General features: G+C 47.9%; 46 protein-coding genes, 3 tRNA genes and 1 pseudogene. 13 read left to right on the top strand and 37 right to left on the bottom strand.

Translation table 11 applies throughout. The annotated features are described in order from the left end of the window. Positions 1 to 160 precede the first annotated feature (160 nt). Entirely contained in the window at positions 161 to 1,720 is a 1,560-nt protein-coding gene (locus AAE250_RS12715; protein WP_294600330.1) for an ATP-binding protein, read from the bottom strand. A 411-nt stretch (positions 1,721 to 2,131) separates the two neighbouring features. Beyond that, positions 2,132 to 2,287: a hypothetical protein gene (locus tag AAE250_RS12710; protein ID WP_294600327.1), complete on the bottom strand. Its 156-nt coding sequence runs from the start codon at positions 2,285 to 2,287 to the stop codon at positions 2,132 to 2,134. Positions 2,288 to 2,429: 142 nt separating this feature from the next. Here AAE250_RS12710 and AAE250_RS12705 point away from each other — a divergent pair, with 142 nt between their 5' ends. Next, complete coding sequence (locus AAE250_RS12705; RefSeq protein WP_294600323.1) at positions 2,430 to 4,541, top strand: VapE domain-containing protein; 2,112 nt, start codon at positions 2,430 to 2,432, stop codon at positions 4,539 to 4,541. A gap of 52 nt (positions 4,542 to 4,593) precedes the next feature. Here AAE250_RS12705 and AAE250_RS12700 read toward each other — a convergent pair whose 3' ends face one another. Next, the gene (locus AAE250_RS12700; RefSeq protein ID WP_294600321.1) at positions 4,594 to 4,845 is read right to left on the bottom strand and encodes a DUF4248 domain-containing protein; all 252 of its coding nucleotides are present in this window, start codon (positions 4,843 to 4,845) and stop codon (positions 4,594 to 4,596) included. Between the two features lie 213 nt (positions 4,846 to 5,058). Between AAE250_RS12700 and AAE250_RS12695 the strand changes: the two genes are divergently transcribed. The 3 genes from AAE250_RS12695 (at position 5,059) to AAE250_RS12685 (ending at position 6,261) form a co-directional block, all read left to right on the top strand. After that, entirely contained in the window at positions 5,059 to 5,613 is a 555-nt protein-coding gene (locus tag AAE250_RS12695; protein WP_294600319.1) for an HU family DNA-binding protein, read from the top strand. A 92-nt stretch (positions 5,614 to 5,705) separates the two neighbouring features. Further along, entirely contained in the window at positions 5,706 to 5,813 is a 108-nt protein-coding gene (locus tag AAE250_RS12690) for a smalltalk protein (protein WP_294600316.1), read from the top strand. A gap of 4 nt (positions 5,814 to 5,817) precedes the next feature. Further along, complete coding sequence (locus AAE250_RS12685; protein WP_294600314.1) at positions 5,818 to 6,261, top strand: N-acetylmuramoyl-L-alanine amidase; 444 nt, start codon at positions 5,818 to 5,820, stop codon at positions 6,259 to 6,261. A 22-nt stretch (positions 6,262 to 6,283) separates the two neighbouring features. On the opposite strand, the gene AAE250_RS12680 is transcribed toward AAE250_RS12685, so the two are convergent. The 7 genes from AAE250_RS12680 to AAE250_RS12650 all read right to left on the bottom strand — a co-directional run bounded on the left by AAE250_RS12680 (position 6,284) and on the right by AAE250_RS12650 (position 15,308). After that, entirely contained in the window at positions 6,284 to 6,814 is a 531-nt protein-coding gene (locus tag AAE250_RS12680) for a UpxY family transcription antiterminator (protein ID WP_294600312.1), read from the bottom strand. 297 nt (positions 6,815 to 7,111) lie between these two features. After that, positions 7,112 to 9,520: a GumC family protein gene (locus AAE250_RS12675; protein ID WP_294600310.1), complete on the bottom strand. Its 2,409-nt coding sequence runs from the start codon at positions 9,518 to 9,520 to the stop codon at positions 7,112 to 7,114. Positions 9,521 to 9,579: 59 nt separating this feature from the next. Next, complete coding sequence (locus tag AAE250_RS12670; protein ID WP_294600307.1) at positions 9,580 to 10,401, bottom strand: polysaccharide biosynthesis/export family protein; 822 nt, start codon at positions 10,399 to 10,401, stop codon at positions 9,580 to 9,582. 28 nt (positions 10,402 to 10,429) lie between these two features. After that, complete coding sequence (locus AAE250_RS12665) at positions 10,430 to 11,833, bottom strand: undecaprenyl-phosphate glucose phosphotransferase (RefSeq protein ID WP_294600304.1); 1,404 nt, start codon at positions 11,831 to 11,833, stop codon at positions 10,430 to 10,432. 476 nt (positions 11,834 to 12,309) lie between these two features. Next, positions 12,310 to 13,242 carry a tyrosine-type recombinase/integrase gene (locus AAE250_RS12660; RefSeq protein WP_294600301.1) on the bottom strand — a complete coding sequence of 311 codons (933 nt, stop codon included), beginning with the start codon at positions 13,240 to 13,242 and terminating at the stop codon, positions 12,310 to 12,312. 83 nt (positions 13,243 to 13,325) lie between these two features. Next, a complete protein-coding gene (locus tag AAE250_RS12655) occupies positions 13,326 to 13,910 on the bottom strand; it encodes a Crp/Fnr family transcriptional regulator (protein WP_294600299.1) in 585 nt (194 codons plus the stop codon). A 54-nt stretch (positions 13,911 to 13,964) separates the two neighbouring features. Continuing rightward, entirely contained in the window at positions 13,965 to 15,308 is a 1,344-nt protein-coding gene (locus tag AAE250_RS12650) for an MATE family efflux transporter (protein WP_294600296.1), read from the bottom strand. Between the two features lie 238 nt (positions 15,309 to 15,546). Between AAE250_RS12650 and AAE250_RS12645 the strand changes: the two genes are divergently transcribed. The 3 genes from AAE250_RS12645 to AAE250_RS12635 all read left to right on the top strand — a co-directional run bounded on the left by AAE250_RS12645 (position 15,547) and on the right by AAE250_RS12635 (position 15,804). After that, positions 15,547 to 15,633 (top strand) — tRNA-Ser (locus AAE250_RS12645). A 9-nt stretch (positions 15,634 to 15,642) separates the two neighbouring features. Continuing rightward, positions 15,643 to 15,714 (top strand) — tRNA-Glu (locus AAE250_RS12640). 17 nt (positions 15,715 to 15,731) lie between these two features. Next, positions 15,732 to 15,804, top strand: a tRNA-Lys gene (locus AAE250_RS12635). Positions 15,805 to 15,842: 38 nt separating this feature from the next. On the opposite strand, the gene AAE250_RS12630 is transcribed toward AAE250_RS12635, so the two are convergent. Then, positions 15,843 to 16,997 (bottom strand): acyltransferase family protein, encoded by a 1,155-nt coding sequence (locus AAE250_RS12630; protein ID WP_294600293.1) that lies wholly within the window; start codon positions 16,995 to 16,997, stop codon positions 15,843 to 15,845. 164 nt (positions 16,998 to 17,161) lie between these two features. On the opposite strand from AAE250_RS12630, the gene AAE250_RS12625 reads away from it, so the two are divergent. After that, a complete protein-coding gene (locus AAE250_RS12625; RefSeq protein ID WP_294600291.1) occupies positions 17,162 to 18,826 on the top strand; it encodes a putative transporter in 1,665 nt (554 codons plus the stop codon). Positions 18,827 to 18,875: 49 nt separating this feature from the next. Further along, positions 18,876 to 20,864: a fructose-1,6-bisphosphatase gene (locus AAE250_RS12620; RefSeq protein WP_294600289.1), complete on the top strand. Its 1,989-nt coding sequence runs from the start codon at positions 18,876 to 18,878 to the stop codon at positions 20,862 to 20,864. A gap of 35 nt (positions 20,865 to 20,899) precedes the next feature. Here AAE250_RS12620 and AAE250_RS12615 read toward each other — a convergent pair whose 3' ends face one another. From AAE250_RS12615 to AAE250_RS12565, 11 genes are all read right to left on the bottom strand, one after another. Then, complete coding sequence (locus tag AAE250_RS12615) at positions 20,900 to 22,141, bottom strand: LA_2272 family surface repeat-containing protein (protein WP_294600288.1); 1,242 nt, start codon at positions 22,139 to 22,141, stop codon at positions 20,900 to 20,902. Positions 22,142 to 22,152: 11 nt separating this feature from the next. After that, on the bottom strand, positions 22,153 to 23,703 hold the full coding sequence (locus AAE250_RS12610) for a sulfatase (RefSeq protein ID WP_294600286.1): 1,551 nt from the start codon (positions 23,701 to 23,703) through the stop codon (positions 22,153 to 22,155). 39 nt (positions 23,704 to 23,742) lie between these two features. Then, on the bottom strand, positions 23,743 to 25,401 hold the full coding sequence (locus AAE250_RS12605) for a long-chain fatty acid--CoA ligase (RefSeq protein WP_294600283.1): 1,659 nt from the start codon (positions 25,399 to 25,401) through the stop codon (positions 23,743 to 23,745). A 66-nt stretch (positions 25,402 to 25,467) separates the two neighbouring features. Further along, positions 25,468 to 26,556: a GDP-L-fucose synthase family protein gene (locus AAE250_RS12600; protein ID WP_294600280.1), complete on the bottom strand. Its 1,089-nt coding sequence runs from the start codon at positions 26,554 to 26,556 to the stop codon at positions 25,468 to 25,470. A gap of 25 nt (positions 26,557 to 26,581) precedes the next feature. Then, a complete protein-coding gene (gmd, locus tag AAE250_RS12595) occupies positions 26,582 to 27,661 on the bottom strand; it encodes a GDP-mannose 4,6-dehydratase (RefSeq protein WP_294600277.1) in 1,080 nt (359 codons plus the stop codon). Between the two features lie 21 nt (positions 27,662 to 27,682). Continuing rightward, complete coding sequence (gene fic, locus AAE250_RS12590) at positions 27,683 to 28,258, bottom strand: protein adenylyltransferase Fic (protein ID WP_294600274.1); 576 nt, start codon at positions 28,256 to 28,258, stop codon at positions 27,683 to 27,685. A 346-nt stretch (positions 28,259 to 28,604) separates the two neighbouring features. Then, positions 28,605 to 28,748: a hypothetical protein gene (locus AAE250_RS12585; RefSeq protein WP_294600272.1), complete on the bottom strand. Its 144-nt coding sequence runs from the start codon at positions 28,746 to 28,748 to the stop codon at positions 28,605 to 28,607. Positions 28,749 to 28,793: 45 nt separating this feature from the next. Continuing rightward, a complete protein-coding gene (locus AAE250_RS12580; protein ID WP_294600268.1) occupies positions 28,794 to 30,557 on the bottom strand; it encodes a leucine-rich repeat domain-containing protein in 1,764 nt (587 codons plus the stop codon). A 34-nt stretch (positions 30,558 to 30,591) separates the two neighbouring features. Beyond that, positions 30,592 to 30,804: a hypothetical protein gene (locus tag AAE250_RS12575; protein ID WP_294600265.1), complete on the bottom strand. Its 213-nt coding sequence runs from the start codon at positions 30,802 to 30,804 to the stop codon at positions 30,592 to 30,594. A gap of 340 nt (positions 30,805 to 31,144) precedes the next feature. Beyond that, positions 31,145 to 32,692 (bottom strand): ATP-binding protein, encoded by a 1,548-nt coding sequence (locus AAE250_RS12570; RefSeq protein ID WP_294600262.1) that lies wholly within the window; start codon positions 32,690 to 32,692, stop codon positions 31,145 to 31,147. A gap of 63 nt (positions 32,693 to 32,755) precedes the next feature. Beyond that, entirely contained in the window at positions 32,756 to 33,919 is a 1,164-nt protein-coding gene (locus AAE250_RS12565; RefSeq protein WP_294600259.1) for a dicarboxylate/amino acid:cation symporter, read from the bottom strand. 125 nt (positions 33,920 to 34,044) lie between these two features. Between AAE250_RS12565 and gnd the strand changes: the two genes are divergently transcribed. From gnd to pgl, 3 genes are read left to right on the top strand one after another with little or no spacing between them, the layout of a single operon-like run. Beyond that, positions 34,045 to 35,520 (top strand): decarboxylating NADP(+)-dependent phosphogluconate dehydrogenase, encoded by a 1,476-nt coding sequence (gene gnd, locus AAE250_RS12560; protein ID WP_294600256.1) that lies wholly within the window; start codon positions 34,045 to 34,047, stop codon positions 35,518 to 35,520. 31 nt (positions 35,521 to 35,551) lie between these two features. Beyond that, the gene (zwf, locus tag AAE250_RS12555; protein WP_294600254.1) at positions 35,552 to 37,048 is read left to right on the top strand and encodes a glucose-6-phosphate dehydrogenase; all 1,497 of its coding nucleotides are present in this window, start codon (positions 35,552 to 35,554) and stop codon (positions 37,046 to 37,048) included. Beyond that, the gene (gene pgl / locus AAE250_RS12550) at positions 37,045 to 37,764 is read left to right on the top strand and encodes a 6-phosphogluconolactonase (RefSeq protein ID WP_294600251.1); all 720 of its coding nucleotides are present in this window, start codon (positions 37,045 to 37,047) and stop codon (positions 37,762 to 37,764) included. The genes zwf and pgl overlap by 4 nt, the downstream gene beginning before the upstream one ends. Here the strand turns inward: pgl and AAE250_RS12545 are convergent. The 7 genes from AAE250_RS12545 to AAE250_RS12515 all read right to left on the bottom strand — a co-directional run bounded on the left by AAE250_RS12545 (position 37,757) and on the right by AAE250_RS12515 (position 47,205). After that, entirely contained in the window at positions 37,757 to 38,800 is a 1,044-nt protein-coding gene (locus AAE250_RS12545; RefSeq protein ID WP_294600249.1) for a DUF2776 family protein, read from the bottom strand. The genes pgl and AAE250_RS12545 overlap by 8 nt on opposite strands. 717 nt (positions 38,801 to 39,517) lie before the next feature. Further along, positions 39,518 to 40,906, bottom strand: a complete 1,389-nt coding sequence (locus AAE250_RS12540) for a family 16 glycoside hydrolase (RefSeq protein ID WP_294600246.1) — start codon at positions 40,904 to 40,906, stop codon at positions 39,518 to 39,520. Positions 40,907 to 40,936: 30 nt separating this feature from the next. After that, positions 40,937 to 41,830, bottom strand: a complete 894-nt coding sequence (locus AAE250_RS12535; protein WP_294600245.1) for a sugar phosphate isomerase/epimerase family protein — start codon at positions 41,828 to 41,830, stop codon at positions 40,937 to 40,939. Between the two features lie 27 nt (positions 41,831 to 41,857). Continuing rightward, complete coding sequence (locus tag AAE250_RS12530; RefSeq protein ID WP_294600243.1) at positions 41,858 to 42,724, bottom strand: 3-keto-disaccharide hydrolase; 867 nt, start codon at positions 42,722 to 42,724, stop codon at positions 41,858 to 41,860. Positions 42,725 to 42,764: 40 nt separating this feature from the next. Beyond that, positions 42,765 to 44,231, bottom strand: coding sequence for a Gfo/Idh/MocA family protein (locus AAE250_RS12525; RefSeq protein ID WP_294600242.1), 1,467 nt, complete (start codon positions 44,229 to 44,231; stop codon positions 42,765 to 42,767). A gap of 14 nt (positions 44,232 to 44,245) precedes the next feature. Further along, on the bottom strand, positions 44,246 to 45,331 hold the full coding sequence (locus tag AAE250_RS12520; RefSeq protein ID WP_294600239.1) for a Gfo/Idh/MocA family protein: 1,086 nt from the start codon (positions 45,329 to 45,331) through the stop codon (positions 44,246 to 44,248). Positions 45,332 to 45,501: 170 nt separating this feature from the next. After that, on the bottom strand, positions 45,502 to 47,205 hold the full coding sequence (locus AAE250_RS12515) for a DUF6377 domain-containing protein (protein WP_294600237.1): 1,704 nt from the start codon (positions 47,203 to 47,205) through the stop codon (positions 45,502 to 45,504). A gap of 558 nt (positions 47,206 to 47,763) precedes the next feature. On the opposite strand from AAE250_RS12515, the gene AAE250_RS12510 reads away from it, so the two are divergent. Next, complete coding sequence (locus tag AAE250_RS12510) at positions 47,764 to 49,656, top strand: PAS domain-containing sensor histidine kinase (RefSeq protein ID WP_294600235.1); 1,893 nt, start codon at positions 47,764 to 47,766, stop codon at positions 49,654 to 49,656. Between the two features lie 90 nt (positions 49,657 to 49,746). Here AAE250_RS12510 and AAE250_RS12505 read toward each other — a convergent pair whose 3' ends face one another. The 8 genes and pseudogenes from AAE250_RS12505 to AAE250_RS12475 form a co-directional block, all read right to left on the bottom strand. Then, entirely contained in the window at positions 49,747 to 50,211 is a 465-nt protein-coding gene (locus tag AAE250_RS12505) for a TspO/MBR family protein (protein ID WP_294600233.1), read from the bottom strand. Then, positions 50,208 to 50,273, bottom strand: a pseudogene (locus tag AAE250_RS23635) (DUF4113 domain-containing protein); the annotation flags it as partial. The pseudogene AAE250_RS23635 and the gene AAE250_RS12505, both read right to left, overlap by 4 nt. 379 nt (positions 50,274 to 50,652) lie before the next feature. After that, positions 50,653 to 51,354 (bottom strand): LytR/AlgR family response regulator transcription factor, encoded by a 702-nt coding sequence (locus AAE250_RS12500; RefSeq protein WP_294600231.1) that lies wholly within the window; start codon positions 51,352 to 51,354, stop codon positions 50,653 to 50,655. Positions 51,355 to 51,376: 22 nt separating this feature from the next. After that, positions 51,377 to 52,444 (bottom strand): sensor histidine kinase, encoded by a 1,068-nt coding sequence (locus tag AAE250_RS12495; RefSeq protein ID WP_294600228.1) that lies wholly within the window; start codon positions 52,442 to 52,444, stop codon positions 51,377 to 51,379. 19 nt (positions 52,445 to 52,463) lie between these two features. Next, positions 52,464 to 53,684 (bottom strand): ABC transporter permease, encoded by a 1,221-nt coding sequence (locus AAE250_RS12490; protein WP_294600225.1) that lies wholly within the window; start codon positions 53,682 to 53,684, stop codon positions 52,464 to 52,466. A 24-nt stretch (positions 53,685 to 53,708) separates the two neighbouring features. Next, on the bottom strand, positions 53,709 to 54,455 hold the full coding sequence (locus AAE250_RS12485) for an ABC transporter ATP-binding protein (RefSeq protein ID WP_294600222.1): 747 nt from the start codon (positions 54,453 to 54,455) through the stop codon (positions 53,709 to 53,711). 29 nt (positions 54,456 to 54,484) lie between these two features. Then, the gene (locus AAE250_RS12480) at positions 54,485 to 55,705 is read right to left on the bottom strand and encodes an efflux RND transporter periplasmic adaptor subunit (protein ID WP_294600220.1); all 1,221 of its coding nucleotides are present in this window, start codon (positions 55,703 to 55,705) and stop codon (positions 54,485 to 54,487) included. Between the two features lie 318 nt (positions 55,706 to 56,023). Next, complete coding sequence (locus AAE250_RS12475) at positions 56,024 to 57,424, bottom strand: TolC family protein (RefSeq protein WP_294600218.1); 1,401 nt, start codon at positions 57,422 to 57,424, stop codon at positions 56,024 to 56,026. Positions 57,425 to 57,671 lie beyond the last annotated feature (247 nt).

The raw sequence follows: 57,671 nt of genomic DNA, 5'->3' as shown, positions 1-57,671 counted from the left end.
GGAGTCCTTATTTTGTCATCTCTTTCAGTTCTTTCTCTTTACTTTGATATTGATTTTCTTTCAGATATTTTAGCCAGTTTCTTAGTACAATTATTTTTTGCTGCTCTCTATTTGTATCCTGTTGTATAGTAGTGGTACTCCCCGAGCACATTTCGTTTTTTTACTCTATCTTCCAATCCCCCAGCGTCTTTTTTTCGTTGTCAAAGCAGACTGCCACCTTCACCACCGGCAGTCCGCACAGCGCGAAGCGTTCGGGATAGTTCTTCAGGTCTATCTGCTGCATGGCGTCATCTGCACTTTTGTCCAGTTTCAACTCAATGATGTACAGGGTAGTACGTGTTCGGAGAACAATGTCCACCCGTCCGCGGGGCGTACGCACTTCTACATCCGCATAGTAGCCCAACAGCGAGAAGATGATGTAGAACACTTGTTGGTAGTGCTCTTCAGAATGGGCGTTGTCGCAATAGGGCACGGTGGAAAGAAACTCCTGCAGCAGGCGCAGCATGCCATCCATATCGTCACGGCTCAGGGCGCGGGCCAGGTTTACTACCGTGGTTGTTGTGGTCAGTGTGTCGTTGGTGATATACGATGGTATCAGGTTACGCATCAGTCCTATGCGCACTTCTTTGTTGGGGATATCAAGCGTATAAATACCAAATTCACTGTCGTAATTATTTATTGTGATATAGCCGCTTTGATAAAGCAATGGCGTGATGCTGGTCATGCGTTCTGTGGGTGCGTCGAACTCTGCGGATACAGCTTCTACACCGCCTATCTTAGAGGGAGGGACGCCGAACTTATTCAACATTTCTATCAGGTAGGTGGGCGTGCCGCTGCCGAACCAATAAGAGTCTATTTTGCCTTTAGCCATGGCATTGAGTAGGCTGAAGGGATTGTATATATCGGGAGATGGCCAAGTAAAATGATAGCCGTCATAATTTTCTTTCAGTTCTGTCAAAGCCCGATCGCGGGTTACTTTCATTTTCTTTGCCATCAGGTCTATATCATCACCCATCTGTGTCAGTATTTCTTCTTGGGTGATGCCGCAGATCCCTGCATACGCTTCGTCCATACTGATATTCTCAATATTGTTCAGCTCACTGAAGATGCTGAGTTGCGAGAATTTGGTGATACCCGTCAGGAATACATAGCGCAGGTAGGGGTCGCAGGCTTTCAAGGGGCTGTAAAAGTTACGCATTATGTTGCGTAGCACAGGCAGATTCCTCTCTTCGTGCATCACGTCAAGCAGCGGCGCATCGTATTCGTCAATCAGGACTACCACCCCTTTGCCGGTCTGTTGGCAAGCACACTTTATGAGGGCTGTCAGACGCAGGTTTACATCTACTTGATTATCAGTTATCTCATATTGGTCCTCATAGTCTTTCAATTGGCTGGCAAGGTAACGGTTCAGCTGTTCACCGTTCATATGCTTGCCCAGGCTCATGTCAAAATGCAGTACGGGATATTCGGTCCATTCTTTTTCCAAGCTTTCAATGGCAAGGCCTTCAAACAATTCTTTGCGACCTTTGAAATAAGCGTGCAGCGTAGAAACAAGTAAGGATTTTCCAAAACGGCGGGGACGACTCAAAAACATATATTTGGAGTCGGAGTGTGTCATCCGGTAAACGTATCCCGTCTTGTCGATGTACACGTAATTTTTTTCTCTTATTTCGGAAAAGGTCTGTATCCCTATCGGATAAAGTCGTCGTTGTAATTCCATATTATCTACTTTTTGCACGGTTCGTACAGCTTTCTTTCTACAAAGAAACAAATTCCTTCCCGTTTTTCCTAATCCCTTCTTCCGTTTTTTTTCTTCGAAATGACACTTGTGTCACCCCTAAAACATAAATACATGTTACGCGCGCGAGACAAATTATCAATATACACAAACCTGCATGGCTTGTGGATGATAAATATTGGCCTATATGAAGTATTGAAAAAAGGGTGCCACAAGTGTCACAAGTTTTTGGAGAGGATTATGACTTCAGGACTCCTACGCGGATTCTGTAAGTATCTAAATCACTATCCTGGCAAGCTCTTACCTGTTGCTCGAGCTCCTCTTTTTCCTTGTCCGTCTTCATCAAAGACCGCCAGAAATTCATTACGGCATGCAGCTGGTTGCCGTTGCAACTCAGCCCTTTTTTAAAAGATTGTAGGTCTTGGTACTTATCATCGCTTCTCGGGCGATGGTTTCGTTACTCAGGTGCTTGCCGTTTACAAGCTGTTCCCGTTGGAGTTTCCTCAGAAACGCTCCGAATGCCGGTGCGGCCGGCTCTTTTTTCGTCATTTTACGCTGTATTAATGGTTAAAAATAAATAAAAACAATCGGAATCATTTCCATATAGTGGAAACGATCCGGCTTGTGTATCTTGATGCTTTTATGTTCCTTCGTACCGCAAATTTGAAAAACCAACTAATTTTTAGAAGAAATGGAAAACCGCAGTATCAGCCTTTTTAAGGGCTATTCGGACACAGAACCTATAGAAACTTCTCTCGAAGAAGTCGTCAATATCATCAAGTGCGATGCAGCTTTGCGAGACCGCACCGAAAAGCATCGCTACTACCTGGAGCAAGATCTGAAGCGGGATGCCGAACGCGAGAAGTCCGGTTGTCCCTGCTTCGCAGTGGCCGTGCATTTCGAGGGTGGCAAGACGCGTGAGCATGTCCGTGCCTGGACGGGCTATACGCTGGTGGATCTGGACCATATCCCTCCGGAACGGCTGGTCACCATTTGGACGCTGATCTGTGCTGACGAGCATACGCTCCTGGCATATATCACCATCAGCAGCCACGGCATCCGCGTCATCTGCCGCATTGAGGGCTTGAACGGGCTGGAAGGTGAGAAGGCTTTCCGCCGTTATGCCAAGTGCTTTAATCTGGTCAATGACTATTATTCCCATTTGGTGGACTTCAAGAGCGACGGGCAGTGCAAGAATGCTACCCGTATCAGTGGGATGGCTGCCGATCCTAACGTCTACTACAACCCCGATGCCACGCCCTTTGTGCTGCAAGGAATGAAAAGCGGTTCTCAGCCGCAAGGCACTGATGTCGAAAATACCGTGCCGGCCAAACGCAACAAGCGGCTGGAGAAGGCCGTGAAGGCAGCGGAACGATTCTTGGAGGAGGAGGGAGTAGCTTACTGCGAACATCACCATAACGAGTACGTGATGCGCATGGGCTATCTGCTCAACCAATATGGCGTGGCGCAAAAGACGGCTGCCGGATGGGCGGTGGAACGCTTCACCGACTACGACGGGGATGTGGCGGGCGTCATAGGCTCCTGCTACGAGAATGCCGATGAGCACGGCACCCGTTCTTTCAGCCGCAAGGGTGGGCAAGGAGGTGATGACAAGTTTGCCACCGTGATGGATATTGAGCAGTTCTTCACACAGCAGGCAAAGTTCCGCAAAAATGTGGTGAGTGGCAAGTTCGAAATCCTGATGCCCGAATTCGGGGAGGACTATATGGAACTGACCGACCGTTATATCAATACGCTGTGGGCTCGTATGAGCAAGGCGTTCGGTATGTTGGTCCGTGCTACGGACATGCGTGCTGTGCTCGATTCGGAGTACACTCCGCTCTTCAATCCCTTTGAAGAATACCTGAAGAACCTGCCCGTATGGGATGGAACTACGGACGCTATTGCACAGCTGGCTTCCGGGGTGCACGTGAAGGATGATCAGGATCTCTTCGGGCTTTATTTCAAGAAGTGGCTGGTGGCTGTGATAGCTTCGCTGGTCGACCCTACGGTGGTGAATCATGAGATTCTGGTATTTGTCGGTAAGCAGGGCATCTACAAGACCACCTGGATGCAGCGCTTGTTGCCTCCCGAGCTGCAACGCTATTTCTATGTAAAGAGCAACAGTCAGCACATTAAGAAGGACGATCTCTTTACCCTCACCGAGTTTGCACTGGTGTGTCTCGAAGAGTTGGAGGAAATGACTCCCGCCCAGGTGGGCCAGTTGAAGGCTATCACCAGCATGAATATGGTGAACGAGCGTGCGTTTTACGGGCACTTCAAGGAGAGCCGTCCGCACGTTGCCAGCTTCTGCGGCACGACCAACAATAGCACTTTCCTCAATGACCTCAGTGGCAACCGCCGTTGGCTCCCCTTCGAGGTGGAGGCCATCGACAGTCCTTTCGACTTTCCCATAGACTACACCGGAGTATATGCGCAAGGCTATGCCCTCTGGAAGAGTGGCTTTCATTACTGGTTTGATCCGAAGGAGATTGAGGTTGTGAATCTTCATAATCGTTTCTTTGAAGTGCCGTGCCTGGAGCGCGAACTGGTGCAGGTGTATTATCGCCGTCCCCTGCCGGGCGAGGAATGTATATTCTTGACGAACGCTCAGATCTTGAGTCATATCAATGCAGGTATCCGTCAGACTCTGAGTCCTACGCGCCTCGGCCTGGTGATGAAGCAGGAGGGGTATGAGGCTGTTCGTTCCGGTGGGCACCGCGGCTATAGGGTGATTGAACTGAAAGGAGATGAAATCTACCGTAACCAGTGTGCCATGGCCCGATATACTGCGCAGCCTTAACTGTTGCCTTGCGATCCTATAAGCGTTAGCTTGCGCTTATAGGAGTGTTGCTTCACGGTCTGCCCAGATATCTGAATATCAGTTCTACCTGCATGGATGTGAAGATTTTCTGTGTGCCTCGATATCCGGTCTGCAACAAGGCTTCATTGAGCTGCAGGTTCAGTTTCAGCCATTTGGACAGGCGGTTGAGGGCAGAGGCGGACGAGATGTTCGGTGCGTATGCTTCTGCCAGTTCGCGTTTATAATATGGCCGGACGGGCCACGCTTCAATCTCAGTTTCTCCGTTTTCGCTGATGGCTTTCATAAGTGTCTTTTTAGTTGGTTATTATACTGTAAATGTACGGAATTTTTTCCGCATAACCATCTCCGGAAACGGATATATCTTATCTAATCTCACATAATCTCATACCATTTTATCTCATCCCACCGCATTGCATTTTCCGCTTCTGCCGGCATATTATCTTTGTTTCGTTATTAATAACAGATCACTTAGTATTAATCATTAAACACTATTAAGATGCCATTAAATTACAGCGTTGCAATGATGGGCAATCCCATCAATCAGGATGAACCTAAAAAGGCGTATGCCAAGTCGCAAATCTCCGAGGAATTGACCCTGAAGGAACTTTCGCGCCTGGTAGCCTCGCAGACTACCGTAAGCCGTGCCGATGTGAGCGCGGTACTCATTTCTACTGTAGACAACTTGTTCGACGGCCTGCGTGCCGGGAAGCAGGTGGACTTTGGCGAGCTGGGCAAGTTCCGTCTCCAGATAACCAGCAATGGTGCGGAGTCGGCGGAAAAGTTCACTGCCAATAACATTACGGGAGTAAATATTCAGTTTGTGCCCGGAGAGGACTTGAAGAACCTCTTTGCGGGTATGGAATTTACTCCGGTGCCTACCCGTGCCGCCATGCGTGCTGTGCTCAGGGCGCAGAAGTTGGGGCAGACCACTGTCGATATTTCCAAAGGCTCCACTTCGGGAGGTGGCAACAACCCCGGTGGCAATCCGGACAGCGGCAATCCGGACGGCGGCGGATCGGATGGAGACCAGAGCGAAAATCCACTCGGATGATCAGCTTCCGTGAAATCCGTGTAATCCGTGCCTAAAATTATCCGCAGAATTCCCATTTATAAATCAATTGTCAAATTTTTAATTTCAGAATTATGAAAGAAAAATCGTCTTCCAAGTGGGGAATTATCCTCAAAGTGATTGTTACCGTGGCCACTGCATTGGCCGGAGTGTTCGGCCTGAGTTCCTGCATCAATCGTTAGCCGGATGAAGTCAGGCAGTTTCTATCAGAACTATCGGGAGGTGAACCTCCTGGTAGTTCATTGCAGTGCTACGCGTTGCGACCGTCAATTTTCCGTGGCAGCGCTTCGTCGCAGCCATCTGGCACGGGGCTTTGCCGATATCGGTTATCATTTCTACATCACCCGTGACGGAGAGGTGCACATTTGCCGTCCCGCCCATCAGATTGGTGCCCATGCCACCGGCTGGAATGACAAAAGCCTCGGCATCTGTTATGAAGGCGGACTCGACGAAAAGGGGCGTCCGGCCGATACGCGCACTTATGCGCAGAGGTGCGCCTTGCTCGACTTGCTCCGGCAGTTGAAGAAGGATTATCCCGATGCCCGTATCCTGGGGCATTGCCAGCTCAGTGCGTCCGTTCATAAGGCTTGTCCTTGCTTTGATGCAAAGGGGGAGTATGGGGAGTTATGAGTTATAAGTTATGAGTTATTGGTTATAACTTTTCTACGAAGCCTACGGGCATATCTACATGTGCGCAGCCCAGCATATCCAGCCGGACTGCCACTTTACTTTTCCCGCCTATTGTCACCAGCTCACCTTCCAGGCCTGCGAGCGGCCCTTTTATTACTTTCACCGCATCGCCCGGCGCCAAGGGGGTGCTGCATATCTCCACTGCTTCGGGGCTGTAGTCCAGCATGAACCGGAAGCGATTCATTTGCTCCTCCGGGATGATGGCGGGATGACTTTCGCCACGTAGTACCATGTAGCGGCTTACGGCTTGCAGTGTCAGTGGCAATGAGCGTTCTCCCGGAGCGACATGTACGAATATCATCATTGGAATCACCAGCCGGTCTATCTTTTTGCGCCGGTCGCTCCATTGTCGGATTTCGGTTTGCACGGGCAAGTAACATTCCACGCCCATAGCAGTCAGCCGTTCGGCCGTCTTCTTTTCGAGGCAGGATTGCACATAGGCCACCAGCCATTGGCGGTGGGAAATGGCAGGGGTTGTATCAGTATGGTTCATTCTAATCTTTTCAGGTTAAAAAAAGTGTGTCCCGGCCACAGCGCTCTGCACGCCGGAACACACAGCAAACAAACGATATAAGCCCGGGGTACAAAGCATAGCAATGTACTTAAGGGGGAACCCGAACTTATGGGGAACTATTAAACGAAGTAATTTTTGTATCATGGATAGCTGAGGTCCGGGCGCGCTACGCGGTCGCCTGTCACATTTTGTGAGGACGAAAGAAACGAATTTAAAATTAAAAGTTAAAATTTAAAAATTTAAAGTTATGACTCGGCAACTATCAACTATCAATTGTCAATTGTCAATTACCCCGTAACCGTATTTCTTGCCATAGCCATAGTACTTCCCATAAGTACCATAACCATAGTAATAGCCGTATTTCTTTTTCTTCATATCGAGGCCGTTGATGGCTGTACATAAGCCGGGCAGGCGATGGTGCTCTTGCAGCTCATTGATGAGCTTGTAATCGGTCTTATGCGTATAGTCGGCGCGGCAGACGTAGATGCTGACATCGGCTGTGCGGGCGATGATCTGCGTGTCGGTCACCATGCCGATGGGGGCCGTATCCATGATGATATAGTCGTATTCCCGGCGCAGAATGCCGATGGCATCATCCAATGCCTGGCGGGCCAGCAACTCTGTGGGGTTGGGCGGAATGGCGCCTCCCGGCAGCAGACTAAGGTTGGGCATGGTGCCGGACGGCTGTATCAGCGCATGCAAATCGGTGCTTTGAGGGGCAGAAAGGAATTGGGTGATTCCTTTTTGTTTTTGAGGAATGCTGAATGTCTTGTTCAATCCCGGTTTGCGGATGTCCAGTCCGATGAGGAGTACTTTCTTGCCCAGTAATGCAAGGCTTACGGCCAGGTTGGAGGCAAGGAACGTTTTTCCTTCACCGCTTATGGTGGAAGTGACAAGAATCACTTTCTTATCCGGATCGCCCATGATAAAGAGCAGATTGGTGCGAAGATTGCGGAAGGTTTCCGCCATGATGTCGTTATCGTTTTCGCGGACTACGATGCTGGAGAAAGACTCGTTGGGCGACTCTGCAAGAGGTATATCGCCGATGATGGGCACGGTGGTGAGTTTCTCCACATCGAGGTGCCCTTCAATCCGGAAACGGAGGAAGTTGCGTACGTAGATGATGGCAACGGGGATGCCGATTCCGAAGGCAAAGGCTATCATATAAATCATCCGGGTATCGGGGGAGATGGGAGCGCCGCTACCCATCGGCTCTTCAATGATCCGGCCATTGTTGGCGGTGGCTGCCAGGGTGATGGCGTTCTCTTCGCGTTTCTGCAGCAACATGATGTAGAGGGTGGCCTTGATTTCCTGTTGGCGCGAGATGGTCATGAACTCTTTCTCTTGCTTGGGGGCGTTGCTGATGCGGCTTTCGTACTTCCGCGCCTGCCGGCTGATGTCGTTACGGGTTATTTGCAATCCTTTCAGTACGCTGTTTACGGTGGTTTTTACGTTGTGGCGCATGGCTTCGATGCCCGTGTTCAGATTGATGACGGCGGGGTTGCTTTCCGAGGAAGTGCGCAGCAGCCGTTTGCGCTCCATGATGAGATTGTTGTATTGCTCGATGACGGACGTCAGGTTTACATCGCTCAGGCCTACGTTGGCGGGAATTACCTCGTTGTTGTTTGCAGGGTTGTTGATGTAATCGCGCAGGTAGTTTACCAGGCTGATTTGAGTGGCATTCTCGGTGTATTGCTGCTCATATTTGGAACTTTCCTGCAGGGCAAGTTGTGCGTCACTGCTCAGGTCGGTCAGTCCGGAACGCTGTTTGAAGTCTGCCAGTTCGCTTTCTGTAGTGCCCAGCTCGTTGTTGATGATGCCGATACGCTCTTCGATGAAGTCGGCGCTCTTCTGTGCCACTTCGTTCTTTTCGGTATTGGTATCTTGGTTGTAGAGTGCTATCAATGTATTGGTGAAGTCGATAGCGCGTTGTCTGTGCGTGTTCTTCAGGCTGATGGTGGCAATGGTGCTGGTTTTTGAAATGGGTTCTATGCTCAGTGCGGCTCTATACCCCCCGGCGGTGGCAGTGGGGGTGCTGATGCTGGCTTCCAAAGTGAAAGTATTTGGAGGGATGGGCACCGATTCGTTGCGGGAAATGGTGATGACGCCTGCAGGGGTGGGCAGGACGGCAGGTAGTTTCCCGAAACTTTGGACGACTTCCTGTTCTTTACCGTTCTCCAGGTAGGTGGCTTGTACCAACAATAGTCCGCCGGGCTGGTATGTCAGTTCAAGACGAACGTTACCGGTGAGCTTGTCGGCTTCTTCGGCGGTCATGAATACATCGAGCGGTGCATTTTTGTAAAGTGGCAGGGCGTAGCCGAAAGCTCGTTTCTCGGCAATGTTGATGAAGAGATTCAGGCGGGACACCACTTTTTTGATCAATGTGCGCGATTGCATGATCTGTATTTCGTTGTCGAAGTTGCTCGTCATGGAGAGCATGCCGAAGTCTTGCATAGTGGCCAGCGCATTGTTGGAGTTCTTCTTGTCGTCTTCTTTGATGAGGACGGAAGAGGATACTACGTAGACGGGCACTTGGTAGCGCAGATAAATAAAAGCCAGGGCCAGAGATAGCAGGACGCATGCTACAATGTAGGGCCAATGAATGATGTATTTGAAAAAGAAAGCTTGAAAATCAAATTTCTCGTCTTTTTCTTCGAACTGGTCGTCGTAGAGGTCTTCTTTCATTCTTTTTTGATGCTTCGTTTTAATTCTTAATTTTCATTCTGTTATTTCCCGATTCTCTTCTATTTTGCAATGGTGATGAGGAGACTGGCCAATGAAACGAGTGTGCCTATCACAGAAAACCAGATGGTGGTACTGTTACTGATACTTGCATTCTTGGCTTTGGTCTTGTTGGGCGTGATGTAGAGAATATCGTTTTGCTGCAGATGATAATAGGGTGAATGAAGGATGTTGGCTTCGTTCAGGTTCAGTGTTACGATATGGCGTTGGCCGTTGTTGTCTTCGCGGATCAGTTTGACATTGCTGCGTATGCCGTAGACGGTCATGTCGCCTGCCATGGCCAGCGCTTCGAAAATATTCACTTTTTCGTTGTTGATGGTGAAGGTGCCGGGGCTGTTTACTTCGCCGATGACCGAGATTTTGTAGTTGGACATGCGTACCGTTACGATAGGAGTCTCTTTGAGGTAGGGCTTCAGTTTCTCGCGGATGAGGTTTTCGGCTTCGCTTTTGGTCAGTCCGCCAATCTTCAGTTTACCTATTACGGGGAAATCTATTTCACCGGTATTGCTCACCAGGTATTGCTGCAGGGCGGGTTGCGAACTGATGCTATTGCCTTGCGTCACATTGATGGGGGTCTGCACAGTCAGGTTGAACGGTGCAGCCGCCATGGGGTCGGTGGTGTTTATGGTGATGCTCAGCAGGTCTTTAGGCTGGATATGTGCGTCGTAGAGTGTATCTTGCTGGTTCACTTCATTGATGACTATCTCCTGATAGCTCTTATCGGTGAGCGATTGGTAGCTTTGCAGATAAGGTACCCGCTTATAGGATTGGCAACCGGTTAGCGTCAATGCTGCCATGAGGATGATAATGCTTCTCTTTTTCATGAATCGTTGATTTTTTCTTTTGTTATTTTCAGTATGCTTCTTCTTCGCCTTGGATGGCATTCTTGATGGTTTTGTATATAATGTATATATCCAGCAGGAAAGTCCAGTGTTCCAAGTACCACACGTCCCGCAGTACACGTCCCTCCATCTGCCAGAGTTCTTTGGTTTCACCCCGGTAGCCGGTGACTTGTGCCCAGCCGGTGATGCCGGGCTTCACAAGGTGTCTGACCATGTACTGGTTGATGAGGTGGGAGTATTCTTCGGTATGTTTCAACATGTGTGGGCGTGGACCTACTACGGACATTTGCCCCAGGAATACGTTGATGAATTGGGGCAGTTCGTCGATGCTGGTCCGGCGGATAAATTCTCCGATACGGGTTTTGCGTGGGTCGTTGGCGGTGGCTTGCAGTTTGTCGCACTCGCTGTTGACACACATCGAACGAAATTTATAGCACCAGAATTCTTTCCCGTTCTCTCCGCTTCGTTTCTGCTTGAAGAGGATGGGACCGGGGGACGATGCTTTGATGGCTATGCCTATTATGACGTATACCAAAGGAAATAGGCTACAGAGGAAGAGGCTGGAGAAAAGAAGGTCGAACGTTCTTTTCAGCAGGCGGTTCTCTATTTGCGACAAGGGCTCTTCGCGGATGGTAAGCACGGGAACGTTGCCGAACATCTCGAAGTGCATGCGGCGTTGCAGATAGTTGCGGACGTTGGGTACGCTGAAGAAGCGTATCAGATGGTTTTCGCAATAATTGATGATAGGGATTATTTCGTTGCTGCGCGTGGAGGAAAGACAACAGTAGACTTGCTCCACAGAGTGATTCTGCAGAAAGGTGATGACTTCCCGGGGTTGTCCGAGGTAGGGGGCAGAGGCGGGGCACTCTTCGGAAGGAGCGTCATCGAAATAGCCCATAATGCGGAAGCCGTTGGCAGGATCTCCTATCATCTCCTGATGCAGTTCCCTCATATTCTTGTTGCTGCCTACAAAAACGGCCGAACGGGAGTTACCTCCACGTTTACGGTATTTCTTGAGGATGTATCTGAAGGTCAGCCGGTAGATCGTGAGGCAGACGAGGAATATACCGTAGAAGTAGATGAAGAAGCGGGTAGACGATAGCTTGATATTGAGAAGGCCGATCAGGCTGATGAACAGTACTGCATGGCAGATAGTGCTGCGCAGGGCATGGGCTACGATGTATTCAGGACGAACAAAGCGTTTGTGGAGGATGATGCCGTCGGAATAATTGCATAGTAGATAAACAAGGTTTAGCAAGACCAATAGCTGGGGCAATGAATGTACGAATTCACTGCCCAGCATTGGGTAGTCAAAAGCATGATATAGTGAGATGAAAGTGAGATTCAATAAACACAGGTCACCGGAGATGATGACTGATTTAATAATTTTATTGAAGCGCAATATTTGTTTCATGATCTGCACTAGTTTCAATAGGCTTCTCCCTTTATATACCTTATTATAAGGCAAGAAAAGAGAAAGGCGTGTTCCCTTTGTTTTGTTTTGCTATTCTCTTACTTACTAGGTAAGAGTAATTAGATATTGTATAAAGTATATTCTTTAAAAGCCTATAAAAGAAATCCTTACACATGCATGAATGGGTATGCGATAAAAAATACAAAGAGATATTACCCCCTGTAATAAAAACTATATTTATAGCTTCTTTTTCTGTTTACATTGTAAATAATTGAAAATACAAAATAGCAACTCTGTATGCGTTTAATATACATGTGGAGGGGATTGTTGATTGAAATAATAATCTTTTTTTTATGGTTATTATAATCTTTTTTATACCTTTGCAGGCGTGAAAAAGATTTCTCTTACCTAGTAAGTAAGAGAATAAAAAAGAAAAAATGTTTTCTGTGTGTATGTTATAAAAGTTTTACAATTGCTTATCTTTTATTTCCTTTCTTTTTATTGGGGTGAATAGTTGCAATTACTTTTCGATTTGCTTTACTCATTGCATTATTATCAAAAGAAGCTAGGTAAACATGAGTTACTTTCTCCGAAGTGTGTCCCAAACTCTCGCTGATGACCGAAATAGCTACTCCTTCATCTTTGGCTGTAGTGGCCCAGCTATGGCGCGCAACGTAGGATGTCAGTGGGGTACTTAACCGCATCATCTTCGAGAGGCGATGCAAGTGCTGGTTGTAAAGTCGCAGGGCACTTCTGTACTGTTTATATCCATCTTCTCCGGTCAACGACAGTATAGGTAGTAGATAAGGTGAAGAGGCATCCTTGTTTTTATATTTCTGTAGGATTTGTGCAGCATACGACTCAATATGTACAGACAATTGCTGGTGAGTCTTATGGCGATAATAATAAATAGTGTTGTGTCTTACGTCTGTTTTGCGGAGATAAGCAAGATCCACAAAAGGAATGCCGCGCAAATAGAAACTTAACAGAAATATATCGCGGCTAAAACTTAACGTTGGTTTCTTGTCCAGGTTAAGGTTCAGCAACCGACGAAATAGTGCGGGAGCTATGGCGCGCTTAGTGGTCGGTTCGTAACCAGTGAATACGAAATTGAACAGTTCGTCTACGTTGCTTGTGAAAGGAATACCTTCGTTCTCGGCCTGGTGGCAGATGGAACGCAACATACGCATATAGGTTGATAGGGTATTGTGAGATCTGCCTTCGCTTAATAACTGATCCTCGTATTGCTTGATGAGGCCGGGGGTGAGGGAACTGAAGGTGATGGAAGAATCACCTGCAAAACGGAGAAAGCTATTTATTGTACTAGTATATATGCCGGCTGTACTGTAACGCCCAGCTTGTTTTGTCTCTTCTATTAAAGAGCGAGAGTATGTATCTATTGTATGCATAGTTTGATTCTTTTGTATTTGGGATGAAATAATAATATCTCTATGCAAATTCAGTTGTGTATTCTCTATGTAAACGAGGAGGGTTACAGTATGCCCGAACGTACTCTGCTCAATGTTTCGGGGGTCATCAGCAGATAGGAAGCGATGTGCGACAACGGAGCTCGTTTGATGACCTCCGGCTGATTTTCCATGAGCTGGTTGTAACGTTCGCGCGCCGTTTCAAACCGCCAGGAATCAGCCTTTACTTGTGAAACAATCAGAGAATATTCGAGTATTTTGCGATAGAACATGTTAATTTCCCATGAAATTTCTGTAAGCGTCATCAGTTTGTTATAGGGTAACAGGTATACGATGCTTGGCTCCAGTGCTTCGATCATGAGATGGGTAGGTTCTTGTTTCAGGGTGCTTTCGATACAGATGACAATACATCCTTCGTAAGAGAAATGTTCGGTGACATCTTTCCCGTTCTTATAGTAGAACTGGCGCAGCATGCCCTTGCCTACAAATACGATATTATGGCTGATTTGCCCTTCATTGAGAAGTAACTCGCCTTTTTCTACTTCTTTACGAATAAGAATTCCCTCTATCAATTTCCTGCCTTCAGGTGCCATGCCTGGATAGCGGGAATTAACAGCGGCATTTACGGTCTCTTTCAGTAGTGCATCCATAAAGTCTAATTTGTTTGTTATGGCGGCAAAGATAAGTAATAAAACTGATTTATATCAATTTTTTATGAAGCTTTTATTTACCCACTTCATGCCGTACCAGCGGCGGACAAAGATGATGCCGCGGATATTCTCGTCCAGCAGAAAGGCTACCCACATGCCACAGATGCCCCAGCCGAGGGGAATGCCGAAAAGATAACCCAAGCCGACGGCAACACTCCACATCACTACCAGGCCTACATAGAAGGGGTAGTTGACATCGCCTGCCGCACGAAGTGCATTGGTGGCGAAAATGTTGATGGGGCGGCCTATCTCAAGAATGATGTCTATAATCAGGATAGTAGTACCCATGCGGATAATCTCCGGGTTGGACGTGAGCCAGCCGAAGATGGTATGTCCGAAGAGGGCGAGAATGCAAGAAAGTATTACGGTGATCAGGACGGATTTCTTCATGACGTATTTTCCCATCAGGAAAGCGGCGTGCGGCTTCTTTTCACCTATGAGATGTCCGATGCAGATAGCGCCGCCTTGTGCCATGGAGATGCTGAAAAGATAGGCGAACATGATGATGTTGACGCAATAGGTGCGGGTGGCCAATGCCTCTACACCCAGCATGTTGATAAAGAATGTGATGACTACCTGCGAAGAACTGTATGACAACTGTTCACCGGCCGAGGGGAGTCCTACTTTCATCAGGTTCCTCAGCTCTATCCAGGGGAATGGGCGGAAGTATGCCAGCGGGAAACGGGAGATGTGCTTGCGGAACAGGATGATGAACAGCAAAACCATGGAAATACCCCGGCTGAAAGCTGTGGAAATGGCAGCACCTTCTACACCCAGTTCCGGAAAACCGAAGCGTCCGAAGATAAGAGAGTAATTGCCTATGATATTAAGGATATTGACTACAACGGTGACGAGCATCGGATAGATGGCTTTGTTGGCACTGCGCAGGGAAGCGGAGAGGGTGAGAGACATTGCCTGGAAAAAAGCGAAAGCGCCTACGATACGCATATAGTCCATACCGTCCTGCATCAGTTCGGGAGTGAGCCCCATCAAGTGGAGGATGGGACCGGCGCAAGAAAACAGGAATAGGCTGACGGTGACACCAATCACCAGATTGACCAGGATGGATACACCGACTACCTGGACAACTTTCTTCTGCATCCTGGCTCCGAGGTATTGCGAACAAAGCACAGAGGTACCAAGGTTGATGACTTCGAAAACAAGGAAAGTAAGCATGATGATCTGGTTGACCACTCCTACGGCAGCAACACTGTTGTCGGAGTGGCGGCTCAGCATGATGGTGTCTACGGCACCGAGCATCATGATGAGAAGCGTCTCTATAAAAATAGGCGCAGCCAGCTTGGCAAGCCGCTTTTTCAAGCTTTCTTGTTGTATCATCGTTCGTATATATGCGCTATGTTTCACAAAAAAATCGCGCAAAGATAAGGAAAGATTGGAAACAGCGAATTGATATGTATCAAAAATGATTTTAACATTTAACTCTTACCGTTTGAATGTTAACATGTTAACTCCATTGTTGCAAAAACGTTGAAAAAAATATGTAGGAAAGATTTGCACAGTCCAAAAGTTTGCCCTACATTTGCACCGCATTTGAAAAGAATGCTGGTTACAAAAAGGAAGTTTGGGTGAGTGGCTGAAACCACCAGTTTGCTAAACTGACGTACGGGTAACCGTACCGGGGGTTCGAATCCCCCAGCTTCCGCACATAATCGGTGGATTCGTCTAACGGTTAGGACACATGCCTCTCACGCATGCAATACGAGTTCGATTCTCGTATCCACTACGGTTATCGGATGTAACGCACTCTTAGCTCAGTTGGTAGAGCAACTGACTCTTAATCAGTGGGTCCAGGGTTCGAATCCCTGAGGGTGTACAGGAATAAAATGTTTTAGTGAATAAAGGCTCTGAAAGTCAATGGCTTTCAGGGCTTTTTTTATGAGTATTACTTATCATTTTCGTTAAATATTTGCGTACGGGTTCATCGTATACCTTTAAGCAGAGATAAGCTAATAATATACTTCCGATAACCAGGGCGGCAGCTCCCGGCAAAGATTGCACAAATGTCAGGTTCTCGTTCTTCACCCAGGCGTAGTACAGATATATAAAGGGGTAGTGTACCATGTAAAGAGGGTAGGAGATGTCTCCCAGGAATTTGCATACCCGGGTGGTATATTTATCAGTCGTTTTCCCGGAGGCTCCGAGGTAAACGATGATAGGGAAAAGAATGGCAAAGCAAACGGTATCATATAATCCGTTCATCCATAGACTTTCGCTTCCACCGAGGCGGGGCACTGCCAGCAAGATGATAATGGATAGACTGCACAGCCCGAAAGCGCCTTTTATATGAACGGGCTTGAATATACGCGATAAAAACAATCCTGCCGAAAAAGCAAACAGCAAGCGCAGGGAACCACCCAGCATGTTATCTCCCGTCATTGAAAAACCTACGCATACGTCACCGTAAGGACCGAATATGGAAAATGTTGCCAATCCGATTCCGGCAAGTAACGTCAATACGCCAAGGGCCTTGGTAGAGAACTTATGAATGAAGAATGCATATAGGAGGTTTCCGATATATTCGAAGAATAGAGACCAGCTGGGACCGTTCAAAGGATACATTTCGCCCACTCCTCTAATCTCGCTGCCGGGCGTGGCGGGGATCAGGAAGATGTTTATCAAGGTAGCTACAAGCAGCATGGATATGGATATTTTTGAAACATCCCATACCGGGCATCCCTGGGTATAAAACATAATGGCTCCGATGATAGCTCCGATAACCACCATCGGATGCAGACGAATAATTCTGCGCAAGATAAAATCTTTTGTTTTCATTGTTTTCCAGCGGTCATCGTAAGCATATCCTACAACAAAGCCCGAAAGGATGAAGAAGAAATCGACAGCCAGATATCCATGATTGATTTGCTGGTCTATATGACTGGTGGCATAGGCTTCGAATAAATGAAAGCATACCACCATGATAGCCGCTACTCCGCGCAGCCCGTCAAGTATCTCATAATGCGGTTTGGTGTCTGCAAATGCCGCCGAAGGGAGTTCTCTTTTTGCCATTGAAAATAATCTTTTTGAGGTGCGTGCCAAAAGTATAAAATTTATTTAAAATGCAAGGAAGAACTTGGCCTTATTTTTAGTTTTACGAATGTTTCTTGCCTAATATTTTTGACCTCCACAGATACTTCCTATCTTTGCAGACTGAAATCGTAAATTGATATACATTGGATTGGCTGTATAGTTTATTCGTCGAGCATTCCGCTTTGCAGGCGGTTGTGGTGCTTTCGCTGATTTCTGCCATCGGGCTGGGATTGGGGAAGATACATATTTGCGGCATCTCTTTGGGAGTGACGTTTGTGTTTTTTGCAGGTATCATTGCCGGACATTTCGGGCTTTCCATTGACCCGCAGATGCTGAATTATGCGGAAAGCTTTGGTTTGGTGATATTTGTATATGCCTTGGGGCTGCAAGTGGGCCCGGGTTTTTTCAGTTCCTTCCGAAAAGGAGGGGTAGAGCTGAACATGCTGGCTCTGGGCGTAGTGCTGATAGGCACGTTGATGACGGTGCTTGGCAGCTATGGCCTGGGAATCTCTTTGCCGAATATGGTAGGTATTCTTTGTGGCTCTACAACGAATACTCCGGCTCTTGGTGCGGCACAGCAAACGTTGAAACAGATGGGGCTGGAATCCAGTATGCCGGCTTTGGGATGTGCGGTGGCATATCCGTTGGGTGTGGTCGGGGTAATCCTGGCTATATTGGCTATCCGCAAGGTGCTGGCGCATAAGGAAGATCTGGAACTGAAAGAGAAGGACGATGTGAACAAACCTTATATTGCAGCGTTTCAGGTACACAATCCTGCTATTTTCAATAAGAGCATCAAGGAAATAGGCGGTCTGAATTATCCTAAGTTTGTTATCTCCCGTTTATGGAGAGATGGAAACGTGAGCATCCCTACTTCTGAGAAAGTGATAAAAGAGGGTGACCGCCTTTTGGTGATTACTTCTGAAAAATACACTGCCGCGCTGACCGTTCTTTTCGGTGAGCAGGAACATACCGACTGGAACAAGGAAGATATAGACTGGAATGCTATAGACAGCCAGTTGATTTCGCAACGCATTGTGGTGACCCGTCCCGAACTGAACGGTAAGAAGCTGGGCTCTTTGCATTTGCGTAATCATTATGGCATCAATATCAGCCGGGTATATCGTAGCGGCGTGCAACTGCTGGCTACAGCGGAATTGAGATTGCAGTTAGGTGACCGCCTTACGGTAATAGGTGAGGCAGCTGCCATACAGAATGTGGAGAAAGTCTTGGGTAATGCCATCAAGAGCTTGAAGGAGCCGAACCTGGTGGCAGTGTTTGTAGGCATTATCTTAGGTTTGGCTTTAGGGGCAATTCCTATTTCCATACCGGGCATCAGCGCTCCCGTCCGGCTTGGATTGGCGGGCGGACCGATAATTGTGGGTATTCTTATCGGAACGTTCGGACCGAGAATGCACATGGTGACCTATACTACGCGCAGTGCCAATCTGATGCTTCGCGCATTGGGGTTATCTCTATACCTGGCTTGCCTGGGACTGGATGCGGGTGCTCATTTCTTCGATACGGTATTCCGTCCCGAAGGGTTGTTGTGGATTGCTGTCGGTTTTGCACTGACGGTAGTTCCGGTACTGATAATGGGCATCATCTCCTTTAAGTGGATGAAGATAGATTTCGGGACAATGGCCGGTATGTTGTGCGGAAGCATGGCGAATCCGATGGCACTGAATTATGCCAACGATACCATTCCGGGTGATAATCCGTCGGTGGCTTATGCTACGGTCTATCCGCTTTGCATGTTCCTGCGGGTCATCATTGCACAGGTATTGCTGATGTTCCTGCTGGGTTAAGAGAATAATGTAACTATCAATTATCAACTATCAATTATCAATTAATAAAATGGGAAATATAACTCCGGAAAGCATTGTCAGTGACTTGCGTTATTTGCAATTATTGTCACGTAGTTTTCCTACTATCGCTGATGCCAGTACGGAAATTATAAATCTGGAAGCTATCCTGAACTTACCGAAGGGCACGGAGCACTTCCTGACAGATATTCATGGTGAGTATGAAGCTTTCCAGCATGTGTTGAAGAATGCATCGGGCGCAGTGAAGCGTAAGGTGAACGAAATCTTCGGTCATACATTGCGTGAAAGTGAGAAGAAGGAAATCTGTACATTGATTTATTATCCGGAGGAGAAACTGCAACTGATAAAGGAGCAGGAAACGGATTTGGATGACTGGTATCTGATTACTCTGAACCAGTTGGTAAAGGTTTGCCAGAATGTTTCATCCAAATATACACGCTCGAAGGTGCGCAAGGCACTTCCGCCGGGATTCTCGTATATCATTCAGGAACTGCTGCATGAGTCGAGCATAGAACCGAATAAGCATGCTTATATCAATGTGATTATCAGCACTATTATCTCTACGAAGCGTGCGGATGATTTCATTGTTGCCATGTGCAATCTGATACAACGCCTGACCATCGACTCGCTCCATATTGTGGGTGACATCTACGACCGTGGTCCGGGTGCCCACATCATTATGGATACGCTTTGCGATTATCATAACTTTGATATCCAGTGGGGAAACCATGATATTCTGTGGATGGGGGCAGCGTCGGGCAACGATGCGTGTATAGCCAACGTAATCCGTATGTCCATGCGCTATGCCAATCTGGCTACACTGGAAGATGGCTATGGTATAAACCTGTTGCCGCTTGCTACATTTGCAATGGATACGTATGCCGATGATCCCTGTACAATCTTTGCCCCGAAGATGAACTTTGCCGATGCGGAGTACAATGAGAAGACCTTGCGCCTGATTACGCAGATGCACAAGGCTATTACGATCATTCAGCTGAAGCTCGAAGCGGACATCATCAGCCGCCGCCCGGATTTTGCGATGGAGAACCGGAAGCTGCTGCACAAGATAGACTTTGAGCGGGGGATATTTGTGTACGAAGGAAAGGAGTACGCATTGCGCGATACTAATTTCCCGACGGTCGATCCTGCTGATCCGTATCGCCTGTCTGATGAGGAACGTGAGTTGGTTGATAAGATTCATGCTTCTTTTATGAACAGTGAGAAACTGAAGAAACACATGCGTTGCCTGTTTACATACGGTGGCATGTATCTGGTGTGCAACAGTAATCTGTTGTATCATGCTTCCGTGCCTTTGAATGAAGACGGCAGCTTCAAGCACGTGCGCATAGGGAAGAAGGAATATTGGGGTCATAAATTGCTGCAAAAGACCGATCAGTTGATACGTACCGCTTATTTTGCTGAGGATGGCGCGGAGAATAAACAGTTTGCACTGGATTACGTCTGGTACATGTGGTGCGGAACGAATGCTCCCTCTTTTGATAAAGACAAGATGGCTACGTTTGAACGTTATTTTGTGGCAGATAAAGAGTTACACAAGGAAACGAAGGGATATTACTATACTTTGCGAAATGAGGCGGAGGTATGTGACCGCATTCTGGAAGAGTTCGGGGTGGAACCGGGAACTCATTCCCATATCATCAACGGACATGTTCCGGTGAAGACAATCAAAGGTGAGAAGCCTATCAAGGCAGACGGTAAGTTGCTGGTTATTGACGGTGGTTTCTCAAAAGCCTATCAGCCGGAGACGGGCATTGCCGGATATACGTTGGTGTATCATTCTCACGGCTTGCAGCTGGTGCAACACGAACCCTTCCAAAGCCGTCAGAAGGCAATAGAAGAAGGGCAGGATATCAAGTCCACTACATTCGTTATCGAATTCAATTCGCAGCGTATGATGGTGAAAGATACGGATAAGGGAAAGGAACTTGTGACGCAAATACAAGACTTGAAGAAGCTGCTGGTGGCGTATCGTACAGGGTTTATCAAGGAGAAGCAATAAAGAACTCTCGCCCCCTCAAGAAAGGGGGCGTTGAGTTAGTATTTAAACAGCACTACTCCTCCTTCTACAATCACTCCTTTGTCGTAAGTCTTGCCTTTGGTATAATAGCGGCTACCGCCATAACCTCCTGTCAGGAAGACGCCGAGCTGGTCTGTCAATCGATATTCCAGGTTTATACGAGCCTGGAGGGCATAGAGGCGTGCAGGAATACCATAATCTTTGTTTTTGAAAGTTTCGATGTGCTGGTAACCTAAATCGCCGCTGATGAACAGTTGTTTATAAAGCGGCAGTTCCAAACCGGCACGATAGAAGAGAGCGGCGGAGAACTTGTCACCGAAGTCTAAATAATGGGTACCGCCACCCAGAATGGTGTAGAATAGATTGTTCTTGAAACGTGCACCCACATTCAGCTTGGTAGCATTACCACCAAAAAGCATCATTTGTACTTTCGTGTTAGGGTTGGCATTGACCAGTCCCAGCTGAAAACCATCCAGCTTCTCCTTGTAGTAGTTGAACAGTCCGATTTGGAGCCCTTTGGCACGGATGGCCATATTGACAGGGGCAATTTGTATGCCTTGGGCCGTACCGCCTACTACGTTGCCTATGCCGGAAATCTGAATGCCGGTCATGTTCTCACCGGTAATATTGGCGAGTCCGGAGAGCTGTACGCCTTCAAAATTCTTACCGACCACACTCAGCAGGCCGGCGGAGGAAAGACCTTTGAAACTGCCGCCGGAAATATTGGCAAGCCCGGCAAAGTGTACACCGGAAGCACCTTCTCCACTGATGTTCAATAAGCCGCCTATAGTGACTCCGCGGTTATTGTCTCCGCTGATATTTGCCAAACCGGAGAAGATGACGCCTTGGGCATTGTTACCGGTGATATTTATCAAGCCCGACATGGACAAACCTGTCAGGTTGTTTCCGTTGACGTTGCTGATACCCGCCATCTGGATGCCACGCATGCTTCCACCCACTATATTGAATACCCCTGCCATCTGCACGCCGTTCACGTCTTTGCCTGCCACGGCTCCAAGGATGTTTATTCCAAGCCCGTTCAAGCGATTCATGGAGGAGAACACACCCAGGTTGAAGCAGGTACTTCCTACGGTATCAGTCCGTTGCGTGGATATATTTTTCCAGAGGGATAGGTTGATACCAACCGGGCCATGGTCTGTCCGTGATGCCGGTTTAGAACTTTTTTTACTGTTTTCCTGGGCGAAAACCGTCCCTGCAATGAGCAGGGACAGAAAGAAGAGTGAAAGGGTTCGTTTCATATTGTTTCTTTTTAGATTTCATCCGGCCAGGGAGCAGGCAGCCGGGTAGCACGTAGTGTAGGGCGTTGTGCATCCACAGACCGGAGATAATTACTTAGCTTTTTGGATAGCTCTTTGACGATTTCGGGCTTCTCCTGCGCCATGTCGTGCTTTTCGCTGATGTCGGCGGGAATATTGAAAAGCTCACGCTTGCCGCTACCGAAATAATATACCAGCTTCCAGTCGCCCGAACGGATGGAGCAGGTAGCTCCGATGCCCGGTCCCGACGGACCCCAACTGTTGGGGTAATGCCAGTAGATATCGCGGTCTTTCATTTCACCTTTGCCGGTGATCAGAGGCAGGAAACTGATACCGTCCCGTTGCTGTACGGTTTTATAGTTATCTACTCCGGCTATTTCGAGGATAGTGGGGAAGAAGTCTTCTATCATTAAATAATGGTCGCATTTGGTTTCGGGAGCTACGACTCCCGGCCAGCGGACAATCATCGGCTCGCGTATGCCGCCTTCGTAGGCAGAACCTTTTCCGCTGTTGAGGGGGAAGTTCTGTACATGCAGTTCTCCGGCGCGGGTATGGGCGGCCAGTCCGCCGTTGTCGGACATGAAAATAAGGACGGTATTCTCTGTCAGATTGTTCTTGTCCAGATAGTCCATGATGTCTCCCAGGCTCTTGTCCATGCCTTCGATAAGGGTGGCATAGGCAGCTTCTACCGGCGGAAGACCTTTGTCGAGGTACTTCTGATAAAAGCGCATATCGGGTTGTATAGGCGTGTGGATAGCGTAATGGGCCATGTAGAGGAAGAATGGTTTGTCAATCTTCTGTGCATCGTCCAGCGCCTTCATGGCTTCGATGGTGAGGGCTTCGCTCAGGAAAGTATCTGTTCCGTGATATTTTTCCAAGCCGGGCACGGCAGCCAGCGGACTATCCCCATCAGCTTTATTGCCGAAATTTTCCTTGCCGTAGTAGCTGGCAGGCGAACCGGCGGCATGTCCGGCAATATTCACCTCGAAACCCATCTTCAGTGGGTCGGCTCCGGGAGTATCTTCGGCACCGAAGTGTGCTTTTCCGCAGTGTATGGTATGGTAACCGTTGTCTTTGAGCAGTTCTGCCAGGGAGGTAACTTGGGTCGTTCGTTCTATGCCCGGTTCCTGGCAGATGCCGTTGACGTTCCATTCGGGATAAATCATGACGGAGTCCGGTTCTTCGTGCGTCGTATTCTTGCGCAATGTCCAACTGGTGACGCGATGTCGGGCGGCATTCATTCCCGTAAATAGGCTGACGCGTGTGGGTGAACTGATGCTGCAGGCATAAGCTTGCGTAAACATCTTGCCTTGGGCTGCCATACGCTCCATGTTGGGCGTATGATACGTGTCATTGTACTTGGTACGTTGTGTCCAGAAGGGCAGGGAGGTGTCTTGCCATCCCATATCATCCACCAGAAACAGGACAATGTTGGGATGCTTTTCCGATGCAGGTGCCGCCTCGTCGGACGGCATACCATGTACTTCTGCCGCCATTCCGCAGAGGGGCAATATGGCGGCAGATAATAATAGTTCGTTTTTCATTTAAAATATAGTTTAGAAAGGGTTAGAGTTGTTGCTGTTTTATCCTTTGGCTTCCTGATACAAGAATCGTTTGATAGATTTCTTAGGTGTCTTCTCGAATTCTTCAGGGTAGATTTTCATTTTGAACAGCTGGCTGTATGCAGGCAATTCGGCGTTCAGAGCTACGCGGTTCTCTTCCATGACGCGTTCGATATCGTCGTTGTTCAGACCGTGGGCAAAAGCTTCGTCGAAGTCGGGATAAACCAGGCCGACGAGTTTTTCATTTTGTTGTACGATAATGCTTTCGGACACATAGGGCATGTTGTTCAATTTATCCTCTATTTCTTCGGGATAGATATTCTGTCCGCTGGGGCCAAGGAGCATATTCTTGCTGCGGCCTTTGATGGTGACGTTTCCTTCTTCATCCATCAAGGCAAGGTCGCCGGTGTGCAGCCATCCGTCTTTGTCGAGCACCTGCTCGGTGGCTTCTTCGTTCTTGTAGTAGCCTAACATCACGTTGGGACCGCGGCAGATGATTTCTCCCGGAATGTTGGCAGGGTCGGGCGACAGGATTTTCACTTCCATTCGGGGAGCTGCTTTTCCGCAGGAACCCGGTTTAAAGCGTGTCCAGTCTTCGTAACAGATAATGGGGCCGCATTCGGTCATGCCGTAACCTACTGTATAGGGGAATTCTATCATCTTCAGGAATAGTTCCACTTCCTGGTTGAAGGCGGCACCGCCTACGATGATTTCTGCAAAGTTGCCGCCAAAGGCCTGTATCATCTGGTCGCGTACGGTAGCCTTTATCTTATCGTTGATGATGGGCACTTTCAGCAACAGTTTCATGGCCGGCGTTTCCAGTTTGGGCAATACGCTTTTCTTGATGATCTTTTCAATAATGAGCGGAACGGCTATGATCAGGTTCGGTTTTACCTCGGTGAATGCCTGGAAGATTATCTTCGGGCTGGGCATACGGGTAAGGAAGAAGATATGGCATCCTACGGCGAATTCATAAAGGAATTCGAATGCCAGTCCGTACATGTGTGCCATTGGCAACATGGATACGATTCTGTCGCCGGCCTTCAGCGGCAGCACTTCGAATGCGAATTTTGTATTCGACCAAAGGCTGCGGTAAGGCAACATCACTCCTTTGGAGTAACTGGTAGTACCGGAGGTATAGTTGATAACCGCCAGTTCTTCGGGCTGGTCTTTGTGATAGTCGATGTGTTCCTTGCGGAAGTTCTTGGGATATTTCTTACCGAACATTTCATTGAGATGTTCGCGGGCATAGTCCAGCTTCTCACTGCGGGAGACGAGGATATAGAAATCGGCCATCATCATGATGCCTTCCAGCAGGGGCATGGCGCTTTCGTTGAGGTTTTCCCAAACCTGGTCGCCGACGAAGAGCAATTTGGCCTCGGAGTGGTTCACGATATTGTGTATATTGTCCGCTTTGAACTCGTGGAGGATGGGGACAATAACAGCTCCATACGTCAGAGTAGCAAGAAAGGTGACTCCCCAATGGGAACTGTTACGGCCACAGACGGCAATCTTGTCACCCTTCTTTATACCGCTTGCCTCAAAAATGATATGCAGCTTTTCTATTTTGCGGGCTACATCCTTATATTGTAGGGTTGCTCCTTTATAATCGGTCAGGGCATCCAAATCCCAATTCTCTTTTATGCTGTTTTCTATGTAGGCGATAAAGCTTTGTTCCATGATCTTAATTGCACATTTAGTTGAAATTTGTGCAAATATAAGGGTTTATATATAGAAAGCAAACTTTTAGCGGGAAAATCGTTTTTCTTGATACCAACTGTACATGCGTTGTACACCTTCTTCAATATCGATTTTATGGTGCCAGCCCAGGGCGTGCAACTTGCTGGGATCGGTCAGCTTGCGCATGGTGCCGTCGGGTTTGCTGCTGTCGAAGGTGAGGCGGCCCTGGTAGCCTACGGTGGAGACGATCAGCTCTGCCAGTTGGCGGATGGTGATTTCTTTGCCTGTACCGATGTTGATGTGGCAGTTACGGATGTCTTTATCACCCGGTTTGTAGGTATCTTTGAAGTCTACATGCTCCATGACGAAGACGCTGGCGTCGGCCATTTCTTCGCTCCAGAGGAATTCGCGCAAGGGGGTACCGGTGCCCCACAGACGGACTTCTTCCGGGCTGATGCCGTATTTCCCCAGGATGCCGAGGATCTCTTCCTTACTGCTGTCTCCGCTGATGCCTTCTACCGGACGCTGGTTCATGTCACGGCGCACGGCATCCCAGTCGCCTTGTTTCAGGCAGTGGGCAAGGTGTATCTTGCGTATCATGGCGGGGAGCACGTGGCTGCGTTCCAGGTCGAAGTTATCGTTGGGGCCGTAGAGGTTGGTGGGCATCACGGCGATGTAGTTTGTGCCGTATTGCAGGTTGAAGCTTTCGCACATTTTCAGTCCGGCAATTTTGGCAATGGCATACGGCTCGTTGGTGTATTCCAGCGGGGAGGTGAGGAGGGCATCCTCTTTCATGGGTTGTTCGGCGTCACGGGGATAGATGCAGGTGCTGCCCAGGAAAAGGAGTTTCTTCACGTTGTGGCGGAAGCTTTCGCCGATGACGTTCTGCTGGATTTGCAGGTTGCGGTAGATGAAGTCGGCGCGGTAGATGCTGTTGGCCATGATGCCGCCCACGAAAGCGGCGGCAAGGAATACATATTCGGGCTGTTCCTGGTCGAAGAAGCGGCGTACGGCTACTCCATCGAGGAGGTCGAGTTCGTGGTGGGTTTTACCGATAAGGTTGGTATAACCTTTTTCCTGAAGATTGTTCCAGATGGCAGAGCCTACCAGTCCGCGGTGGCCTGCGATGTATATTTTGGCGTTCTTGTCTAACATAACTTTATTCTTTTATAAGCATGAGTTATTGATTTTCTTTTGCTCTCAGATGCAACTTCTTTACGAATTTCATGTCGTGCTCTGCCATGATGCGTACCAGTTCTTCGAAGCTGGTTTGCCGTGGATTCCAGCCGAGCAGGGTTTTAGCCTTGGTGGGGTCTCCCAACAGTTGTTCCACTTCGGCGGGGCGGAAGTATTTGGGATCTACTTCTACCAGTATTCTTCCGGTCTTGGTGTCGATGCCTTTTTCTTCTGCTCCCTGGCCTTCCCAACGGAGCGTGATGCCTACTTCGCGGAAAGCCAGCGTGGCGAACTCGCGTACGGTATGCATTTCTCCGGTGGCGATGACGAAGTCTTCAGGGGTATCGTGTTGCAGGATGAGCCACATGCACTCTATGTAGTCACGGGCATAGCCCCAGTCGCGGCGGGCATCCAGATTGCCCAGATACAGTTTGTCCTGAAAGCCTTGGGCGATGCGGGCGGCAGCCAGGGTTATCTTCCGGGTGACGAAGTTTTCGCCGCGGCGCTCGCTCTCGTGGTTGAAGAGGATGCCGTTCACGGCAAACATGCCATAGCTTTCGCGGTAGTTCTTGGTGATCCAGAAGCCATATTGCTTGGCTACGCCGTAGGGGCTGCGGGGATAGAACGGAGTTGTTTCACGTTGTGGAACCTCCTGCACCTTGCCGAAGAGTTCGGATGTGGAGGCTTGATAGATGCGTGTCTTCTTCTCCATGCCGAGGATGCGTACGGCTTCGAGCATGCGCAGGGTACCTACGGCATCGGTTTCGGCGGTATATTCGGGTACGTCGAAAGATACTTTTACGTGGCTTTGGGCGGCAAGGTTGTAGATCTCGTCGGGCTGCACGGTCTGGATGATGCGGATGAGCGAACTCGAGTCCGTCATGTCACCGTAATGCAGGTTGATGGTGCGCTTCTGCTTCATGTCGCGCACCCATTCGTCGAAGTAGAGGTGTTCGATGCGTCCGGTATTGAAAGAGGAAGAGCGGCGCAGGATGCCGTGTACTTCATATCCTTTTTGCAGGAGGAATTCGGCGAGGAACGAACCGTCTTGGCCGGTAATGCCGGATATAAGGGCTTTTTTCATGTTGTTTTCGGGGTTTAATCGTTATTGGTTTTGAGTTTTTTTGTCTTTACTGTAGCCTTCGTAATAATAAGATTGCTCGATGCCTTTGAATATCACTTCTCTGTCGTCCACCTTGTCGGTGAGAGCAGGCTGCAGCAGATAGCGAAGTTCCAAATCATTGACGGGGCTGCGTTCCATGGCTTGCAGGTAGAGGTCTTTGTCTACGTTTTGCCAGTTTACTACCTGTCCGAGGTTCTTTTTAAGAATCAGGTCCAGCCAGATGCGCATGGTTCGTCCGTTGCCTTCCATAAAGGGGTGGGCGATGTTCATCTCTACATATTTGGCTATTATTTCTTCGAAGGTGTTTTCGGGCATTCCGTCGATGACGGGAAGGATGGCTTCCAGGTAAAGGCAGTTGGCAAAACGGAATCCGCCCTTGGCGATGTTGAGTGTACGTATCTGGCCGGCAAAGTCGTATAGTCCTTCGAAGAGATACTTGTGTATTTGGCACAAGCCTCGGGAGGTACCGGTTTCTATCTTGTTGATGTCGCCGGTTTCGAAAAGCCGTTGTGCTTTTTGAAGGCTTTGTTCATCTATGTGATGGGTATCGGGGTTCATATTATGACTTGTTTTGCTATTGTCCGTGTGCAAAAGTAGTTATTTCTTTTCTGATAACTCCAAGGAGAGGGGAGGAAATGCAGGGGGAGGGGATGAAAAAGGGCGACACAACTTTTGAGTGCCGCCCTTGAGGATTAGAAAGTGTATGATGATGATAGACATGGGTTATGTCTAAAGCCCTTACGTGCAGTCCTTCGTAAAGCTACTTACGATGATTCGTGTCATCCCAATGGATTTTCACTCTGGTCACTGTCGGAACTGCTTCCGCTGCCCGGAGTTTCACTGCCACCACCGCCTGCAGGAGCTTTGCCTATGTAGAGGGTTTGCGTTCCAAGTCAGGTTTCAATTACATGATTTCGGAGATGATGCGCTGCTTGTCGGCAGTGCCTGCCGAGACGAGGACGGCGATTTTGTCGTCCTTGTTGTCTACGGTTACGGTGTTGTCCGCCAGTTGGGCGTTCAACGTGTACTTGATGTCGGTTGTTGGCATAAGTCTTTCATTTTTTATTGGGTTAATAATAGTATGGGGCGGGGATTAAGACCCGTATTTTGCATCGATTGTGGTGTAATTGTCGCCGTTCATCTTTTGGGCATCGGTGGCGGTGGCGTAGTCGCCGCCTTTGGTGGTGTCCCAGTTGTAACGGATGACGGGGGCGTAGTAATAGGGAGTGAGGTCTGAGGCCCATACATACTGCAATTCTTCTTGTAAGGCTTTTGCTTTGTCCTTATCGGTCACATTAGGCAGATAGACGGTGATATTGGTAATGCTTTGATTTTGTATTAAGGTACCTCCAGCGTATATTTCAGCAGGATTATCTCCCTCGAAGACAATGGTATGGAGGGAGGATATCATAAAAGCAATGTTTTCAATAGAGGTCACTCCTGCCGGAATAGTGATGGAGGATAGTTTGGTGTCGTAAAAGGCACCAGTTTTGATAGTCTCTACGCTGCTTGGGATAGTGAATTCGGTCAGATAGCACGAGTTGAAGGCGAATTGGCCGATACTCGTAATGCCACTCTCCGGCAATATCACTTTGATAAGGGAGGAATTGCCATTATTGCTATAGTTGCAGCAGTGATAGAATGCATAATCCGGTATACTCGTCAGTCCCGTCACTTCAGAAAGGTCGAGGGTGGTGATGCTGGTTCCTTTCACTCTCAGCCAGTTGCCCAATACGCTGGATTTGTAGGTATAGCTACCACCGAACATTTCGTCAGCTTGTGCCAAGTCTGTATCGCTCAACTTCCCTATCAGTTTTAGTTCCGTTTGTCCCGGCGTTAGTGTCAGATTCTCCAATATGCTCTTCAGGTTTCCTGTGCTGACTGCCACTCTTGTATTGTCTTTGCTCAGCGTTCTCTCTACGGTGTAGAACAGTTTTGCCTCGATGGGCGAACCGACCAGGGTAGCGGTATAATAATTCCCGTCCGTTGTGCCTACTGTTACCGATACTTTTCTGTCCTGTAGCGTGTATGCGGCATCTACGTCGGTAGTGGGCGCCACCATCATATAGGTGGTCAGTACCTTGTCGGTTGTGCCGATACCTTCGCCCGTGCCCAGTTGCAGCGAGAGGCTGGAGGCGGTTTCTGTTAGGGCTTTTCCGTCGGCACTCAAAGCTACTTTCAGACGTGATACGAAAGCTTTTGTTCCGTCCTTCGTTTCCAGTCTCAGTGTGTTCACTCTCTTGTCGGCGGCATCATCGGGCAGGGTGAGGACGAACTTCATCAGTGCCCCTGCATGGCTGAAGGCGAAGCCGGGCAGGGCGTTGTTCGAGTACTCGCCCTTGGCGTACATAAAGTCGTAAGCCGCGATGTGGCTGTTATTGCCGTCCGCCGTCTGTTGCTGTCCGCTGTAGTCGCAGTCGGCGTAGATGGTTCCGGCTACGTTCGTCACGGTGATGTTGGCTTGTTGCCCATAGATGGCATAGAGCGTTTCGCCGTCTTGCCAGCTTTCTCCGGGGGTAGCATCTTCGGTGAAGGTGGCGGTGCTGGTGCCTTCCCCTTTTGTCAGTGTAAAGGAGCTGTAGTTTGCAGCGCATTGGTCGGTTGCGGGTGCTTTTGCCACATATACTTTGTCGTTGGCGGCCCACGTCACGCTTACGGTTCCGCCCACTTCTTCCACATATCCGAGCCGCGTCTGCGGTTTCACTCCCTGGGTGGCGATGAAGGTTCTTGGCGATGCGTCGCCGTCGGCGGGTTGTTGTGGCTCCTTCAGGCCGGAGAGGTCGTCGCTGCATCCGGCGGCAAGCAGTGCAAGCGTCAGCAGGACGCTGCAGGCTTGGCTGTATAATTGCTGTTTCATATTGTTCTTGGTTTTTAATGTTGTTCTGTTACTATCATTCTATGGTAAAGAGGTCTTCCAGCATGTCTTCGATGTCGCTCCTTGTGGCGGGCGTACCGTAGGCGTTTCTGGCGGGTGCTCCGCCCCAGTTTCCTCCGTTGCCGAAATTGTTCACACTATCGCCGCTTGCGGCTATCACTCCTTCATTCTCCACGTGTATCAGTTCGATGCACGGTGGCACGTACGTCTGTTTTTCTTTCTTGTTCATTGTCTTTATCGGTTTAAAATAAGTTGTTGAATCCTTGGGAAAAGTATATACGCCGAGCGTCCGCACGGCAGGCTGATGAAGCTCGCTGTACGGGCGCTCGGGGCGGCAAGAGAGGACTATCTTGCTTGATATCAGGTTAATTATATTTACATTAACGGGGGGGGGGGGTAAAAGCCTTTTTCCCCGCCTGCTGCGCAGGTTGGAGGTGTGTATAGGTAGGTATACCGCGGGCTTTCATGCTTGTGTCTTTTATTATAATGAAGGGGGATATGCCCCCCTTATTTTCGGGTGCAAAGTTAATAATTCTTTTCTTTCCCGAATATCTTTCTGCCGGAATATTTTACTCAATAATCCATTTCTCTATATTCCTCGTCTGGTTGCAGAAGTTTACGCCTATCTTGAAGAGCCGGCGCGGGTCTGCCTCGAAGGGGCGTGCATAGTGCTTCTCTTCTATCTGACGGATGGCTTCTTCGGCGGTTCCGTCCAGCTTGAACTCCATGACGTAGATGTAGCTGTCTGTTTTCACTACCAAATCCACACGTCCTTCAGAGGTATGATATTCTGCCTGTGTGTAGAATCCTACGAGCTTGAAAACGATGAACAGTACATTCTGATAGTGCACTTCCAGGTCTTTCACCAGTTCGTAGGGCGTGTCGGCAAAGAAGCTTTGCAGTCTTTTCAGGAAGGCGTCGGGCTGACCTTTTTCTACCTCCGATACGAACTTTTGTATCTCGAACGGGGCTTCCATCTTATTGAAACGAGTATAGAAAGGCATCAGGAACCGGATAAATCCCTCTTCTACTTCCAGGTTTGGAAATCCTAAACGGTACAGACCGAAACGTTTGTCGTAACTCTTAATCGTCAGATATCCGCTTTGGAAGATGACGGGGATGGGCTGTTCGTCTCCATATATGCTGTTCAGTACATCGGAATCGGTTTCTTCGTGCGCCATGCGTTCCAGGTTGTAGTGGTTGCGTTTCAGCAGTTCCACGAGGTAGGTGGGCGTACCGGTTTCGAACCAATAGTTGCCGAACTCTTTCTTGTCGAATGTATTGAGCAGGCTGAATGGATTGTAGATGCCTTCGGAGTTGTAAGTGAAGTGATAACCGTCATAGCACTCTTTCAGCCGGGTGCATGTCTCTTTGTAACTTGCACCTTGTGCGGCGGCAAGTTCATGCAGCTCTTCCTCGAAGTTCTCGTGAATCTCCTTTTCTGTAATTCCGCAAAGGGAAAGATACCTGCGGTCCATGGAGATATCGTTCAGGTTGTTCAGATCGCTGGATACGCTGACTTTGCCGAATTTGGTTACTCCCGTCAGCAGGGCGAACTCAATGCATCCGTCCATGGTCTTCAGTACGCCGTAGAAAGGCTTCAGGGCATTGCGGTACTCGTGTTGCAGTTCTTCGTTGCCGATGGCTTGCAGCATGGGCTTGTCGTACTCGTCGATGAGGATGGCTACGCGCTGGCCTGTCAGCATGCAAGCACGGCGGACGATGCCGGCAAAACGCAGGGCAAGGGTTTTCTCGGCAATACCGGTGCCGTATATCTGCTCCCATTCGGTCAATGCGTTATCCAGTATCTTGTCCAGGCTGTCCAGAGCGTCGTATCTGCCGATGTTCAGGTCGAGGTGCAGCACGGGGCGTTCCGTCCAGTCCTGCTCAAGTTTTTCCATGGCCAGTCCTTCAAACAGTTCTCGTTTGCCTTGAAAATAAGCCTCCAGGGTGGAGATAAGCAGACTCTTGCCGAAACGCCGGGGACGGCTGAGGAAGTAGTAACTGCCGCTTTTCACCAACTGGTAGACCAATGCGGTCTTGTCTACATACACATATCCGCTTTTGCGTATTTTCTCGAAGTTCTGTATTCCGATGGGGTAAATTCTATGGTTCATTATTTCTTGCTCCTTTCCTGATACTTGGTTTTGACGTTTCAAAGATCCGAATGTTTTTTCAGTTTATCGTTTCCGGTTCATCACTTTGTCAATAATCAGCGCAATGGCCCCGTCGCCGGTCACGTTGCAGGCCGTGCCGAAACTGTCCATGGCGATGTAGAGCGCAATCATCAGCGCCTGTGCCGATTCGTCGAAGCCCAGCATGGATTGCAGAATGCCCAGCGCAGCCATGATGGCACCTCCCGGAACACCCGGAGCAGCCACCATCGTGATGCCCAGCATGAAGATAAACCCTGCAAACAAAGGGAAATCGTAGGGCATGCCTTGCATAATCATCAACGCCAGAGCACATGCCACAATCTTCAGTGTGCTGCCCGACAGATGAATCGTAGCGCAAAGCGGGATCACGAAACCGGCTATATCGGTCGAAACCCCGTTCTTCTTGGTCTGTTCCAGGGTAACAGGAATAGTGGCGGCACTGGATTGCGTACCCAATGCCGTGAAATAAGCCGGCATCATCCGTCCCAGCAACTTGAAGGGATTCTTGCGGACAAACAAGGCAGCGATGCAGTATTGAAATACCAGCAGGAAGATATGCAACAGGAAGATGATACCGATAATCTTGATGAAAACCATCAGAATGCCGAACACCTGCCCCGAATGCGTCATGTTCAGGAAAATGCCGAAGATATAGATAGGAAGTAGCGGCAGTATCACTGCACTGATGGTACGGACGATAATCTCCTGAAAGTCTCGCGCCACGTTTTTCAGTGCATCACTCTCCATGTGCGCCAGCCCCAAGCCTAAGGTGAAAGCCAGCACCAACGCCGTCATCACATTCATCAGCGGGGGAATGGCTACGGAGAAATAGGGAAGGATGCCCTGCGCTTCGCTGACCTCTTCCAGTGGCACCCCGGTTTCTATCAGCGAAGGAAATATCGTGGCTCCGGTGAAGTAGGAGAGGAACCCCGAGAACAACGTAGCCCCGTAGGCAATGAGGGCAGTGACGACCAGCATCTTTCCCGCCCCCTTTCCGATGTCGGCAATGGCGATGGTCACCAGCCCCACAATGATGAGGGGAATGGAGAAGTTCAGGAACTCGCTGAAAATAGCGTTGAACGTTACGAATAAGCGCACCAGCGCACCCGGCAGCAGGTTGCCGAAAAGGATACCCAGGATGATGGCAATAACGATGCGCGGCAATAATCCGACATGGAACTTCTTCATAGGCTTAGAGTTTCTGTTTTAGTGATATAGCTTATAGATGACAAAAGTAATATTTTATTTTCGAAATTCATACGAACAAATGCTATTAGCACTTTGTTTTCATATTGAATTAAATTTAAAGAGAAATGGAAAATTTAAATAAAACAGACATTGGTCTTATCGGCCTTGCCGTTATGGGAGAAAACTTGGCCCTCAATATGGCAGACAAGGGGTGGAATGTTTCGGTGTATAATCGGACGGTTCCGGGAATAGAAGAAGGCGTTGTAGAACGTTTTGTAAATGGTCGTGCCAAAGGAAAAAGCATCGAAGGTTACACGGACATCGCGGGTTTTGTTGCGTCTATTGCCACTCCGCGTAAAATAATGATGATGGTTCGTGCCGGTAGTGCGGTAGACGAACTGATGGAACAACTCTTCCCTCATTTGTCCGAGGGAGACATCCTGATAGACGGAGGAAACTCGAATTATGAGGATACCAACCGCCGTGTGGCGCTGACCGAAAAGAAAGGCTTCCGTTTTGTAGGTGCCGGTGTGTCCGGTGGTGAAGAAGGAGCGCTGAATGGCGCATCCATCATGCCCGGAGGTTCGAAGAGCGCGTGGGAAGAAGTGAAGCCTATCTTACAGAGTATTGCGGCCCGGGCCTCCGACGGTACTCCGTGTTGCCAGTGGATAGGCCCTGCCGGTTCCGGTCACTTCGTCAAGATGATACACAACGGCATAGAGTATGGCGATATGCAACTCATCGCCGAAGCCTATTGGGTAATGAAGAAGTTGCTCGACCTGAACAACGAACAGATGGCGGAAATCTTTGCCAACTGGAACGAGGGCAATCTGCGCAGTTACCTCATTGAGATTACTGCCAACATCCTGCGCCACAAAGACAAATCGGGCGGATATCTGATAGACAAGATACTGGACACGGCCGGGCAGAAAGGAACAGGCAAGTGGTCCGTCATCAACGCCATGGAACTGGGTATGCCGCTGGGATTGATTGCTACGGCAGTCTTCGAGCGCAGCCTGTCGGCACAGAAGGGACTGCGCGAGACGGCTTCCAAGCATTATGTCCGTCAGCATTCGCAGGCTGTGTACAATAAGCCGGAACTGGTGAAAGATATTCATTCTGCCCTCTACGCTTCCAAACTGGTGTCCTATGCGCAAGGTTTTGCCGTACTTCAACGCGCTTCCGATGCTTTCGGGTGGAACCTCGACTTGGCATCCATCGCACGCATGTGGCGGGGAGGTTGCATTATCCGCAGTATCTTCCTCAATGATATCGCCGCTGCGTTCGAAGCCAAAGACAAACCCCGGCACCTGCTGCTGGCTCCCTACTTCAAGAGCGAGATGCAACAACTGCTTTCCGGCTGGAAGCACCTGGTGGCACAATCCATGAAGGAAGAGCTTCCGGTACCTGCCTTCTCGTCTGCGTTGAACTATTTCTACTCGCTTGTTTCCGCCAAACTGCCTGCCAATATGATTCAAGCTCAGCGCGACTACTTCGGTGCGCATACCTTTGAGCGTGTAGATGAACTGCGCGGACAGTTCTTCCACGAAAACTGGACGGGACATGGAGGAGATACGAAGTCGGGCAGCTACAACGTGTAAATGTATAGAAACAGCTAACAAAAGAAGAAATATGAGTAAATTTGTGATGATTATCTTTGGCGCTTCGGGCGATTTGACGAAGCGCAAATTGATGCCTGCGCTTTATACCTTATATAAAGACGGTCGTCTGCCGGATGATTTCTCCATCCTGGGCATAGGGCGTACCGACTACACAGACAATTTCTACCAGGAATATATCCTGGGTGAGCTGGGCAAGTTCGTAGCCTCCAAGGAACAGGCGGAAGAAAAGATGAAAGACTTCTGCAGCCATTTGCATTACCTTACCCTGGACCCTGCTGAGGCCGAAGGATACAGCCGTCTGGATGAGCGCCTGCAAGAACTCACCGGAGAGAAGAAGCCGGACAACCTGCTCTTCTACCTGGCCACACCTCCTTCCCTGTATGGCATCATTCCTCAGCACCTGAAGACGGCTCATCTGAATCGTCCCCATACGCGTATCATTGTAGAGAAGCCTTTCGGATATGATTTGGAGTCGGCGCAGAAACTGAACAAAATCTATGCTTCCGTATTCGAGGAGCATCAAATCTACCGCATCGACCACTTCCTGGGCAAGGAGACGGCACAGAACATTCTTGCCTTCCGCTTTGCTAACGGCATCTTCGAACCGCTGTGGAACCGTAACTACATCGATTATGTAGAAATCACCGCCGTAGAGAATCTGGGTATCGAAAATCGTGGAGGCTTCTACGAAGGAGCCGGTGCGCTGCGCGACATGGTGCAGAATCACCTCATCCAGCTTGTAGCACTGACCGCCCTTGAACCGCCTGCTGTCTTCAATGCCGATAACTTCCGCAACGAAGTGGTGAAGGTGTACGAATCCCTTGCCCCCTTGACGGAGGAAGACCTGAACGAACATATCGTCCGCGGCCAGTATACCGCTTCGGGCTCTAAGGCAGGCTACCGGGAGGAGAAGAACGTAGCCCCCGACTCGCGTACGGAGACCTACATCGCCATGAAGATCGGTATCAACAACTGGCGCTGGAACGGAGTGCCCTTCTACATCCGCACGGGCAAGCAGATGCCGACGAAGGTAACCGAAATCGTTGTCCACTTCCGCGAGACTCCCCATCAGATGTTCCATTGCGGAGGCGGCCACTGTCCCCGCGCCAATAAACTGATTCTTCGCCTGCAACCCAACGAAGGCATTGTGCTGAAGTTTGGCATGAAGATGCCCGGCCCCGGTTTTGAGGTGAAGCAGGTGATGATGGACTTCAGCTACGACAAGCTGGGCGGACTGCCTACGGGCGATGCCTATGCTCGCCTGATAGAAGACTGTATACAAGGAGACCCCACGCTCTTTACCCGCAGCGATGCCGTGGAAGCCTCTTGGCGTTTCTTCGACCCTGTGCTGCGCTACTGGAAAGAGCATCCCAATGCTCCTCTGTACGGCTATCCCGCAGGTACCTGGGGACCCTTGGAAAGTGAAGCCATGATGCACGAACATGGCGCCGACTGGACTAATCCGTGCAAGAATCTGACAAATACCGATGAATATTGTGAGTTATGAAAAGTTATATCTACCATACCGCCACAGAGACAGCACATGCATTGATAAAACATCTTATTGCGATGATGAAGCGTGAGCCTGAAAAAACTTTCTACTTTGCATTCAGCGGGGGAAGCACCCCCTCGCTGATGTTTGACATTTGGGCAAATGAGTATAAGAGTGTCACTCCCTGGATGCGGATGCGCATCTATTGGGTGGATGAACGCTGTGTGCCGGCCGAAGATTCCGAAAGCAATTACGGCAACATGCGCCGCCTGCTGCTGAACGAAGTAGGCATACCGGACGAATATGTCTATCCCATCTACGGAGCAAACCCTCCGGAGAAAGAGGCAAAGAGTTATTCGGAACTGGTGTGCAATACTGTTCCGCTTTGGGGCGGTTTCCCGGCTTTCGATGCCGTGCTGCTTGGTGCGGGCGATGACGGGCATACGTCTTCCATCTTTCCCGGGCAGGAGTATCTGCTCTCTTCCTTCCATCCCTACGAGGTGAGTGTCAATCCGTATAACGGGCAGAAGCGCATTGCCATGACCGGTTGCCTGCTGTTTGCCGCCCGTAAGCTGATATTCTTTATCACCGGCAAGAATAAGGCAGACGTTGTCCGCGATATTCTTGATTCGGGTGATACCGGTCCGGCAGCTTACGTGGCCCATCATGCCGAACACGTAGAGCTGTTCCTCGACGACCAGGCCAAAGGCAGGGGGAAAGCGGCTATTTAGAAGTGCCGCTTTCGAGGATGCTCACGATGGAGAACAGCGTAAAGCAGATGCCTCCCAAGCCGGCGAGTACGCGTGCCGGAACAAAATAAACGTCGTGTATGCTTGCCATCTCGAACAGAAAGGCGGAAAGGAACAGGCAGAGCAGTGCCGTGAATACCGGAATCAACGGGATGCGGTTTGCCAGCTTGAAAGTGTTCCGCCAGATGGCGGCAAGCAGAATAACTTTGCTCGAAATGCTGTAGCATACCAATCCAAGTCCTATCATGATATATCCGGTGGAAGACAATGCCGGATTACTGTTTGCCAATACCAGGAATCCCCAAAGAATACTGATACTTCCCATTACAAGAACAAGGGCAGGCCACCGCTTCCGTTCCGTTTTCATATAGTTGTTGCGTATTTGCCGGACGATGGTTGCCACCAATGCCACCAGGCTGGAACAAATGCAGGCAAGTCCTGCCATGACGTGCCCCGCCACGTAGTAGGCATTGTGTTTGTCGCTTTGAGACAGCAGCATGAAGGTCCATATCCATGCTACTACTGCAATGATGGTAGCAATAGCAATCAGCATGTTTCCTTGGGCAGAACTGAATGCGTCGGCCGGCTGTGTGTGGTCGGTGCGTTCGGAGTTGGCGGGGATGAGGGTGAAGCGGGTAGATGCCGTAGCCGTAGTAGCCACGCAGGCTGTGATGAAGCCCACTCCGCAAATGACGTGACCTGAGACGAAGTTGCTTACCGTAGATGCCTCGTACATGTGTCCCCAGCCGTAGATGATGGTCAGGATAGCTGCCAGGTAGCCGATGATAGGCAGGGCGTATTTGGCGATGGGGTTGTAAGTGTGGATAATTTGCCTGATAATCGTTGCCGCCGTGGCAAACAGGGCGATGCAAATCATTCCCAGGGAAAATACTACCGGACCGGCTACAAACTTGGCCGAATCCATTCCCTCGTGGAGCACAAAGGCTCCGTAACCAAAGCAGAATAGGGCCATCAGCAAAGGGATGGCTCTGAAGAGAATACTGATTCCGTAATTCATAACTGTTGTTTTTAAAGTTTCCACTTCCAACAGCATTAAGCAGGCTTTGTTCCTTGTTTTAAGATTTATTTATGCGGATGCTACTTATTCCCGGTAAAGAGACTTTTGCAAAGTGACAAAATGTATTTTTAAACGCTGCTGTTTGTCCTGTATTTCTATGGTGGGTGAAGAAAAAGAGAGTAGGGGATTCTCGCCGATTAGGGGATTATCGGTATGGATGGTCTTTTGCAATATATGAATCATATAGAGCTGAATCTTTTTCCTTTTACAATAAAAAGTATGCTTTACGCTTGATGTGCTGATAATCTAATATTGAAAAGTGGTTCTTCTTTCCTTCCCTTATAGCTTGATATAACTCCTTTATTTGGTTTCTTTACGAGGTATTGCTTGTTTCTCGGCATGAAACGGATGGTTTAAATATAGTAAACTGATAGTTTGTCGGCACGAAACAGATAGTTTGTTTACATGAAACAGATAGTCTGTTCGCATGAAACTAACTTTTTGTAACTGTATACTGTATAATCACTGTATAATATGCAGTATTGCTGTATATCTATCCTTGCATTTATGCAGGGAATTTCTATTTACTCCCATTTGTGGAAACTGCTGTGTCAATGAAATGAGGAATTTAGTATCTTTATGTACGATAAATGCTTTGAAAAAAAGAAAAGAGCAACCACCGGGCTGCTCTTTTCCATTCTATCATTACCTTCAAGTCTATAGCTTGATCTTAGGCTTATACATGTCTTGTGCGGTCAGACCACATTCCTTCTTCATCCGGATGGCATACTCCAGCTTCCCTACTTCCGGCTTTACGTTATTGGAACCAAAGGAGAACTTGAGCCCCGCTTCTTTGGCTTTCATAATAATAGCCTTGCTCGGAATCTGATAAAGCTCGTTTATCTCCAGCACCTTGCCGCTTTTCTTCAAAGCGCTGATGGCTCTGTCTACGCGTTGCTCTGTCCAGAACTGATCGTATCTGTCGTTCATCGACGTAGGCAGGAAGAAAGGATTTACATAAATGTCGGCAGGCTCCTTGAACACATCGCACATTTTGTCTACGATCAAGTCCATGTACTCCTGCTCATTGTCAATAAATACCTCGTCGTCTATCCAAAGGCGGACACGTCTTCCTTTCTTGTCGGTGAAAGTCAGCGCATCGGTAAAGACAAAGTCGAACTCTTTTCTGGCAGCCTCCGAAAAGGTAGTAGGCCATTCTCTGCCTTCACCTTGCATGGCAAGGATGAAAGGTTGCGAACGCATGGAGTCCAGGAAACAATAGACTCCGGCATCATCCGTTATCGGGAAACCTATACCGCAGTTGGGAGCTATGACGTAGTTGATGCCCAGCCTCCGCGACTGCTTGGCGGCGACCTCTTTGGTGAGGCCGCCCTTCAAGTGTACATGATAATCCAGAACCGGAAAATCTTCCTGATGAAGCTTGATGATGTCATCCGTCTGCTCATCACCTGCCAAGGCAAGTTGAGCGGATACATCGATGCCTTTTCTGTCGAGCGTCTCGATGGAGATGTTCTTAAACTCAACACTCCCCTCTCCATTGCTTGTGAGTTCAATGGTTCCTTCCGACAAAAGGGCTTTCTCATTGGGAGAGATCCGATACGGATGCTGCGGTTCTATGTATTCTACTACCGGTTCGCCGTTCACGCATATAGTAACTGCCTGCCCTTCAACACGGATATCCATATCGAACCATTCGTTCTCTTTTACAAAACTCTTGGTCAGATTGCGGACTGACAACAGACTGCCGGTCTTCTTCCACCAGACGGGAGTAGTGTTGTCGTTGTCGATGGCAACGCGATACCCTTTTTCCGAGTCGTCTGTATGAAAGCCTATATAGCCTGTTCCGCCGGGTGTGGTACGCGCCCGCAGATGCAAATCAAAATCTTTATAACTGCTGTTCTTCAATACAGCCCGGGAATCGGGCCCGGACAATATCAGCATGCTATCCCTTACCATGACATTACCCGATGTCTGCCAGTCATCCAGATTGGCTCCGTCGAATAATTCCCTGTTGGGGGAAGTGCTGCTGCATGAACCCAGCAGAACAAGGCTACATGCCAGAAATATAGTTGTCAATCTATTCATTGGTTTATCTGTTAAAGCGGATTTAAAGACTTACTTGCTGTAGCTTGCTTTTACAAAAGGTGCCTTCAGCAAGTAGTCTATACTGGCCTTTACACTCTCTTCTACCGGCAGGTTGTATCTTTCTACCTCGACTACGATGTTTTCTACACCCGCTACCTTGGTATTGTTGAAGATAGCATCGAAGCCCACCATACCACTTTGGCCGATCTCACGATCGTCTTTGATGTGCAGTATATGGAAACGTCCCGGATACTTCTTGAAGTATTCTACCGGGCTGTTCTGGCCTCTTACTACCCAATATACATCCATTTCGAAGAAGACGTATTCAGGGTTGGTGTGCGTAATCATATAGTCGTACATCGTTTGGCCTTCTACTTTCTCGAATTCGTGCGAGTGATTATGATAGCCGTACTTCAGTCCGTTGGCTTTGCATCTCTTTCCAATTTCGTTGAAGTAATCGCAATATGCCTGGAGTTCTTTCAGCGTTTTGGGAACACCAAGATACGGCGTCACGATGTAGGACATGCCTGCTTCTTTATGATCTTTGATAGCCTGATCCCACCACTTCAGTGATTCGCTGAAGTCTCCGGAAGCTATTTCTGCTTCAGACAGTCCCTTGCCGGTGTGAGAAGACAATACTTTCATTCCGGCAGTTTCGATGTCTTTCTTGAAATCCTTCGGAGTGCGACCATAGAACTTGCCATTGTTATAGTTGGCTGCTTCGACAGCAGTATATCCCATGTTTGCCAAGTTCTTCAGAATTTTTGTATACGTCTTGTACTTATCGGGCTGGCTTACGTCGCCACCGATAAGATCTCTTACCGAATACATCTGCACTGCAATGTCTTTTTTCTGCGCCTTCAGCGAAGTAGGCACTGCAATGATGCAGGCGAGGAGAAAAATGAATAATGCTTGTTTTTTCATGATAACTGATTTTAATTTGATGATTTCTTAGTCCAGAATCTTGATGCGTATGTTACGGAACCATACATCATCTCCATGATCCTGGAAAGCAATGTAACCTTCGTGGTTAGGACCACCTACATTGTTCAGCAGTTCGAATGCGAGCGGCCAGTCTTTTTGGCTGAACTTGCTTGCCTGCAACATATCGGTCCACTTTTGTGTCCAGAGGTGATATTCCACAACGTTTTCATCATTCTGTCCGTGAATCACTGTTCCTTTGTATACCATTATTTTGGCTTTGTTCCATTCACCGTAGGGTTTTGCGTTCTGCGGTTTGGCCGGAATCATGTCGTAGAGAGACATGGACTTACGGTTGCCGTCTTTACCCAACTTGGCATCGGGATGGTTTTCGTTATCCAGCACCTGAGCTTCGGGAGCAGAGATATAGATCGGTTCCAGTCTCATCTCACCGGTGGTAGGGTCTTTGGATTCAACTTCCTGAGCCAGATACAAAATACCTGAGTTACCGCCTTTGGAGATTTTCCACTCTACTTCCAGTTCGAAGTTCTTGAATTTGTGTGCAAATAGCAGGTCGCCGCCGTCACCCTCCTGGGCTTCACCGCCTCCTGAACCGTTGAATTTTATAGCGCCGTCTTCTACAGTCCATTTAGAAGGAACATAGTCTTTGCCATATCCGCGCCAGCCTTTCATCTCTTTTCCGTCGAACAGTACGATATAGCCGTCCTTATCTGTCGGATATCCGGCCAGGTCTACCTGAGGGTTGTCCAATACTTGATATTCCGGCATAGCTGCCGTTTCTTCAGCACTTTCTGTCTTTGCTGTTTTTCCGCCACAAGAAGTTATAACTCCCGAAAGTAGGATGCATCCGCATGCATATAATAATTTGTTATTCATGACTATTTAATTTAAAGTGATTGTTAATTATTTAAGTTTGTTATGGCATATCGGGCAATTTCCAGCCGTCACGATATGTGTGCTTGATAAGCTCCTGGGCAAATGCCTGTGCATTTACCGGATCGGTCATTGCCTTGTCGAATGTAGGATGTCCGTCCTTGATATGGAATCCATCCTTTATCACGGTACGTATGGTAGCAGCAGGATCGATGTTGGTGAAACGCATGTTTGCACCGTCCCAATGCAGTTCCTGGTTGAGGGATTGCAGTCTGATTCCAAGTACTCCCATAACCACCATTTCGTTGAACGGGCCTGCTTCGCTGAAAGGAGATGCTGTCTGAACGCGGTTTGACGCACTTTCTTTACATGCACGTACCCAGTCCATCTGATGAGAAGTTTCAACTTTTCTCAATACCTCAGGAGTGTTCGGAGTTCTTCCCGACAACAGCCATGGATCGGCACCGTAGCAACCGCAAATCAGTGTATCTTTGGTTCCGTGGAAAATAACGCCACCACCTTGGTTATTCATATCTCTTCCTGCAGGGAATCCTTCGGGACGCATCGGCTTCAATCCTCCGTCGTACCAATAAACTTCAACTTCGGGCATGGCAACCTTCGGAAGGTTGGGGCGTGCCGGGAATGTGAATTTAATGGATTGTGCATTCGGAGCACAGTCTGTCAGCAACAACGTTGAGCTGCCTTGAACCTTGCTGGGATATCCTAATTGCAGGCCTTTGAATACGGGATGCAGAATGTGGCAAGCCATATCGCCCAACGCACCTGTTCCGAAGTCCCACCATCCGCGCCAGTTCCACGGAGTGTAGATGGAGTTATATTCACGCTGTTGGGCCGGGCCGAGGAATAAATCCCAACTCAATGCACTGGGTACCTTTTCCGCTTTTTCGGGGCGGTTCAAGCCTTGAGGCCATATCGGGCGGTCGGTAAAGGCTTCTACCTTGGTTACTTCGCCAATTTCACCGTTCCATATCCATGAGCACGTCTTGCGCACTCCCTCACCTGATGAACCTTGATTACCCATTTGAGTAGCCACTTGATATTTATCAGCCAACTTGGCCAGCAATCTGGATTCGTATACAGTATGTGTCAACGGTTTCTCTACATACACATGTTTCCCCATAGTGATGGCTTGTGAAGCAATCAGGGCATGCGTGTGGTCGGCAGTGGCTACCATGACCGCATCGGCAGATTTGCCCAGTTCGTCGAACATCTTCCGGTAATCACGATATCTTTTCGCATTCGGATACTCTTTGAAAACATGGTCGCTGTATTTCCAGTCCACGTCACAAAGTCCGATGATGTTTTGTGAGTTCATGTCCCGCAATACTTGCGCACCACGTCCTCCTACTCCAACACCGAGGATGTTGAGTTTGTCACTGGGGGGCACATGACCGAATGATTTACCCAGAACTGTGTTCGGGACAATCGTAAGCCCTGCTATTGCAGCTGCTCCCGTCTTTAGAAACTTTCTTCTTGTAAAATTTGCCATAACTTTAATTGATTTTAAACAATAATATACTTAGAACGCAACAATCCATATCCGTTCTTCATGGTTTTTCTTCTTTGCAATATTTCATCGAGAGTCTGCGTGTTGCCGATAGCCGGAAGATCCTTGTTCCGGGCATCTTCGAGGAACTTCCATGCATATTCGGAAGCTATTGCAGAATCACGTAATGTAGGCAAGTGCGGGTCTCTGATTCCCGACTCAACCGAGTCGGCAAACAATCTGCACAGCACATCTATATTTTTCCCGCCGAAAGGCTTTTCTTCACGGATGGTCTGGGAGATTCCGTGAAGTTCGACCACAGCAGTCTTGAAATCATGGGTCATGCGTACAATTCCTTTCGTACCTATTATATCAATGTATGAATTATGCGTCTGCACCTGCGAAAGTTGTCCGTACACATGTCCTTGGGTAATATCAAAGACAACTCCGTTTTCGAAAGTGCCGTGGCATTGCAAATACCATGGGTCTTTATAACTCCACATTCTTATTGCTTGTGCATTCCACGTTTTAAAATCACATCCGGCGTACCACCTGGCAATGTCTACGTAGTGCATGCCGCAATCATGGAACGAGGGGCCTTCATATTCGTGTCCTTCGCCCGGAGCAAGCCCGGGAGTAAGGTGGCATACCCGTATGATGGCCAATTCTCCAATTTCACCTTTGGCTATACAGTCTTTAATGAAATTGTGATACCAGGAATTGCGAAGGTAAAGGTTAGTAGTAGAAAAGAGATTTGTATTTTCGGCTGTTCTTACAGCTTCCCATTCTTTTTCGATAGTATCGGCGATAGGTTTCTCACTTATTATATGCTTTCCGCTTCGGATCGCTCTTTCAATCTGTTCCTTTCTTGAGTCGGCAAGGGCAAAGAGTCCGACAACTTGTACTGTTTCGTCATCAAGTATTTCCTGCTCGTCCTGCACTACTTTTGAATACGGCGACAATCGTTTTGCAAGTTCGCGGCTCCTGGGGTCTTTGTCACATATATATGCTATCTCCCACCTTCCGCTCTTTTGCATTTCTTCAAGATAAAATCTTCCCATTCGGCCGAAGCCTATCAGTCCAACTTTAATTATAGTATGCATGTTATTCGTGTTATTAAATATAGGTTATTTTTAATCGTTTGCCAGATATAAGAATCAAACTTTTTTCCTCTTCACAAAGTTAGGATTAAATAAAACCTTTCAAAAGCTTAAACCTAATTATGTAGAATGATAAAATGCTCTACTAATTGGTTATCAGAATAATATGCTTTTTATTCGTCGTTTTTTTGTAGATGACTTGGAGCGCTTTTCCTGCCTATACACATGATTAGTTCCTCAAATTCGTCCCGCTTTTCGGCTGCTTTGTTCCTCATCTTTGTACGATAGTTATATATTGTACTCATCGAGCAGCGTAAAAAGCTGGCTATTTTGGCACTATCCGTTATACCCAAACGGAATAATGCATATATTCTAAGTTCTTTGTTCAGAAGGTCGCCTCTTTTCAAGATAATCTTTTCATCATCGACGAGCAAGTCATTAAATTCAGAAACGAATGTAGGGTATAGGTTCAGGAAGATCTTGTCGAAATGGGAATATAGTTCTTCCAACTCATTATCGATAATTGAGGTGGACTTCAGTCTGTTTATCAGTTCATCGTATTGTTTGTTGATTCCAAGCTTATACAACGTTCTGCGGTACTCTTCCATTTTATCAATGTACGTGGAGCAGATGTCGAAGAACTGTGCAATATACTGTTCTTTGACGATGCTTGACTCAGATAACTCCACATAGCGGTCTTTCAGCATGTCGTTTTTGTCATTCAGCTCACTGTTGAGTTCATTCAGCTTGTTATTGGTATGGGAGAGCTCTTCTTTTATGACCGAAACTTTGTGCATCTGTTTATAGATGTAAGCCACCAATATAATCAGGAAAAGTGAGAGGAAGCTTATCAACGTCAGGTATGTTTTCAGTTTCTTGTTTATTTCGCTTTCCTTATTTTGGTATGAGGCGTTGATGATAGAGTAGAGTGCCGAAATTTGGGTCGCTCTGAACTGAACTCCGGAGAATAGGGCATCTGTAATGGCGAATTGGGAGTATTTGAAGGCTTTTTCGATATCTCCGTCATTATAATATATGATTGCTAGTCGCTGGAAAGAAGCATTCTCTTTTATGGAGTTTTTTATATCGGCAATGGCCGACAGCATGTGGAATATCTTTTCTTGTTCCGGCTCACCTTTCATCTCACTGATATTTCCAAGGTAATGTGCGATTATGGCATATCGGGGAGTTTTTGTTTTTTCTTCCTGAAGCAAGGCATGCAATAACTCTTCTGCTTTGGTCACTTCTTTCAAATCTACGTATCTATGCACTAAATTGATTTTATATTCGAAGGAAGCGGGATTGAGTACAATGAGCAGTGAGTCACGATATCTTTCCATTTGTACTGAATACTGGGGTTGGTTGCTGATGGTTGAATAGTGCTCGAAGAAGCGCAGGTATGCTTCATAATAATCGGGAAGAATTTGGGGAGAAAGCTTGTCGGAATGACAATGTTTCAATATATCTTCCGATTCACGAAATCTTCCGGAATAAGAATATAAGCAAGCAAGGTTTATATCTGATATGGCTTTCAGCTGCGGATCCTTCATGATTTTTGTAATCTCAATGACCCTCTCTGCATAGTGTATGGCAGAATCCAGCCGGAATTTCTTATATTCATCGGATAGCTTTCTATTTATTTCATATTCATATTCCAGCGAATTACCTTTCTTGTTGAGTAGTTTTTTGAGACTGTTTATTTCCAGCTCTTTTTGCTTTATATATTGCTCTTTATTGTTCATTACATAATCAAGAGAGTCTGATACAGACTTAAGGTTTTCTTTTCCATACAATGATGCGGAGAATACGAGGAGTAGCAACAAAGTGATGTAACTTTGCTGGAATATGTTTCCTTTATATTTTGTGGTTAACTTCATAGCCTTTTTTTGCGTTATGCACAAAGATAGCAGTTTTTCTTTAATTAAGATTGACTTCTATTTTATGTCTTTTATCTAATATTCGTTTTGGATGTCTTTTTGTGCTCTATAACATAAAAATGCACTCTAGCTACGCTTAGTTAGAGTGCATTGCAAGCAAACAAACAAAATGTTCCCAATCTTCTCAGATTAAAAACCGAATTAGAATAATACATTATATAGATTATATATAATGGAGCTTTATTCTGCTGCAAAAGAAATAATTTCTTAAAGACGTTTTTAATATCATGGATAATTGTTATTAAAAATAATCTTCAAACTTATTAAAAATAGTACTACATATTGATATTCAGGTTCTTGTGTGCTTTGTCTTGAATTGGGTGGTATATATAGTTTATTTGTCTGTAGTTTCTCGGCTGTAAATGATAGATTATAAGCAATATAATACTTTTTTTTATATCATGAAGGACTATTTTTAATAACAAAAATTTGTATGATATTTTATGCCTTATATATTCTTTATCTTTGTAAGCTAAATGAATTTAATATTGAATAGGTATGGCTTTTTCTAGTTTTAGAGAAGAAGAACGTTGGCGTAATCTTTCTGCACTTGTACGGGTAGGTTGGTGGGAAGCGGACTTCTCTACTCGTCGTTATCTCCTTTCTGAATTTATCTATAAGTTGCTGGGAATCTCCTGTAATATTATAAGTTTTGACGATTTCTGTCAGAACGTGGCTGAAGATTACAAAGATCGCATTAATATGTTGGCTACTATCTGCCCTAATGGAATGGAGGATGTGAGCTTTCCGCTTCATACAGTGGAAGGTGTGGTTTGGGTGAAACTTCTTGTGGGCGAGCGGGAAATTCAGTCGGATGGAAATCTGTTGTTGCGTGGTACTTTGCAGTGTATCAACGAGCCCGATAAAGCAGAATTGGTGTCGGTTAATTATGAACGGGATCGTACTAAAATACTGTTAGATAATCTTTTTGAACACATTTTGACTGGTGTGGAAATATACGATACAGACGGTATCATGCTTGACATCAACGAGCGAGACATGAAAATATTTGGTATTTCCACGAAGGCCGATGTGGTGGGAATCAACCTTTTCGATAATCCAAATTTACCGCACTGGTTCATTGAAAAACTAAGTATCGAAGGTAAGGCGGAGGCATGGTTGGACTATTCTTTCTCTACTGTGGATAATTACTATCATAGCGTGAAGAATAATTTTATCAAGATATATTGCCGTATCAGTAAGGTGTATGACAGTATTGGTAACTTTCTGGGGTATGTGTCTATCAATTCTGATAACAAAGAATTGGAGAAGGCGCAAGTACGCATCAGTGAGTTCGAAACCTTCTTTTTGATGATTTCGGACTATGCCAAGCTAGGTTATGGTAAGTTGAACCTGGTAGATATGAAAGGGTACACCATAAAGCAGTGGCACAAGAACCTGAGCGAGGCTGAAGATTTCTTGCCGGAGCGTTGTGAGGAGATGTATCCTAACCTTTATCCCGAAGACCGCTGTGAGGTGCAGGAGTTTATAAGGCAGGTTAAGGAAGGTACGGCAAAGAGGTTTACGAAAGAGGTGCGCGTGCGGCGGCTTGAAAATAGCGATGAGTGGAAGTGGATACGTTTGGTACTGATGGTGACCTGTTACCAACCGGAAGAAGGAGTCGTAGAGCTGTTGGGTGTGAACTACGATGTAACGGAGTTTAAGAATACTGAGGCCAAACTGATCATTGCCAAGGAGCAGGCTGAGGAGTCCGATCGCTTGAAAAGTGCATTTTTGGCTAATATGAGTCATGAAATACGTACGCCACTCAACTCTATCGTGGGTTTCTCAAGTTTGCTGGCAGAAGAGGAAGATCGGAAGGTATGTCGAAATTATATGGAAATCATTGAAAGCAATAATAACCTACTGCTACAACTTATAAACGATATTTTGGATTTAGCAAAGATAGAGGCGGGAATTTACGACTTCGTATTGAAAGAGGTGGATGTGAACCAGTTGTGTAGCAATATTGTGTGTAGCATGAAATTAAAAGCTTCTGCGGGTGTTGAAGTGGTTTTTGACCGCCACTTACCACAATGCACTATTGTAAGCGACTACAACCGTTTGCAACAAGTTCTCTCTAATTTTGTGAATAACGCCCTCAAGTTTACTGCCAGAGGAAGTATACGTGTGGGGTATGACCGTATGCCTACTGGCAAGTTGCGTTTTTACGTAACGGATACAGGGGTGGGTATCCCCCTTGATAAGCAGAAGGATGTCTTCAGTCGTTTTGTCAAGTTGAACAGTTTTATGCCTGGTACAGGGCTTGGTCTCTCCATCTGCAAACGTATTGTTGAGCATCTTGGCGGGATTATTGGCGTGGAGAGTGAACCGGGTAGGGGAGCTTGTTTTTGGTTCGAACTGCCGGTAGTCGAGAAAAATGGACAATAAAAAATCACTTTGGTAATATTGTTTGTCATAATGACCTTTGGCTAATTTACATTCTTTAGTTTGTGCATTATACAATGAAAACACATAGTTTTAATTATTTAGTAGAATGTAACCATTTAGATATGTTGCAAAATAAATCCAAATGATATAAGGTATAAATAGTAATGAACTTGCTTTTCTTATAGGATAGCTTCTGACAGCATATAATGTCACACAAATGTCAATGATAATAATATCTATAAACCCTAATAAGGGGTTTCGTAAATAGAAGAACAGGATGCTCCATGCAAAATTGAAAATTAGCTGAATGCTGAACAGGTTGCTGAGTTCTTTCTTCTTTTTTGCCTCTGAGAGAAGAATCATTCCGATAGATATTCCCATACAGAGGTAGATAATGCTCCACGCAATAGGAAATACTATGTTTGGAGGTGTTAAGGCAGGTTTGTTGAGAAAAGGATACCATGTTTTAATAGCATCCGCCTGAAAGTAACTTGCGGTCAATCCGACAAAGAAACATATCAATATCGGAAAAATTATTGCTGCTGTTTTTCTCATGTTTTTATTTGGATTATATCATTTAACTTTGTTGTATAACAAGGGGAGAACTGTTCTTGTTTAAGATTTCACTTTTTATTTCTTCCCTGTATTGTCAAGACTTGCCAAATCGGATATGTTCTCAACTATGACACATCCGTCCGTTATTTGATAATATGACAATTGGCTTCCCGTTGAGCGATGGGGTGAGTTGTGAAGTGATGGAAATCCGCTTTTTCCGTAAGTAGCTGATAGATTGAAAAAAAGCACTTCCTATCGTTCGCTTACGGAGGAAGTGCTTCACACAAAAACTAAACTAGACTTAACTAAACTATTCTATTGGGGGAGTTTCACAACTCCTATCTGTTCGATGCAAAGATAAAAAAAGATCTTTTAATGTGCAAAGAATTGTATAATAAATCGACGGTTTTTTTAATTTTATCGACGAATTAGAGAGATTCCTTAGCTCCGCTGGTCTAAAAACTCCTGAAATACTTGTTTGTAACTATCACTTATCGGGATATAATTCTTTCCGAATACGATGCGTCCACGATCGATGATGCGTATTTTATCCTTTTGAACAATATAAGAACGGTGAACACGCATGAAGCGTGAAGTAGGCAGAAGCTCTTCCATTGCCTTCATGCTCATTAATGACAAAATGGGTTTGGGAGAATCTTCCTCGTAGATTTTGATATAATCCTTCAATCCTTCTATGTATAGAATTTTATTTAGCTCTATTTGTACCAGTTTATAGTCGCTCTTTACAAAGATGCTTTGGATCTCCTCTTTGGGCTGTTGCAATAATTCAAACCATTGTACAGCCTTGTTGGCTGCTTGTAGAAAATCTACATAAGAAATAGGCTTCAGCAAATAGTCCAGGGCATTGACTTTGTAGCCGTCTATGGCATATTGGCCGAAAGCTGTGGTAAAGACAATACGCGTGTTGGGATCTACCATTTTGGAGAACTCAAGCCCATTCAGTTCCGGCATCTGAATGTCGAGGAAAAGCAGGTCGATATGCTTTTCCGGTAATTCTTTCATGGCTTGCACGGCACTGGAATACTTTCCGGTCAGTTTCAGAAACGGGGTTTTATGGACGTAGCTTTCCAGAAGGCCTAAAGCCAGAGGTTCATCGTCTACGATGGCGCAATTCAGATTCATGATGTTGAATATTTAAGGGTAATTATACCTTTATCACTAAAACCGATTTATACTCTTTTCCGTCTTCGCTCACTCCCTGTTGCCAGTTGTAATGACCGGGATAGGTCAGATCGAGGCGTTTTTGTACTTGTTCCAGGCCGATGCCGCTTCCACTTTTATCGGTTTCACTTTTGGGGTGGTAACTGTTACTGATTTCGCATCGCACCTCTCCGGGACTTTCGCTGAAGTGAATACGGATGAAGCTAGGTTCGGTAGGGGAGATGCCGTGCTTAAAGGCATTCTCTATGAGGGAGATGAAGATGAGCGGAGCTATTTCCGTGCGGCTGTCCGGTCGGATGTCGATTTGTGTTTCGACGGTGACATTGGAGGACAGACGGATACGCATCAGTTCGATGTAGTTGCGGATGAAGTCCATCTCTTTGTCAAGGGTGACGAAACTTTGCTGATTGTCATAGAGCACATGGCGGAGGAGACGGCTTAACTCTTGAACGGCAGCTTGCGCTTTCTCCGAATCGAAGGCGATAAGGGCATAGATGTTGTTCAGCGTATTGAGCAGAAAGTGAGGATTGAGCTGGTTGCGCAGATTCTTCAGTTCGGCTTCCGTGCGGTTCTTTTCGGCTTCGCGGCGGGCGGCATCCATTTGTACCCATCGGCCACTCATTTTGATGGCGGCGCTTAGTCCTACGGTCAGTACCATGGAGAAGACATCACGTAGGATAAAGATCCATTTGGGCGGTCCCATGTGCCTTCCACCTTTATCGCCGCTACCTTTGGCGTACGTCTGGAATGCATACTCCTGCCACAGATGCGCACCGGCGGCAACGCACAGTATCAGCAATGCATTCAGCAGCAGATATTGCCTGATGCGTCCTTCGAACAGATATCGGGGAACCAGGAAACAATAGTTCACGTAGAATACAATAAGGAAGGAGAGGGGGATGATACTGCCATGGCGCAGATAGTCCATCCAAGTGATGGTAAAGCCGCTGCGCGTCATCATCAGGAAGGGGAAACCGAATACGATTCCCCAGCCGATAACGTGTATCAGCACTTCGACAAGGCGGGAACGGGAGTTAGGAAGCTGTTTCATAATGATGCAAAGATAATATTTATTCGTATCGTATCGCCTCTATCGGGTCCAAATCTGCTGCCTTTTTGGCGGGATACCAGCCAAAGAACACACCGGTCACCGTACATACGGCGAATGAGAGGAATACACTCCAAGCCTGGATAAAGATGGGCCAGTGTGCTACACTCTTCACGATCCAGCTGGCGCCGCAACCGATGATGACACCGATGATGCCTCCGGTGATACTGATAAGGATAGCTTCTATCAGGAACTGGCTCAGAATATCTACGCCACGGGCACCGACGGACATTCGCAGACCGATTTCGCGCGTGCGTTCCGTTACCGACACGTACATGATGTTCATGATACCGATGCCGCCTACTACGAGCGATATACCGGCGATGCAGGCAAGCAGCGTGGTCATCAGATCAGTGGTGGAGTTCAGCATGGTACTGAGTTCCTGCTGGCTGCGGATGGTGAAGTCGTCGTCATCGCTTTCTTTCAACTTATGATTCCTTCGCAGTACCTCGGTGACTTCCTCTGTTGCATTGTCCGTCATGTCTTCGGTGAGGGCAGAGGCGAAGATACCGCTGAGGTAAGTCTGTGCCAGCAACCGCTTCATCACTGTGCTGTACGGGGCAAGCACGACGTCGTCCTGGTCCATACCCATGGAGTTGTAACCTTTCGATTTGAGTACGCCTACCACACGGAAAGGAACCTGGTTGAAACGAATGATACGTCCTACGGGGTCTTCGCCTCCGGGAAAAAGATTATCCTGAATGGTCTTTCCTATGACGCAGACTTTGGCCGAGGTCTGTATGTCGGCTTCGGTAAACATCTCTCCGTTCTCTATGCTGAGCTGGCGGATTTCGAGATAATCGGTACCTACACCACTCACGGACGAGGGGTAATTGTTGTTGCCTGCGATGAGCTGTCCGCTGGAGGAGACGTTGGGGCTGACGGCAGCGAGGAAGCTTGTTTCGTTACGCAGGGCTTCGTAGTCGGCCAGTTTCAGCGTCTGCATGGCGCTGGGGTCTTGACGGACGCCTCCACGCATATCCGCTCCGGGGTGTATCATTATCATGTTAGACCCCATTTCGGAGATCTGCGCCTGGATGCTCTTCTTCGAACCTTGTCCGATGGCAAGCATCGTGATGACGGATGCCACACCGATGATGATGCCCAGCATGGTGAGGAAAGCGCGCAGCTTGTTGTTGTTCAGGGCGCGCAGGGCTATTTTGAAAAGGTTTGTTCCGTTCATATATATATATATAATAAGGTGTAATTAGTCTTCCTCCTGTTTGGGTAATGCAGCCAATGCTTCGGCGGCATTCAGAATGTTACTGTTGATACTGTCGTCCTTGATTTGCCCGTCGCGCAGCACGATGTTACGGCTGCTGTACTGGGCAATCTCAGGATTGTGGGTTACGAAAATGATGGTACGTCCTTCGGCATGCAGCTTCTGGAACAGAACCAATATATCGAAAGATGTGCGTGTGTCGAGGTTACCTGTAGCTTCGTCTGCCAGGATAACGGCGGGATTGTTTACCAGGGCGCGGGCGATGGCGACGCGCTGCATCTGTCCGCCGGACATTTGGTTGGATTTGTGTTCCAGGCGGTCGCCCAGGCCGACGGCTTGCAGGGCTTCGATGGCACGTCGGCGGCGCTCGGAGGCGGAGACGGCAGAGTTGTACATCAGCGGAAGCTCTACGTTTTCAACGGCGGTGGTCTTGGGCAGCAGGTTGTAGCTTTGGAAGACGAAGCCGATTTTACGGTTGCGCAGCACGGCACGTTGTGGCTTGCTCATGGTGCGCACGGAGATGCCGTCCAGGAAGTATTCGCCCTGGGTAGGGGTGTCTAGGCAGCCGAGGATATTCAACAGCGTCGACTTTCCCGAGCCGGAGGTACCCATAATGGTGACGAATTCGCCTTCATTGATGGTGAACGAAACGCCGCGCAGGGCGTGGACTGTTTCGTCTCCCACCTGGAAGTTCCGTTTGATATTTTGGAGTTCAATGACTACTTTGTTCATAATGATTATATATTAGTGTGTATCAGGGCTTATTTGCTCTTCTTCTTATTGCTTCCCGGAGGGCCAGGCATGAAGGGACTCTTCTCGCCACTTTCTTGACTCATGGCTGCTCCGCCTTCGCCGCCGGGCATGCTGCCGATAGTTGCTTCGGTGATTACATTCGTCCCGGCAGTCAGTCCGCTGATGATTTCCGTATTGATGCCGTTCGAGATGCCTACTTCTACCGGGTGCGCGGTGAAGGTATTGCCTTCGCGTGTCCATACCTTGTGCTCGCCTTCGCAATCCTTTACGATATCATTATCTCCGATAAGCGGTTTCTCGGGAGTGAAACGCAGGGCGCGGGCGGGGACGCAGAGCACATCTTTGCGGTCGAGCGTATAGATGGTGACGTTGGCCGTGAGGCGCGGTTTCAATTTCAAGTCAGGATTGTGGGCGGAGATGACCACCTCGTATGTCACAACCGTACTCGATGTGCTGCTGGTGCTGCTGGAAGTTGCGTCGCCCAGGCGTATCTGCGTTACTACTCCTTCGAAGACGTCGTTCGGATAGGCATCTACGGTGAACGAGGCGCGTTGTCCTTCTTCCACACCACCTATATCGGCTTCGTCTACGTCGGCCACTACCTGCATCTGCGTCAGGTCCGCAGCGATGGTGAACAGTGTCGGCGTCTCGAAGCCGGAAGCTACCGTCTGCCCGGCTTCCACGTCGCGACTGATGACTACGCCGTCGATGGGCGAAGTGATGGTGGCATACGACAAGTTGCGTTCGGCCTTGGCCAGTGCGGCCTGGCTGCTTTCGTAGCTGCTCCGTGCCTTCTCGTAGTTGTAGACGGATTGTTCGTAGTCGGTATCGCTGATGAGTTGCTTCTCGTGCAAAGTCTTGTTGCGCTGGTAGAGCTTTTGCTGGTATTCGTATTCGGCTTTTGCGCCGTTGTAGGTGGCGCGTTGCGATGCCAGTTCGCTTTGCAACGTCACGCGATCCATTTCGGCAATGAGTTGGCCCTTCGTCACCACCGAGTTGTAATCCACATAAATTTTGTCGATGATACCACTGACTTGTGTACCTACTTCCACCTCCGTCACCGGTTCGATAGTTCCTGTGGCGGTGACCGACTCTGATATTTCGCCTTTGCTGGCGGTGGCGGTGACGTAAGTCACTTTGTGCTTGGCTTTAGCACCTCCGAAAAGCCATATCCCTCCGCCTGCTATTACGGCGACTATTATGGCTGTGAGGATAATCTTCTTCTTCATACTTATTAATATATTACATTGATATTCTTATTTCCTTAAATGAGAATTTACCAGCGTAGCGCTGGAGCAAGGTTTCCATTCGGATTACTTGCACAGCAAGCCTGAAGGGCTTTCATCTATCAGCCCAGGGCAACGCCCTGGGTTTAAGAACGTCCCCTCATCTTACGCCCTGAAAGGGCATAAGATTGTATAACGGGCTTTTGCCCTTTCAGGGCGCAGAGATAGGAGTGCATTATTACCCAGGGCGTTGCCCTGGGCTTATAGCTGAAAGCCTTTCAGGCTTGCTGCGCTGATGCTTTGCTGCGCTAAATTGTCATTTTACAACTCAATCCTTTCTCCCTGATAGAACCTCAGCAACTGTGCGTTCAGTATCGCCATATATTTGGCTTGCAACGTTTCCTGCTGTGCGCTGAGCAGATTGCTTTTTTCTGTCAACAGTTCTACGGTATTCTTCATCCCCAGGTTGAACTGCTCTTGGATGAGGTCGTAGCTGGTCTGCGTACTGCGAAGCTTCTCCACGGCGGCGGCGTAGCGTTGCTGTGCACTGTTGGCATCCAGCCAGAGGCCTTCGATGGTCTTGTACAGCGTCTTCTGCTCGTCCAGCAGAGACAGCTCGCTGGTTTGCTTTTGCAGTTTGGCTTTCTGCAGGGCGCTTTTCGTCTGGCGGTTGTTGAAGATGGGGATGCTCACGGTCAGTCCCAGCGAGTTGTTCCAGTTCTGTTTCACCTGCTCGCCGAAGGTGAAGTCGCTGCCGTTGGCATTGGTGGTTCCTATTCCCGCGCTGAGGCTCAGGGTAGGGATGTAGCCGGCACGGGCGATGCTGATGTCCAGCTCCGAAGCCTGCACGTCGAGTCTGCTTGCTTCTATTTCGGGGCGTAGGGCGAGGGCGGCGTGGAAGACATCCGTTTTGGTGGGCAGGGGAGACAGCACATGCTCGTCGCCCAGAGCGGGGAGGTAGAGATTCATTTCCGCTTCGCCGTCCAGTTCGAGGAGTTGCTTCAGTTGCAGTTTATAATCTTGCAGGGTGGCTTGTGCGGTCACCAGCTGATACTTGTCCGTACTGACTTGCGCTTCCAGTTGTGCCAGGTCACTCTTGGCGATGCTTCCGGCTTGCAGCAATGCCCGGGCGCGTTCACATTCCGCCTGACTCACTTCGAGGGTCGCTTCGTTCACTTTCACTGCTTCGGCTGCATAGAGAATCTGTACGTAGGTCTGTGCGATGCTCTCTTCGATGCTGTTTTCACTTTGCGCTACGTTGAGGTCGGCGATGCGATTGTTGAGCTGTTGCTGCTTCAGGGTGTTGATGCGTTTGCCGCCGTTGTAGAGGGTCCAGTTGGCGTCGATGCCGTAGCTGCCGTTGTATGAGGTTTTGCTTTGGCTGCTGGTGATGTTGTCACCGTCGATAATCGTGTTCGTTTCGCTGTAGGGACGGTTCACGATGCGCTGGCTCACGTTGGCCGAGAGGCTGGGGAAAAGGGCGGCACGGGCGGTTTTCACGTCTACTTCGGCACTTGCGGCGTTGAGGCGGTTCTTGCGGATGGTGATATTTTGTTGCAGGGCATAGTCGATGCAGGCCTGCAAGTCCCATTGGGCAGGGAGGCTGTCGTGCGGTGCATTCTCTTGCATGGCGGGTTGCACGTTGGCACTGTTTTGTGCGCCAAGCCACGTGCAGCTTGCCATGCAGAGCGTTATCACTGTCAATCTTTTTACGTTCATCATATTTTCGTTTTGCTATGGTTTTTACATTTGCAAATGTAGGGGGTGGGGAGGTGGTATGCAAAAACGATAGACGTTGGGGGAGTTTTCGTCGCCAAAAGTGCTTTTTCTATCGATGGACAGATAGAAGGACGTAAAACGTAAATATTCAGGAGATTATGAAGGGGGAAGCGTTCATTAAACGTTCGTTTTTTGAACGCCCACAAAGGTAATGTTTTTTCTCGGTTAATCATACATATCAATGACTTTT

This window comes from Bacteroides sp. GD17 (assembly GCF_038448625.1).
Classification (GTDB): Bacteria; Bacteroidota; Bacteroidia; order Bacteroidales; family Bacteroidaceae; genus Bacteroides.
This window is presented reverse-complemented; position numbering and strand designations above follow the sequence as displayed.

Excerpts from the sequence above, each read along its gene's own strand:
- AAE250_RS12575 (WP_294600265.1), bottom strand. The coding sequence starts at position 30,804 with ATGAACAAGAAAGAAAAACAGACGTACGTGCCACCGTGCATCGAACTG.
- zwf (WP_294600254.1), top strand. The coding sequence starts at position 35,552 with ATGAGTAAATTTGTGATGATTATCTTTGGCGCTTCGGGCGATTTGACG.
- AAE250_RS12585 (WP_294600272.1), bottom strand. The coding sequence starts at position 28,748 with ATGCCAACAACCGACATCAAGTACACGTTGAACGCCCAACTGGCGGAC.
- AAE250_RS12705 (WP_294600323.1), top strand. The coding sequence starts at position 2,430 with ATGGAAAACCGCAGTATCAGCCTTTTTAAGGGCTATTCGGACACAGAA.
- AAE250_RS12615 (WP_294600288.1), bottom strand. The coding sequence starts at position 22,141 with ATGAAACGAACCCTTTCACTCTTCTTTCTGTCCCTGCTCATTGCAGGG.
- AAE250_RS12610 (WP_294600286.1), bottom strand. The coding sequence starts at position 23,703 with ATGAAAAACGAACTATTATTATCTGCCGCCATATTGCCCCTCTGCGGA.
- AAE250_RS12475 (WP_294600218.1), bottom strand. The coding sequence starts at position 57,424 with ATGATGAACGTAAAAAGATTGACAGTGATAACGCTCTGCATGGCAAGC.
- AAE250_RS12695 (WP_294600319.1), top strand. The coding sequence starts at position 5,059 with ATGCCATTAAATTACAGCGTTGCAATGATGGGCAATCCCATCAATCAG.
- AAE250_RS12530 (WP_294600243.1), bottom strand. The coding sequence starts at position 42,724 with ATGAATAACAAATTATTATATGCATGCGGATGCATCCTACTTTCGGGA.
- AAE250_RS12570 (WP_294600262.1), bottom strand. The coding sequence starts at position 32,692 with ATGAACCATAGAATTTACCCCATCGGAATACAGAACTTCGAGAAAATA.
- AAE250_RS12500 (WP_294600231.1), bottom strand. The coding sequence starts at position 51,354 with ATGAATCTGAATTGCGCCATCGTAGACGATGAACCTCTGGCTTTAGGC.
- AAE250_RS12655 (WP_294600299.1), bottom strand. The coding sequence starts at position 13,910 with ATGGATGCACTACTGAAAGAGACCGTAAATGCCGCTGTTAATTCCCGC.
- AAE250_RS12670 (WP_294600307.1), bottom strand. The coding sequence starts at position 10,401 with ATGAAAAAGAGAAGCATTATCATCCTCATGGCAGCATTGACGCTAACC.
- AAE250_RS12685 (WP_294600314.1), top strand. The coding sequence starts at position 5,818 with ATGAAGTCAGGCAGTTTCTATCAGAACTATCGGGAGGTGAACCTCCTG.
- AAE250_RS12650 (WP_294600296.1), bottom strand. The coding sequence starts at position 15,308 with ATGATACAACAAGAAAGCTTGAAAAAGCGGCTTGCCAAGCTGGCTGCG.
- AAE250_RS12495 (WP_294600228.1), bottom strand. The coding sequence starts at position 52,444 with ATGAAACAGCTTCCTAACTCCCGTTCCCGCCTTGTCGAAGTGCTGATA.
- AAE250_RS12715 (WP_294600330.1), bottom strand. The coding sequence starts at position 1,720 with ATGGAATTACAACGACGACTTTATCCGATAGGGATACAGACCTTTTCC.
- AAE250_RS12580 (WP_294600268.1), bottom strand. The coding sequence starts at position 30,557 with ATGAAACAGCAATTATACAGCCAAGCCTGCAGCGTCCTGCTGACGCTT.
- fic (WP_294600274.1), bottom strand. The coding sequence starts at position 28,258 with ATGAACCCCGATACCCATCACATAGATGAACAAAGCCTTCAAAAAGCA.
- AAE250_RS12535 (WP_294600245.1), bottom strand. The coding sequence starts at position 41,830 with ATGAAAAAACAAGCATTATTCATTTTTCTCCTCGCCTGCATCATTGCA.
- AAE250_RS12545 (WP_294600249.1), bottom strand. The coding sequence starts at position 38,800 with ATGAATTACGGAATCAGTATTCTCTTCAGAGCCATCCCTTTGCTGATG.
- AAE250_RS12620 (WP_294600289.1), top strand. The coding sequence starts at position 18,876 with ATGGGAAATATAACTCCGGAAAGCATTGTCAGTGACTTGCGTTATTTG.
- AAE250_RS12630 (WP_294600293.1), bottom strand. The coding sequence starts at position 16,997 with ATGGCAAAAAGAGAACTCCCTTCGGCGGCATTTGCAGACACCAAACCG.
- gmd (WP_294600277.1), bottom strand. The coding sequence starts at position 27,661 with ATGAAAAAAGCCCTTATATCCGGCATTACCGGCCAAGACGGTTCGTTC.
- AAE250_RS12665 (WP_294600304.1), bottom strand. The coding sequence starts at position 11,833 with ATGAAACAAATATTGCGCTTCAATAAAATTATTAAATCAGTCATCATC.
- AAE250_RS12605 (WP_294600283.1), bottom strand. The coding sequence starts at position 25,401 with ATGGAACAAAGCTTTATCGCCTACATAGAAAACAGCATAAAAGAGAAT.
- AAE250_RS12700 (WP_294600321.1), bottom strand. The coding sequence starts at position 4,845 with ATGAAAGCCATCAGCGAAAACGGAGAAACTGAGATTGAAGCGTGGCCC.
- AAE250_RS12600 (WP_294600280.1), bottom strand. The coding sequence starts at position 26,556 with ATGTTAGACAAGAACGCCAAAATATACATCGCAGGCCACCGCGGACTG.
- AAE250_RS12505 (WP_294600233.1), bottom strand. The coding sequence starts at position 50,211 with ATGAGAAAAACAGCAGCAATAATTTTTCCGATATTGATATGTTTCTTT.
- AAE250_RS12690 (WP_294600316.1), top strand. The coding sequence starts at position 5,706 with ATGAAAGAAAAATCGTCTTCCAAGTGGGGAATTATCCTCAAAGTGATT.
- AAE250_RS12540 (WP_294600246.1), bottom strand. The coding sequence starts at position 40,906 with ATGAATAGATTGACAACTATATTTCTGGCATGTAGCCTTGTTCTGCTG.
- AAE250_RS12480 (WP_294600220.1), bottom strand. The coding sequence starts at position 55,705 with ATGAAGAAGAAGATTATCCTCACAGCCATAATAGTCGCCGTAATAGCA.
- AAE250_RS12525 (WP_294600242.1), bottom strand. The coding sequence starts at position 44,231 with ATGGCAAATTTTACAAGAAGAAAGTTTCTAAAGACGGGAGCAGCTGCA.
- AAE250_RS12565 (WP_294600259.1), bottom strand. The coding sequence starts at position 33,919 with ATGAAGAAGTTCCATGTCGGATTATTGCCGCGCATCGTTATTGCCATC.
- AAE250_RS12710 (WP_294600327.1), bottom strand. The coding sequence starts at position 2,287 with ATGACGAAAAAAGAGCCGGCCGCACCGGCATTCGGAGCGTTTCTGAGG.
- AAE250_RS12490 (WP_294600225.1), bottom strand. The coding sequence starts at position 53,684 with ATGAACGGAACAAACCTTTTCAAAATAGCCCTGCGCGCCCTGAACAAC.
- AAE250_RS12680 (WP_294600312.1), bottom strand. The coding sequence starts at position 6,814 with ATGAACCATACTGATACAACCCCTGCCATTTCCCACCGCCAATGGCTG.
- pgl (WP_294600251.1), top strand. The coding sequence starts at position 37,045 with ATGAAAAGTTATATCTACCATACCGCCACAGAGACAGCACATGCATTG.
- AAE250_RS12675 (WP_294600310.1), bottom strand. The coding sequence starts at position 9,520 with ATGAAAGAAGACCTCTACGACGACCAGTTCGAAGAAAAAGACGAGAAA.
- AAE250_RS12515 (WP_294600237.1), bottom strand. The coding sequence starts at position 47,205 with ATGAAGTTAACCACAAAATATAAAGGAAACATATTCCAGCAAAGTTAC.
- AAE250_RS12510 (WP_294600235.1), top strand. The coding sequence starts at position 47,764 with ATGGCTTTTTCTAGTTTTAGAGAAGAAGAACGTTGGCGTAATCTTTCT.
- AAE250_RS12485 (WP_294600222.1), bottom strand. The coding sequence starts at position 54,455 with ATGAACAAAGTAGTCATTGAACTCCAAAATATCAAACGGAACTTCCAG.
- AAE250_RS12660 (WP_294600301.1), bottom strand. The coding sequence starts at position 13,242 with ATGCATACAATAGATACATACTCTCGCTCTTTAATAGAAGAGACAAAA.
- gnd (WP_294600256.1), top strand. The coding sequence starts at position 34,045 with ATGGAAAATTTAAATAAAACAGACATTGGTCTTATCGGCCTTGCCGTT.
- AAE250_RS12520 (WP_294600239.1), bottom strand. The coding sequence starts at position 45,331 with ATGCATACTATAATTAAAGTTGGACTGATAGGCTTCGGCCGAATGGGA.